The 57,671-nt window shown below is 60.1% G+C and carries 48 protein-coding genes, 2 tRNA genes and 1 pseudogene (2 of these 51 only partly in view); 28 read left to right on the top strand and 23 right to left on the bottom strand.

Going from position 1 to position 57,671, the window contains the following annotated elements; translation table 11 throughout:
• The 9 genes from G5154_RS05740 to G5154_RS05700 form a co-directional block, all read right to left on the bottom strand.
• Window positions 1-491, bottom strand: the 5' end (the start) of a protein-coding gene (locus tag G5154_RS05740) for a beta-N-acetylhexosaminidase (RefSeq protein WP_421250500.1). It extends 1,375 nt beyond the left edge of the window; only the first 491 of its 1,866 coding nucleotides appear in the window; it begins with the start codon at window positions 489-491; its stop codon lies off the left edge, out of view.
• A complete protein-coding gene (locus tag G5154_RS05735; RefSeq protein ID WP_421250499.1) occupies window positions 476-1,348 on the bottom strand; it encodes a BadF/BadG/BcrA/BcrD ATPase family protein in 873 nt (290 codons plus the stop codon). Before G5154_RS05735 ends, G5154_RS05740 begins: the two co-directional genes overlap by 16 nt.
• Window positions 1,341-3,062, bottom strand: coding sequence for a glycoside hydrolase family 9 protein (locus G5154_RS05730; RefSeq protein WP_421250498.1), 1,722 nt, complete (start codon window positions 3,060-3,062; stop codon window positions 1,341-1,343). The genes G5154_RS05735 and G5154_RS05730 overlap by 8 nt, the downstream gene beginning before the upstream one ends.
• 114 nt (window positions 3,063-3,176) lie before the next feature.
• Window positions 3,177-4,169, bottom strand: a complete 993-nt coding sequence (locus G5154_RS05725) for an ABC transporter ATP-binding protein (protein ID WP_198505890.1) — start codon at window positions 4,167-4,169, stop codon at window positions 3,177-3,179.
• 11 nt (window positions 4,170-4,180) lie between these two features.
• Entirely contained in the window at window positions 4,181-5,200 is a 1,020-nt protein-coding gene (locus tag G5154_RS05720; protein ID WP_421250497.1) for an ABC transporter ATP-binding protein, read from the bottom strand.
• Window positions 5,197-6,117: an ABC transporter permease gene (locus G5154_RS05715; RefSeq protein WP_076491356.1), complete on the bottom strand. Its 921-nt coding sequence runs from the start codon at window positions 6,115-6,117 to the stop codon at window positions 5,197-5,199. Before G5154_RS05715 ends, G5154_RS05720 begins: the two co-directional genes overlap by 4 nt.
• A 1-nt stretch (window position 6,118) precedes the next feature.
• Entirely contained in the window at window positions 6,119-7,102 is a 984-nt protein-coding gene (locus tag G5154_RS05710) for an ABC transporter permease (protein ID WP_005353818.1), read from the bottom strand.
• Between the two features lie 118 nt (window positions 7,103-7,220).
• A complete protein-coding gene (locus tag G5154_RS05705; RefSeq protein WP_005347706.1) occupies window positions 7,221-8,906 on the bottom strand; it encodes an ABC transporter substrate-binding protein in 1,686 nt (561 codons plus the stop codon).
• Between the two features lie 415 nt (window positions 8,907-9,321).
• Complete coding sequence (locus tag G5154_RS05700) at window positions 9,322-12,759, bottom strand: ATP-binding protein (protein ID WP_421250496.1); 3,438 nt, start codon at window positions 12,757-12,759, stop codon at window positions 9,322-9,324.
• A 249-nt stretch (window positions 12,760-13,008) separates the two neighbouring features.
• On the opposite strand from G5154_RS05700, the gene G5154_RS05695 reads away from it, so the two are divergent.
• Window positions 13,009-13,084 (top strand) — tRNA-Gly (locus G5154_RS05695).
• Between the two features lie 57 nt (window positions 13,085-13,141).
• Window positions 13,142-13,215: transfer RNA gene (locus G5154_RS05690), tRNA-Cys, on the top strand.
• A gap of 48 nt (window positions 13,216-13,263) precedes the next feature.
• Here G5154_RS05690 and G5154_RS05685 read toward each other — a convergent pair.
• Entirely contained in the window at window positions 13,264-13,557 is a 294-nt protein-coding gene (locus G5154_RS05685) for a hypothetical protein (RefSeq protein ID WP_005347702.1), read from the bottom strand.
• Window positions 13,558-13,769: 212 nt separating this feature from the next.
• Here G5154_RS05685 and G5154_RS05680 point away from each other — a divergent pair, with 212 nt between their 5' ends.
• The 5 genes from G5154_RS05680 (at window position 13,770) to G5154_RS05660 (ending at window position 18,248) form a co-directional block, all read left to right on the top strand.
• The gene (locus G5154_RS05680; RefSeq protein ID WP_005334863.1) at window positions 13,770-13,970 is read left to right on the top strand and encodes a YbfA family protein; all 201 of its coding nucleotides are present in this window, start codon (window positions 13,770-13,772) and stop codon (window positions 13,968-13,970) included.
• A 208-nt stretch (window positions 13,971-14,178) separates the two neighbouring features.
• On the top strand, window positions 14,179-14,658 hold the full coding sequence (locus tag G5154_RS05675; RefSeq protein ID WP_421263898.1) for a GNAT family N-acetyltransferase: 480 nt from the start codon (window positions 14,179-14,181) through the stop codon (window positions 14,656-14,658).
• A 91-nt stretch (window positions 14,659-14,749) separates the two neighbouring features.
• The gene (locus G5154_RS05670; protein WP_421250494.1) at window positions 14,750-16,051 is read left to right on the top strand and encodes a methyl-accepting chemotaxis protein; all 1,302 of its coding nucleotides are present in this window, start codon (window positions 14,750-14,752) and stop codon (window positions 16,049-16,051) included.
• Window positions 16,052-16,232: 181 nt separating this feature from the next.
• On the top strand, window positions 16,233-16,787 hold the full coding sequence (locus G5154_RS05665) for a DUF3332 domain-containing protein (RefSeq protein ID WP_421250493.1): 555 nt from the start codon (window positions 16,233-16,235) through the stop codon (window positions 16,785-16,787).
• Between the two features lie 87 nt (window positions 16,788-16,874).
• Complete coding sequence (locus G5154_RS05660; RefSeq protein ID WP_421250492.1) at window positions 16,875-18,248, top strand: HD-GYP domain-containing protein; 1,374 nt, start codon at window positions 16,875-16,877, stop codon at window positions 18,246-18,248.
• A 76-nt stretch (window positions 18,249-18,324) separates the two neighbouring features.
• On the opposite strand, the gene G5154_RS05655 is transcribed toward G5154_RS05660, so the two are convergent.
• The 6 genes from G5154_RS05655 to G5154_RS05630 form a co-directional block, all read right to left on the bottom strand.
• Window positions 18,325-19,383, bottom strand: coding sequence for an FUSC family protein (locus tag G5154_RS05655; RefSeq protein WP_042054492.1), 1,059 nt, complete (start codon window positions 19,381-19,383; stop codon window positions 18,325-18,327).
• 62 nt (window positions 19,384-19,445) lie between these two features.
• Entirely contained in the window at window positions 19,446-21,209 is a 1,764-nt protein-coding gene (locus G5154_RS05650) for a bifunctional molybdopterin-guanine dinucleotide biosynthesis adaptor protein MobB/molybdopterin molybdotransferase MoeA (protein ID WP_421263897.1), read from the bottom strand.
• Window positions 21,206-21,850 (bottom strand): molybdenum cofactor guanylyltransferase MobA, encoded by a 645-nt coding sequence (gene mobA, locus G5154_RS05645; RefSeq protein WP_159144148.1) that lies wholly within the window; start codon window positions 21,848-21,850, stop codon window positions 21,206-21,208. Before mobA ends, G5154_RS05650 begins: the two co-directional genes overlap by 4 nt.
• Entirely contained in the window at window positions 21,822-22,517 is a 696-nt protein-coding gene (locus G5154_RS05640; protein WP_005362120.1) for an energy-coupling factor ABC transporter ATP-binding protein, read from the bottom strand. The genes mobA and G5154_RS05640 overlap by 29 nt, the downstream gene beginning before the upstream one ends.
• 34 nt (window positions 22,518-22,551) lie before the next feature.
• Complete coding sequence (locus G5154_RS05635) at window positions 22,552-23,253, bottom strand: ABC transporter permease (protein ID WP_019446238.1); 702 nt, start codon at window positions 23,251-23,253, stop codon at window positions 22,552-22,554.
• A 129-nt stretch (window positions 23,254-23,382) separates the two neighbouring features.
• Window positions 23,383-24,225: a substrate-binding domain-containing protein gene (locus G5154_RS05630; protein WP_421250490.1), complete on the bottom strand. Its 843-nt coding sequence runs from the start codon at window positions 24,223-24,225 to the stop codon at window positions 23,383-23,385.
• A 255-nt stretch (window positions 24,226-24,480) separates the two neighbouring features.
• Between G5154_RS05630 and G5154_RS05625 the strand changes: the two genes are divergently transcribed.
• A complete protein-coding gene (locus G5154_RS05625; protein ID WP_128815377.1) occupies window positions 24,481-25,836 on the top strand; it encodes a sigma-54-dependent transcriptional regulator in 1,356 nt (451 codons plus the stop codon).
• A gap of 25 nt (window positions 25,837-25,861) precedes the next feature.
• The gene (locus tag G5154_RS05620; RefSeq protein WP_421245045.1) at window positions 25,862-27,964 is read left to right on the top strand and encodes a sensor histidine kinase; all 2,103 of its coding nucleotides are present in this window, start codon (window positions 25,862-25,864) and stop codon (window positions 27,962-27,964) included.
• Between the two features lie 80 nt (window positions 27,965-28,044).
• On the opposite strand, the gene G5154_RS05615 is transcribed toward G5154_RS05620, so the two are convergent.
• Both G5154_RS05615 and G5154_RS05610 read right to left on the bottom strand, forming a co-directional pair.
• The gene (locus tag G5154_RS05615) at window positions 28,045-28,911 is read right to left on the bottom strand and encodes a helix-turn-helix transcriptional regulator (protein WP_013723539.1); all 867 of its coding nucleotides are present in this window, start codon (window positions 28,909-28,911) and stop codon (window positions 28,045-28,047) included.
• A 15-nt stretch (window positions 28,912-28,926) separates the two neighbouring features.
• A complete protein-coding gene (locus G5154_RS05610) occupies window positions 28,927-29,784 on the bottom strand; it encodes a formate dehydrogenase accessory sulfurtransferase FdhD (protein WP_100645365.1) in 858 nt (285 codons plus the stop codon).
• A gap of 292 nt (window positions 29,785-30,076) precedes the next feature.
• On the opposite strand from G5154_RS05610, the gene G5154_RS05605 reads away from it, so the two are divergent.
• The 10 genes from G5154_RS05605 (at window position 30,077) to G5154_RS05560 (ending at window position 40,748) form a co-directional block, all read left to right on the top strand.
• On the top strand, window positions 30,077-31,357 hold the full coding sequence (locus G5154_RS05605) for a hypothetical protein (protein WP_421250489.1): 1,281 nt from the start codon (window positions 30,077-30,079) through the stop codon (window positions 31,355-31,357).
• A 400-nt stretch (window positions 31,358-31,757) separates the two neighbouring features.
• Entirely contained in the window at window positions 31,758-32,312 is a 555-nt protein-coding gene (locus G5154_RS05600) for a DUF3305 domain-containing protein (protein ID WP_421250488.1), read from the top strand.
• Window positions 32,305-32,898 (top strand): DUF3306 domain-containing protein, encoded by a 594-nt coding sequence (locus G5154_RS05595; RefSeq protein WP_421250487.1) that lies wholly within the window; start codon window positions 32,305-32,307, stop codon window positions 32,896-32,898. Before G5154_RS05600 ends, G5154_RS05595 begins: the two co-directional genes overlap by 8 nt.
• A gap of 103 nt (window positions 32,899-33,001) precedes the next feature.
• Complete coding sequence (locus tag G5154_RS05590) at window positions 33,002-34,747, top strand: 4Fe-4S binding protein (protein WP_421263896.1); 1,746 nt, start codon at window positions 33,002-33,004, stop codon at window positions 34,745-34,747.
• A gap of 10 nt (window positions 34,748-34,757) precedes the next feature.
• Entirely contained in the window at window positions 34,758-35,375 is a 618-nt protein-coding gene (locus G5154_RS05585; RefSeq protein WP_421250485.1) for a TorD/DmsD family molecular chaperone, read from the top strand.
• 101 nt (window positions 35,376-35,476) lie between these two features.
• Window positions 35,477-35,680 (top strand): transcriptional initiation protein Tat, encoded by a 204-nt coding sequence (locus G5154_RS05580; RefSeq protein ID WP_005303194.1) that lies wholly within the window; start codon window positions 35,477-35,479, stop codon window positions 35,678-35,680.
• Between the two features lie 23 nt (window positions 35,681-35,703).
• Window positions 35,704-38,580 (top strand): formate dehydrogenase subunit alpha, encoded by a 2,877-nt coding sequence (locus G5154_RS05575; RefSeq protein ID WP_421250484.1) that lies wholly within the window; start codon window positions 35,704-35,706, stop codon window positions 38,578-38,580.
• Between the two features lie 4 nt (window positions 38,581-38,584).
• Window positions 38,585-39,208 carry a formate dehydrogenase FDH3 subunit beta gene (gene fdh3B / locus G5154_RS05570; RefSeq protein ID WP_043556381.1) on the top strand — a complete coding sequence of 208 codons (624 nt, stop codon included), beginning with the start codon at window positions 38,585-38,587 and terminating at the stop codon, window positions 39,206-39,208.
• A complete protein-coding gene (locus G5154_RS05565; protein ID WP_421250483.1) occupies window positions 39,205-40,176 on the top strand; it encodes a formate dehydrogenase subunit gamma in 972 nt (323 codons plus the stop codon). The genes fdh3B and G5154_RS05565 overlap by 4 nt, the downstream gene beginning before the upstream one ends.
• Window positions 40,177-40,337: 161 nt before the next feature.
• Window positions 40,338-40,748 carry a DNA breaking-rejoining protein gene (locus G5154_RS05560; RefSeq protein WP_421250482.1) on the top strand — a complete coding sequence of 137 codons (411 nt, stop codon included), beginning with the start codon at window positions 40,338-40,340 and terminating at the stop codon, window positions 40,746-40,748.
• Between the two features lie 87 nt (window positions 40,749-40,835).
• On the opposite strand, the gene G5154_RS05555 is transcribed toward G5154_RS05560, so the two are convergent.
• Entirely contained in the window at window positions 40,836-41,600 is a 765-nt protein-coding gene (locus tag G5154_RS05555; RefSeq protein ID WP_270818027.1) for a substrate-binding periplasmic protein, read from the bottom strand.
• 275 nt (window positions 41,601-41,875) lie between these two features.
• Between G5154_RS05555 and G5154_RS05550 the strand changes: the two genes are divergently transcribed.
• Entirely contained in the window at window positions 41,876-43,591 is a 1,716-nt protein-coding gene (locus tag G5154_RS05550) for an NAD-dependent malic enzyme (RefSeq protein ID WP_058055721.1), read from the top strand.
• Between the two features lie 87 nt (window positions 43,592-43,678).
• On the opposite strand, the gene G5154_RS05545 is transcribed toward G5154_RS05550, so the two are convergent.
• Window positions 43,679-44,020 (bottom strand): RT0821/Lpp0805 family surface protein, encoded by a 342-nt coding sequence (locus G5154_RS05545; RefSeq protein WP_421250481.1) that lies wholly within the window; start codon window positions 44,018-44,020, stop codon window positions 43,679-43,681.
• Window positions 44,017-45,402 carry a hypothetical protein gene (locus G5154_RS05540; protein WP_421250480.1) on the bottom strand — a complete coding sequence of 462 codons (1,386 nt, stop codon included), beginning with the start codon at window positions 45,400-45,402 and terminating at the stop codon, window positions 44,017-44,019. Before G5154_RS05540 ends, G5154_RS05545 begins: the two co-directional genes overlap by 4 nt.
• 306 nt (window positions 45,403-45,708) lie before the next feature.
• Here G5154_RS05540 and G5154_RS05535 point away from each other — a divergent pair, with 306 nt between their 5' ends.
• The 3 genes from G5154_RS05535 (at window position 45,709) to G5154_RS05525 (ending at window position 49,821) form a co-directional block, all read left to right on the top strand.
• Entirely contained in the window at window positions 45,709-46,947 is a 1,239-nt protein-coding gene (locus G5154_RS05535) for a uracil-xanthine permease family protein (protein WP_421212006.1), read from the top strand.
• 551 nt (window positions 46,948-47,498) lie between these two features.
• Entirely contained in the window at window positions 47,499-48,230 is a 732-nt protein-coding gene (locus G5154_RS05530) for a substrate-binding periplasmic protein (RefSeq protein WP_337072375.1), read from the top strand.
• A 64-nt stretch (window positions 48,231-48,294) separates the two neighbouring features.
• Window positions 48,295-49,821, top strand: a complete 1,527-nt coding sequence (locus G5154_RS05525; RefSeq protein WP_421250479.1) for a methyl-accepting chemotaxis protein — start codon at window positions 48,295-48,297, stop codon at window positions 49,819-49,821.
• Between the two features lie 155 nt (window positions 49,822-49,976).
• Here G5154_RS05525 and G5154_RS05520 read toward each other — a convergent pair whose 3' ends face one another.
• A complete protein-coding gene (locus G5154_RS05520) occupies window positions 49,977-50,399 on the bottom strand; it encodes a GNAT family N-acetyltransferase (protein ID WP_005347629.1) in 423 nt (140 codons plus the stop codon).
• A 155-nt stretch (window positions 50,400-50,554) separates the two neighbouring features.
• Between G5154_RS05520 and G5154_RS05515 the strand changes: the two genes are divergently transcribed.
• On the top strand, window positions 50,555-51,055 hold the full coding sequence (locus G5154_RS05515) for an SRPBCC family protein (protein WP_005347626.1): 501 nt from the start codon (window positions 50,555-50,557) through the stop codon (window positions 51,053-51,055).
• 205 nt (window positions 51,056-51,260) lie between these two features.
• On the opposite strand, the pseudogene glk reads toward G5154_RS05515, so the two are convergent.
• Window positions 51,261-52,232: pseudogene (gene glk, locus G5154_RS05510) on the bottom strand (glucokinase); the annotation flags it as partial.
• Window positions 52,233-52,576: 344 nt separating this feature from the next.
• On the opposite strand from glk, the gene G5154_RS05505 reads away from it, so the two are divergent.
• The 4 genes from G5154_RS05505 to G5154_RS05490 form a co-directional block, all read left to right on the top strand.
• Window positions 52,577-53,434: a MurR/RpiR family transcriptional regulator gene (locus G5154_RS05505; RefSeq protein ID WP_005347620.1), complete on the top strand. Its 858-nt coding sequence runs from the start codon at window positions 52,577-52,579 to the stop codon at window positions 53,432-53,434.
• Window positions 53,435-53,608: 174 nt separating this feature from the next.
• Window positions 53,609-55,048 (top strand): pyruvate kinase, encoded by a 1,440-nt coding sequence (gene pyk, locus G5154_RS05500; protein ID WP_005347617.1) that lies wholly within the window; start codon window positions 53,609-53,611, stop codon window positions 55,046-55,048.
• A gap of 203 nt (window positions 55,049-55,251) precedes the next feature.
• Complete coding sequence (gene befA / locus G5154_RS05495; RefSeq protein WP_005347598.1) at window positions 55,252-56,028, top strand: beta cell expansion factor BefA; 777 nt, start codon at window positions 55,252-55,254, stop codon at window positions 56,026-56,028.
• Window positions 56,029-56,252: 224 nt separating this feature from the next.
• Window positions 56,253-57,671, top strand: the 5' portion of a protein-coding gene (locus tag G5154_RS05490; protein WP_216978296.1) for a YgiQ family radical SAM protein. It continues 960 nt past the right edge of the window; 1,419 of the gene's 2,379 nt are visible here — the first part of the coding sequence; its start codon is at window positions 56,253-56,255; the stop codon falls past the right edge of the window.

Raw genomic sequence — 57,671 nt, 5'->3', positions numbered from 1 at the left:
TTCGGCACATCACGGGGAGCGCTGACATGAGCCCGCTCGGCCAGCCGGAAGTTCCCCTCCAGCAGTACCAGATGGGCCGGTTGCGGCACGATTCCGGGCAGAGGCTCGACATCCGGCAGGTCGGGGCGGGTTACCGGCGGGTTCTCCAGTCCGAGATCCTGAGCGGCCAGCGTCACCGGCAGCAGCTGGGCACCCGTGGTGGCCTCCGGCAGGCTGAGAAAGAAGCCCTGCGGCATGTCGGAGAGCTTCTTGATGGGGGTCTGGCGGCAGCAAAAGCGCAGCTCGCAGCTGCCAGTTTTTGGGACAATCACCTTGTAGCTGCCGCTCTGGCGCTCCAGCTCGCCCCCTTGCAAGGAGTCGGGGTCGATATGGCGAGCCAGACAGAAGTGCAGCTTCCACTTGGTATCAGGCATGCGGGAGAGGGTGAAGGTGAACCAGACATCCTCGCCGTCACGCCGGGCTACCTGGGTGTGGATCAGGGGTGTAGACATGGAAAATCCTCTGATTGGGCAAACAGGATGGCGCCATCGAGCGCATCTGCCTGGGGGGGGATCAGGTTGAGCTGGCCGAGACGGGGAGCGAGGCGGGTGCCAATCCCCCCCAGCAGGGCGATCTGTCTGGCTCCGAGCTGGGTCATCCCCTCCAGCAGGATCCGCAGTTGTTCGCAAGTTTCGTCCAGCAGCTGATTGGCGAGCTCGTCACCATCGCTGGCGGCATCGAATACCCAGGGGGCAAAGTGGCCATAGTCCGCCGGAATGGCGCGGATGGCCCAACGTACCACTTCGGCCTGATCCCGCTTGAAGCGGTCCATCAGGCGGATGGCGAGGGTGCTGGGGGGCAGAATGCCGTCGTGGCAGAGCAGGGATTGCTGGATGGCGCGCAGCCCCAGCCAGGCGCCGCTACCTATGTCTGAAATGGGGAAGCCGCGGCCGGAGCAGGTGCGGATCTGCCCCTCCTGATAGACCAGCCCCACCGAGCCGGTACCTGCGATCAAAATGGCCCCCTCACGGCCGCCAAAGGCGCCGAGGCAGGCACCGAAGGCATCGGAGGTGAGCCTGACGCTGGCAAAGGGGAAGGGCATCTCGAGCAGGGCGTGATAGCAGTCGGCCAGCTCGGCGGAGGCGAGCGCCAGCCCGACCCCCATCTGTTGTTCGCACTCGATAGCGATCCCGGCGGCAAGGCGGGCGCTGGCGATGGCGGCCAGCACATTGGCGTGGGCATGGGGGATGCCCAGCTCCAGATTGGAGCCGGCTGAACGCCCCTCTCCGAGCAGCTTGCCCGCCCGATCCCTAATGCGGGCGCGGGTGTGGGTGCCCCCGCCATCGACGCCTACCCAGAACTCAATCATGGCGACCTCCATTTCCCTGCGCATTTTGCCAGCTGATAGCCAAAGCAAACCAGGCAGCGTGGGGGATCCACTGCTCGCCCCAGCGCCAGTTCTGATCCAGCCGATCCTTGTACTCCTCCGGAATAAAGGCCACGTCGTTTTCGTCATCAAACCCGGCGGTGATGCCGTTGCAGATGCCCCCCTGCGCATTGGGATACCCTGCGGTATAGGTGGGGTTGTTGATGCCGTGGCCCGCCAGCATGCAGGCGTTGAAGGGGTTCTGCCCGAGGATCCAGTCGAGCTGGCGCTGGCCATAAGTGATGAGCGGCTGGCTCTGGCGGGGGAAGTGGCGGGCGCCAGCAAAGGCCATGGTCGCCAGAGACGCGAGGCGGGCGTTCTCCCCCTGCCACCAGTAACCGGATTCGTTGTTGTGGGGCATAAAGAAGCTGACGCGCGGCGCTTCATCCACCCCTTTGACATATTGGCGGGCGAGGGAGAAGGGGTTGCCCGCGCGGGCGCACAGCGCCAGCTCGGCGGCCAGCGCCTGCTCCACTACGGTTTGTGCTCGGGCCTTGTGCTCCTGCTCCGGCTCTACGCCCAGATATTCCAGCAGCGCCAGCACCGGCAGGCCTGCCTCGGCGGCGTGGTAGTAAGGGCGCGAGCCATCCTCGTTGGCCGACCAGTAGTGACCCAGCTCAGGATGAGGGCGCTGGCGGGCACAGAGCTTGCTGGCACGGACTCTCGCCTCGGCCAGCCATTCGGCGCCGAAGGTGCGGGTCAGCTCCACCGCTGCCAGCAGGGCGCAGTAGTCATCGATGATGTTTTCGACTCCATCGTCCAGATAGGCAAGGTTGTGCTCACGCAGATGCAGGTAGCCGCGTTTGGCCGCCTCGGCGTAATGGTTGGTATCGAAGTCACCGCCGATGTGCTCGCGGGCAGCGCGGGCCAGCGCGGCGATGGCCATGCCGCCCCCCTGGCGGAAACCGGCCTGCCAGTTGGCGGATTTGATCCCCTGTTGGGTGGCATAGGCGCACAGCTCGCGCTGGGCGGGATCCTTGCTCCACTTGTCGAACAGGGTCATGTAGAAGAAGCCCGACTTATCCTGCATCCGGCAGAGAAAATCGGCGCCGTGCAGTGCTTCGTCATTGAGCCGCTTGCAGAGGTTCACTCCATCGATATCGCGGCGCGGGGCCAGCAGTTCCCGGCACTTGAGCAGCGACCACACTACCATGGGGGTCTGCTGGGGGTTGAGGTAGTTGGCGTAGGAGAGGTGGCTCAGGTATTTGCTCATGTCGCCGCTGGCATCGAACCAGCCGCCGTGCACATCTTTGTGCTGGTCGGTGCCAAACAGGCGGGCGTTGCGGTCGGCCCGATCAAAGATGCCGCTGGCGCGCTGCCCCTTGAAGTAGTGAATGACATCGGAGAGGCAGCGGCTGGCCAGCAGATCCTGGCCGATGGCAAAGCGGGTCGAGCGGACAATGCCTTGGGCAGTGATCGCCTCCAGCCGGTAGTGGCCGGGCTCCTTGAAGGCCGAGAAGTCGGCGCGCCAGTAAGCGCCCCCCTGCCAGCCGGGGACGCTACCAGCCGCTTGCAGCGGGGTTTCAAACAGGATCTGGCCATCATCGAGGCGTTGCAGCCTGACGTAGCCGCCGAGATCATGGGCGGGGGAGGCTTGCAGCAGGGCGACCTTGTGCCCGTCGCACTCGTAGCCCACCTGATTGATCAAGAGTTCCATCAAGGTATTACTCCTGTGGTTCACCGCCGGGCGGTGAGGCACATCACGGGGCTATGGCCGCCCCGTATCGAGGCATGGCCGGACTGCGCTGTCCGGCCGGTCTAAGGCTCACTATCACTCGTAGAGGTAGCAACGCACGAAGTGGTTGTCGGCAAGCCTGGTGATGGCAGGCAGACTCTCCTTGCAGCGAGGCATCGCCTGATTGCAGCGCCCGGCAAAGGGGCAACCGCAGGATTCCGGCGTCCAGAGCGGGATCTCTCCCTTGCGGCCACCCTCAAGCTCGGCGTGGATGCTCTTCTCGGGGTCGGGCACCGCCGAGATGAGCAGCTGGGTATAGGGGTGCTGCGGGTGGTGCAGGATCTCGTCCACCTCGCCCCACTCCACCATGTGGCCCACATACATGACCGCCAGATCTTCCGCCACGTAGCGAGCGGTGGCGATGTCGTGGGTGATGTAGAGCATGGAGACGCCAAGCTCATCCTTCATCTGCTCCATCAGGTTGAGGATGCCGATGCGAATGGAGACGTCGAGCATGGAGGTGGGTTCGTCCGCCAATACCACTTCCGCCTCCACCGCCAGATTGCGGGCGATGTTGACCCGCTGGCGCTGGCCGCCGGAGAGCTGATGCGGATATTTGGCCGCGGTCGCCTTGGCGGGAGTAAGGCCGACCTTCTCCAGCAGGGCGTAGACCATGTCGGGTAGATCTCTCTTGTCGATCACCTTGCTGTGCAGCAGCAGGGGGCGGGCGATGTGGTGGTAGATGGTGTGGGTCGGGTTGAGCGAACCGAACGGATCTTGCCACACCATCTGCACGCTCTGGCGATAATCCAGCAGGGCGGTGCCCTTGTTGAACTCTTCCAGATCGTGGCCGCGATAGAGAATGCGCCCGGCACTGAGCTTGTACATCTTGGCGATGATCTTGGCGATGGTGCTTTTGCCGGAGCCGGACTCTCCCACCACAGCCAGGGCGCGGCCCCGGTGCAGGTTGAAGGTGATGTCGGAGAGGGCCCGCATCTTGCCACTCTTGATGGCATTGGAGTTGATGGGGAAGTCCTTGTAGAGGTGCTGGACTTCGATGATGGGTGCATCGGTTTTGGCGATTTGCATGACAGACATCCTTAACAGCCAGCGGCCTTGTCCAGATAGATCAGGGGATCTTGTTGTTCATCCTGCACGTCATAGAGATGGCAGGCGGTCTGTTGCCCGGGGCGGATCTCGGCCAATCTGGTGTACTCCTGACGGCAGCGATCGTGCACCCTGGCGCAGCGGGCCTGAAAGCGGCAGCCGACCGGCACCTCCAGCAAGTTGAGCGGGGTGCCCGGGATCCCCTCCAGCACCTTTTTCGGCCCGTGCAGAGGCGGGAAGGAGTTGCCGAGCCCTCTGGTATAGGGGTGCAGCGGCGCGGTCAGGATCGCTTTGGAGGGGGCAACCTCCACCAGTTCACCGGCATACATGATGCCGATGCGATCGCAGAACTCCACCATCAGGGAGAGGTCGTGGGTGATGAACAGAATGGAGAAGTTGAACTTCTCTTTGAGGGCATAGACCTTCTGCAGGATCTCCCGCTGCACCACCACATCGAGCGCCGTGGTCGGCTCATCCATGATGAGCAGCTCGGGGTTGAGCGCCATGGCGATGGCAATCACCAGCCGCTGGCGCATGCCGCCGGAGAACTGGTGCGGGTAATCCTTGAGCCGGCTCGGGTGAATATCGACGATGGTAAGCAGCTCCTGGGCGCGCTTGATCGCCTCGTAGCGGGTCATGCCGGGGTTATGGGCCAGCAGCACGTCGCAGAATTGCTCCTCCATCCGCAGTACCGGGTTCAGGGCGTTCATGGCGGACTGGAACACCACCGACACCTGTTGCCAGCGATAGGAGCGCAGCCGCTCGTCGTTGTAGTGGAGGATGTTCTCCCCCTTGAACAGAATTTCGCCGCCGCTGATGTAGGCGGGCGGCTTGTGCAGCCGGGCCACCGAGAAGGCGACGGTGGATTTGCCGCAGCCCGACTCACCGGCGAGACCGAAGATCTCGCCCTGTTTGATATCGAAGCTCACCGAGTTGACGGCGCGCACGTCGCCATTTTCGGTGATGTAGTCGACGCAAAGATTGCGTACTGACAGCAGGGGATGCTTGTTCATGCTGTCTTCTCCTGTGCGGCAGAGAGTGGTGTTGCGACCGGGGTGGCAAGTTTCTTCCAGCGGTTGAGCCCTTTATGGGAACGCAGCTGCGGGTTGGCGATCTCGTCGATGGCGAAGTTGAGCAGGGCCAGACCGGCACCCAGGGTGGCGATGGCGAAGCAGGGGGCCAGGATCTCCCACCAGGCGCCGACCAGAATGGCACTGGAGGTCTGGGCGTTGTAGAGCATGATGCCCCAGCTCACCACGGTCGGGTCGCCAAGCCCCAGGAACTCCAGGGTCGCTTCGGTGACGATGGCGTAGATGATGGAGCCGATGAAGCTCACTCCGATGATGGAGATGAGGTTGGGCAGGATCTCCACCAGAATGATGCGCCAGGCCGGCTCGCCCAGCACTTCTGCGGCGATGACGAACTCCTTCTCGCGCAGGGCCAGGGTCTGGGCACGAATAACCCGCGCGCCATAGGCCCACGAGGTCAACCCTATTATCACGGCAATCACCGCCGGTGACGCCTCCCCGATAAAGCTTGCCAGCACCAGTAGCAAGGGGAGGTTGGGGATCACCAGCACCACGTTCATCAGGAAGGTGAGGCACTCATCCACCAGACCCCCGAAGTAACCGGCGGTGATGCCGATGGCGACGGCCAGGGTGCAGACCAGCAGGCCTGCGCTGAAGCCCACCAGCAGCGAGATACGGGCGCCGTTGGTGAACTGGGCCCAGATGTCGTGGCCCATGCGGGTTGAACCCATCACGAACTCGGCACTGGGCGGCTGATGCGGGCGAGCCACCCGTTTGGTCGGCTCGTTGCTGGCCAGAATGGGGGCAAAGAGGGCCATCAGTACGAAGGCAACCACGATGGCGAGGCCACAGGCAGCCTTCTTGTTGCCCAGCAGGATCTTGAGAATGGTCGGCATACGCATCTTATTTGCCTCCTGTACGCAGACGGGGATCCAGGAAGACGTAGAGCACGTCGGCCAGGAAGTTGAAGCTGAGCATGGTGATGGTCATGATGAGCAGCTGCCCCTGAATGAGCGGGTAGTCGCGGGCCAGAATGCCCTGATAGAGGGTCAGGCCCAGGCCGGGGTAGTTGAAGATCACCTCGGTGATGAGAGAGCCACCGATGACGAAACCGAGCGCCATGGAGAGGGCGGTGACGCTGGGCAGAATGGCGTTGCGTGCACCGTAGTTGAAGATCACCCGGTTGCTGGAGAGCCCCTTGGCCTTGGCCATGGTGATGTAATCCTCGCCCAGCAGGTTGATCATGTTGTTGCGCATGGTGATGAGAAAGCCCCCCACCTGTACCACGGCCAGGGTCAGCACCGGCATGATGGCGTGAGTCATGATGCTCTTGATGTGCTCCCAGCCCCAGTCAGCCTTGATCTCCGGGCTGTAGGCGTAGCCGATGGGCAGCCACTCGAGGCTGACTCCGAACAGGAACAGGGCGAGCAGGGAGACCACCACAGGCGGAATGGCCTGCATCACCAGGGTGAGCGGGGAGAGAATGCTGTCCATCCGGCCGCCGCGATACCAGGCGGCGAAGATGCCGACGATGGAACCGATGGAGAAGCTCAGGATGGTGGAGGTGCCGACCAGAAACAGGGTCCAGCCGATGGCACGGCCCAGCACGTCAGAGACCTGCTGCGGGTAGAAGCGCACCGAGGTGCCGAGATCCCAGGTGAAGACACTCTTCACATAGGTGAGAAACTGGGTGCCGATGGGGCCGTCGACAAAGCCGAAGGTGGCTTTGAGGGCTTCCAGGGCGGCGGGTTCCATCATGGCGCCAGCGCGGGCAAACATCACGGAGACAGGATCCCCTGGCATGGCACGGGGTAACAGGAAGTTGATGGTGGCGGCTACCAGAAAGGCAACCAGATAGAAGGAAAAGCGTCTCAGTATGAATCCCATGATAGTACCTTTTACTGCAAGTCTGCCCCGCGTCGGGTATAGCTACCCCAACCCCGGCGGTGCCGGGCAAGAAGGGGATTAACGGGGAAGATGGCCCCCCGCAGGGGGCCGGGATTGTTTAGCTGTTTGGCTTGAGGGACAACACGTGCAGCAGACGCTCAGGGGTGTCCGGGTGGAGCTGAGGTTTGGCTACCGGGTTATCAGCGCTGAACCAGCCGTTGAAGCGCTTGGTGCTGTACTCATACCAGGTCGGGTTGTTGAAGACCGGAATGATGGTCTGGTTGGCACCAACACGATCCTGGATGGCGAACATGATCTCCTTCTGCTTGGCCGCATCGGCGGTCTGGGTGAAGTCATCGATCAGCTTGTCGAGCTCGGGATCCTTGTAACGGGGTGCGGCGAAGCGGTTGCCGCGCTCACCCATGTTGCGGGAGTGGAATGCAGTCTCGAAGTACTTGTGCGGGTTGGCACCGGCAAAGTAACCCTGCAGGGCGACATCGAAGTCACCGGTGATCAGGTTCTCGGTCCAGACGGTTGCTTCCGGGGTGGCGGTCTTGGCGTTCAGGCCCAGTGCCTGCAGCCCTTCTACACCGATCTGTACTGTGTTGACCCAGTCGGTCCAGCCGTTCGGCACCAGTACCTTGAACTCGATCTTTTTGCAGCTCGGGGTGTCGAGGAACTTGTCGCCGTCACAATCCTTGTAGCCTGCCTCTTTCAGCAGAGCCTTGGCTCCTTCCAGATCGAACTTGTTGTACTTGCCGTACTTCTTGTCCACTTCCGGGTTGTTCCAGGAGTCAAAGGCTTTGCCCAGACCTGACGGGTACTCGTTGACGGTGGGGTAGCCGTAGCCCGCGATATCCACCATGGACTGGCGGTCCATCGCCATGGAGAAGGCGCGACGGAAGTTGATGTCGTTGAAGGCTTCGTGGTTGCCCGGGTTCTTGGTCTGGAAGTTGACGTTGAACGCCACGGTACCGGAGGCCGGGAACCAGTATTTGTTGTTCTTCGGATCGTTGCCGACGTAGAGGCGCTCGATATCCGGCACGAAGGAGCCGAACCAGTCGATGTCACCTTTCATGACAGCAGCCAGCACCTGGTCGTTGGTGGCCATCTGCGGCATGCGGATACAGTCGATAGCGAGGTTGGCGTTATCCCAGTAGTGCGGGTTGCGGCACTGGGTATAGAGCTGGGCGGAGAAGTTGTCCACTTCGGTGAAGGGGCCAGTACCAACCGGCTTGTCGTTGGTGAAGGCAACCGGATCTTTCACCGATTTCCACTGGTGCTCCGGCACGATAGGTACCAGCACCAGATCGTTCACCACGTTGGTGTTGACCTCGGTCAGGTCGAATTTGACCTTGTTCGGGGCCAGCTTCTCGACGCTCTTGATCTGGGTCCAGATTGAGCGCTCATCCAGCGCCTTGTTGGCCTTGACCAGATTGAAGGAGAAGATGATGTCATCGGCATCAAAGGCTTCGCCGTCAGACCACTTCACGCCGTCACGCAGATCGAAGGTGACGGATTTCAGGTCATCGCTGAACGCATAGTTGGTGGCCAGACGATAGACGGGTTTGCCCCCTTGCATATCGTTGAAGATCACCAGCGGTTCATAGATGAAGTGACGGGTGGTGTGCAGCAAGCCCGCTTGCAGGAAGGGGTTGAAGTTCTTGACCCAAGCGGTTTCCTGCTGTGCGACCATGGTCAGCACGGTTTTGTTTTCTGCGGCCATGGCGTTACCGGCGGCACCGGCAAGCATCATGGTTCCCAGCATTACAGCGGTAGAGATTTTGGATACTTTGGCAAGCATATGTTTTCCTTTCTTATTTTTTGGCATTCCCGAGGGTTCGCCTTGTTTTGTGTGAGCACCGGTTTCGCATGCTGATGAAATCGGCCCTCTGTGTTGGTCAGGTGTCTAACCTTTGTCGTTCTGTTTTCCAACGCCCTAAGCAAACCAGAATTAACAGGAAAACAACAACTATTGATTTCGTTGTTTTCGTAAAAATTGACGGTGTTACGTCAATCTCGTCAAAATGCTTTTTTATCTGTTTAGAATCATTGGTTTGCGTTATTTGCTCTCGCGTAAAAAGTGGCTGTGAAAATGGCGTATATGACAAATTTGTGAATTGGATCTGCTCTCGGTTTCGGAGTTGTGCGGGGCTTTGTTTTGCGCAAAAAGAAACCAGATTGCCAATTGTGATCCGGCGCCCGTTTAGGGCGCCGTGTCACGGCTTGCGGTTGGCGAGTTGACGCAGGGTCTGGGCGCTGTGCTGCAACTGCTGGCGCTGGTGGTCATTGAGCGGGCAGTGGCCCAGCACATACTCGGTGGTGGCCACGACCGTCTTCCAGCGTGGCGACTTGGGCAGGGTGTCCAGACTCAGGTATTTGTCGAGGGTGCGGGTCTGCGGGCTGGATCTGTCCATATAGACCCGCCACAGCTTGCTCTTCTCTGCCAGCACAATTTTGCCCTTGCCGGTCCCCTGCTGCCAGGCATCCAGGGTGAGCTGCATGGTCTCTACCAGCGCCCGGCGCAGCGGCTCGTCATCCTGCTGGCGAATGAGGTCGTCGGCCAGCGAACGGAACTCGCCACCCAGGCGGCTCAGCTCGCCCAGCAGCTGTTCATCTTCGATGATGGCTTGCCGCGAGAGGTTCTTGAGGGCGTTCTCCAGCGCCATTACCCGGTTCTCATCCTGACGCAGCTCGGTACTCAGAGTGAGGGCGAAAGCAGCCTGTCCTCCGAGCGCGATGGGCAAGGCACGGGCGTTGAGCACGTCCTTCTGCCCGGCCACCAGAAACTCCAGATTGTGTTCCCGTTCGCTGGCAAGGTCGGGCCACTGATGTTGCAGCGGGGTGGCGAGCCACTCATTGAGGGGCTGCCCCTCCATGGCTTCCGGCTCCTGTCCCAGCAGGCGCGCCAGCACCCGCGAGGCAAACAGCACTGTGCCCTGCTCGTCGATAAAGATCATGGGGTCGGCCCCTTCGCCGAGCAGGGCCAGCAGCCGCTGCTGATCCTGATGCAGCCGCTCCTGCAGGGTGAGGCGATGTTCGATCTCCTGCTTCAATAGCCGGTTCTCTACCAGCGAGGCGCGTCCGGCCTTGGCTTCCAGCAGTGCCTTGACCCGGGCAAACAGCTCCTCCTTGCAGAAGGGTTTGACCAGATAGTCGTTGGCACCGGCCCCGAAGCCCTCCTCGATATCCTTGGGTTGGTTAAGGGCGGTGAGCAGCAGCACCGGCAGCATATCTTTCGGGTGCTGCTGGCGCAGGCGGCGGCAGACGTCAAAACCGGAAAGGGTCGGCATCATCACATCGAGCAGGATGAGGTCCACCGGCTCTTCGGCCAGCTTGGCCAGCGCATCGTGGCCGTCACTGCTGGGCAGGATGCGGTAGCCGCAGGGCTGCAGCAGATGGCGCAGGATGTGCAGGTTGATGGGCTCGTCATCCACCACCAGAATGAGCGGCGCATCCTCGGGGGGAGGGGGCAGATCGTCGCTCTCCCAGTCCGGCAGGATCAGCGGTTGCTGGCGCACCAGCTGATGCTCGATCTGGCGGCTGTCGAGGGTCAGATTGGCCGCTTTGCCGGTGGCAAGGGGCAGGGTAAAGGCGAAGGTAGAGCCAACGCTCGGCTCGCTCTCGACAAACAGCTCGCCCCCCATCAGGTGCACCAGCTGGCGGGTGATGGAGAGGCCAAGGCCGGCCCCCTGCTTGCTCACCTCCGGGCTCATCTGCACCAGCGGCTCGAAGATGTGCTCCAGATGATCGGGGGCGATGCCGATGCCGGTGTCGGTGACCTTGATGCGCAGGAAGTTGTTCTCGACGATGGCACTGAGCACCACCTTGCCCTGCGGCGTGTACTTGATGGCGTTACCCACCAGGTTGTAGAGCACCTGTTCGAGCCGCTGCTCGTCGGCCAGCACCGGCGGCAGTTCGGCCGGGCTGATATCCACCAGAGTGAGGGGTTTGGCCTGCACCAGATGCTGGCAAAGATCCAGCACCAGCCGGATAACCCCCTTGGATGAGACGGGCTGGGAGTGGATCTCCAGCTGGCCGTAGCGCATCTGGTGGTAGTCCAGCAGATCGTCCACCAGACGGGCCAGGCCGTCGGCGCTCTTGATGATGAGCCCGAGCTGCTTTTGCTGCCCTTCGGTCAAATCCTGCTGGCTGGCGAGCATGGACTCGGCCATTCCCTTGATACCGTGAATGGGGGTGCGCAGCTCGTGGGAGGTGTTGGCCAGCAGTTCATCCTTGAGCTTGTCCGCCTGCTGCAGGCTGAGGTTCTGCCTGTGGGTCAGCTTGACCTGCTGTTGCAGCTCCTGGGTCTGCTGTTCGATCAGTTCGATCTTGTCCTTCACCGAGCGCTGCATATGGCGAAACGCCTCGGCCAGCCGGTCGATATCATCGCCGGTGCGCTCGATGGCGATGGGGTGATCCAGCGCGCCGTCGGCCACCTGCTCGGCGGCTTCGGTCAGCGATCGCAGCGGCGCCGTGATGGAGTGGGAGAGCCAGCGGGAGAAGAGGATCAGCAGCAGTACCGAGCCCGCTCCCAGCACAATCACCAGGGTTTCCAGCTGGCGGATCGGGGCATAGGCTTCCCGGGTAGAGATCTCGGCGATAAAGGCCCACTCGGTATCGAACACCTTCACCTGGGTGTAGGCGGCCAGCACCTCGTCATCCTGATAGGAGTGGAACAGCCCGACCCCCTGCTCGCCGGAGAGCGTCTTGGTGATGAGGGGCGTTTGCAGTGGACGGAAGTTGGGGCTGAAGCTGTTCTCTACGCTGAACTCCGGTGCCAGCCAGGCATCGGCGCGCATCCGCTTGTCAGGGCCGATCAGGATGGTCTCGCCGGTCTCGCCCAGCCCCTCCCGCTCCGCCATGATCTGGTTGAGCTTGTCCGGCAGCAGCTCGAAAATCACCACACCGCGCACATAGTCGTACTGCATCACGGGGGCGGCCATGTAGGCGACCACCTGCCCGGTCAGCTCGTTGCGGCCAAAATCGGTGAATTCGAAGATCTGCTGCGGCTTCTGGCCGCCATCGAGGCGCCGCTTGATCTTGGCAAAGGTCTGGCCCAGACCGCTTGACTGATAGGGGCCGGAGAGCAGATTGGTGGCAAAGTTAGGGTGCTTGGTGACCGAATAGACCACATCGCCGTTGAGGTCCACCAGAAAGATGTCGCTGTAGTTGGACTTGCGCACCATGTCGGCATAGCCGCGATGAAAGCGCTGGTGCACCCGGCCATACATCTCGTCGGCGAGGATAAGCGCCGTGATGGAGGGTTCGATCTCTACTTGGCTGTCCGGTTTGCGCAGTTGATCCCAGGAGCCGGGCAGATAGCGGGCCTGGGCGCGGCTGCGGGCCTCCTGCGGCGTGGTACCCAGCTTCTCGAAGGCGCCGGTAAAGCCATAGAAACGGCCGATACTGTTGCCGGCAAAATCCTGCTGGGAGAAGTTGATGATCTGCTCTTTGAGGTTGTTGAAGTAATCCTCGAGCTGACTCTTTTTGATATTACGAACGGAGACCAGATGGTTGGAGGTCTGGGTGGTGAGATCCTTGCCGTGGCTGTATAGGAAGAAGAGGGTGACGACCAAAAAGGGCACCATGCCCAACATGAAAAAAGCCAGCATTAACTGCGGCCTGAGCCCACGAAGCGTGAAGATCCATTTCATCTTGTGATTTTCAATTGAGAATCCGGTTATTAAGCCGCTCAAGTCTCGAACGAAAGCGTAATCATTTCAACGACTTTATCCCAAATTCGCTTGGTGGGTCACAGCTGGCTGGAGAAAAATGCAGCAAGGCGTTTAAACCCTGAGCAAACAGTTTGCATCAGGGCTTAAATTGCGAAAAAGGGGTTGTGCTGGCGCTCGTGGTACGTATAATGCGCCTCGTTGTCAGGCAACTGGCACGAAAGCAGTAACGCGGGAATAGCTCAGTTGGTAGAGCACGACCTTGCCAAGGTCGGGGTCGCGAGTTCGAGTCTCGTTTCCCGCTCCAATTTTCCATCACACCAACGATGGAACTCACTTTCAAGACTATCAGTCTTGTCAGCATGGCGCGTTAGCAAAGCGGTTATGCAGCGGATTGCAAATCCGTTTAGTCCGGTTCGACTCCGGAACGTGCCTCCATCTTTTCTCTGTTTATCTCAATCATCACTCTTCGAGTCTGAGCCTTGGTCAGTATCCTTGCTGTACCAGTAACTGTTCGCAGCCAGCCTGTTTCCACTCGCGCTCGAGATAGTGGCTCACATCCGCCATGTTTTGCCCCCGATATTGAAACTGCACCTCGGCACTGTGCTGGTTGAGATCCGCAATCCGTTGCTTCAGTGTGCCGCATTGCCACAGGCTGACGGTGGGCACGCCCCGTTCGGCCAGCACAATGGCATCTTCCCGATTCAGTTGCCACTCCTCCAGTTGTGCCCGTGTCAGGGCAACCATCAGCACCAGCAGTGCCACTTCCGGCAGTTTCATGCGTGTCTCCCTACTGCATGTTTTTCCCCTGATAACTGTGGCAAAGCGCACGATTTTCGCAAGTTTGTTAACTGTTGGTTAATGACGTAACCCGTTTTCAGTATTTCCCGTTTTTCACCATTTTTTTATAAAAAAATGCGTTGGTGATGTAGTAATCCTACATGGAGTGGGGTAATCTTTGCTCAGTGGTCTTACCAGTAAGGAGTTACATCATGTTTCATCCCTTTTCCCTGACTCAGATTATTCTTCGTCGCATTTATGTATTGCTGGTGGGCATTCTGGCTTTCCCCGTGATGCTGTTTCGCAGCGATCGCGCCCGCTTCTACAGCTATCTGCACCGGATCTGGAACAAAACCAGTACCAAACCTGTCTGGCTCAAAATGAGCGAGCGTGGCGAGCGGATCTTCTACTAATCCGCAATGTGATTTCGATGAAAAAGACAGCTTCGGCTGTCTTTTTTTATATGTTTAAAAACACATAGTTAATTATGTGCTCTGCTATTATCCGCATTCCGGTTACATGGTCGGCATCGATAGTTCCTGTGTCGTGCAGATTTGCCGAGCAGGTCCACTTCCCTTTGCCCCCCCTCTCTCGACGTGCTCTGTGATGCAAGGAGATGCGATGATCATTCGTCAGGCAAGGACCGCGGATATTCCCGCGCTGGTGGCTCTGCGCATGCAGCTGTTTTGCGAGGTGGGTGAGCTGGCGACGCCGCAGGCTGACCCGGCCTTGTGGCAGGCAACGGTTGACTACTTTACCCGGGCGATGAGTGAAGAGGGGGCTTTATCCTGGCTGGCCGAGGCCGATAAGCAGGAGGGCGGCAAGCAGATCGTGGCTGCGGGAACGCTGGCGCTGTTTGTGCGGCCACCCTATCCCGGCAATCTGGCTGGAGTGGAGGGGTATCTGCTCAATATGTATACGCAGCCGCAATGGCGTCGGCAGGGGATCGCCACGGCGCTGCTCGACACCATTGCAGCCTTCGCCATAGCGCGTCAGCTGGGCAAGGTGTGGCTCCATGCCAGCGAGCAGGGGCGCCCTATGTATGAGCGGATCGGCTTTGTTGCCAATCCGGCATATCTGGAGTGGGATCTGGCACCTTAATCGATGGGACCCCGTTATCCCTCTGCTTTCTCGTCTAAAGTTCATGCAGATGTGATGTAGTTGTAAACAGGTAACAGAGGGGCAGGGCAAGATGTTCAACTTCAAACTCAAAGCGGAATTACAAGCGTGTCAAATGCAGTTGGCCCAGGCCCAGGCATTTATTGATGCAGTAAAAGTCGGTGTCGCTACCATCAGTTTCACACCAGGTGGCGAGATCCTCGAGGCGAACCCGCTGTTTCTGAGTGTGGTGGGCTATAGCGAGCAGGAGGTGATTGGTAAACACCACCGGCTCTTTTGTGATGCCCACTACGCCCAGTCATCCTCCTACGCCCAGTTTTGGGAACAGTTGCGTCAGGGGCATTCCCACAGTGGCATCTACCAGCGCATTGACAAACATGGCAGGGAGTTGTGGCTGGAGGCTACCTACTTCCCGGTCAAGGTTGAGGGCAAGGTGGTCAGGGTCGTCAAGATAGCCTCCGATATCACCGAGAGTTATCAGCAGTTGAGTCGTCAGAAAGCGATCATCTCGGCACTCGATCGGGCGCTCGCCATTATCGAGTTCACCCCCAAGGGGGAGATTGTGACGGCCAATCAGAATTTCCTCTCCTGCGTCGGTTACTCCCTTTCTCAGCTCAAGGGGCAGCATCACAGGCTGTTTTGCGATGAGAGCTTCTATCGCGAGCAACCCCACTTCTGGGACGATCTGGCCCACGGCCAGCTCAAGTCGGGGTTGTTCAGTCGCCGTGACAGCCACGGCAACGAGATCTGGCTGGAGGCTACCTACAACCCCATCAAGGATGAGAGCGGCAAGGTGGTCAAGGTGATCAAGTTTGCCAGTGAGGTGACAGAGCGGATCAAGCGCGCCCAGGCAGTGAGCGAGGCGGCCAACATAGCCCAGACCATTTCGCAGGAGACCACCCGCTTTGCTGCGACAGGTTCTGAACTGTTGACCGCATCGGTCACTATTTCCAGCGCCATTTCCGAACAGGTGAGTCGCACTTCCGGCCTGATTGGCCAGCTCAATGAGCAGTCGAAAAGCATTGAAGCCATCGTCTCGACCATCAGTAGTATTGCCGAGCAGACCAATCTGCTGGCCCTTAACGCAGCCATCGAGGCCGCCCGGGCTGGCGATCAGGGGCGCGGCTTTGCGGTGGTGGCCGACGAGGTACGTCAGCTGGCTGCGCGCACCTCCCTCTCGACCGGCGAGATCGCCAGCGTGGTTCAGAAAAACCGCGAACTGACGGCCCAGATCACCGGCAACATCAATGAGGTGGCCACCAGTGCCCAGCGTGGCAAGGAGCAGATCGGCGAGGTGAGTGGCGTGATGTCACAGATCGAGCAGGGCGCCATCAATGTGACCGAGACAGTCTCCAATCTGGCCATCGGCTCCTGACGGTTATTGGTTGTTGAACGAGGCGCCGAATGGATGATTATTCCATCGGCGCTTATTTATTGCTCACTTGGTACGCCAATCTGAACTCTTCCTGTATCACCCCGCCATTGTGAATTGTCCTCTTCTGGCCCCTTGATTTAGGCTTGCCGCCTCATTTACTTCAGAGCAGGAACAGAACACGATGGCATTACAACAGAAGGGGCGGGCAATGGCCCTGCTGGTTATGGTCGCGAGCATGGGTCTGGGCGGCTGTATGGGGCAGATGGGGCTTTCCGGCATGGTCACCAAGGGCAACCTGAGCGTGGTGGATAACCGCTACGGTCGTGCCGGGGTTTTTATGCTACTCTCCCCTGTCTACGGTCTGGCCGCGACCGCTGACCTGTTTGTGTTCAATACCATCGAGTTCTGGTCTGGCAAGAACCCCATCACCGGCAAATCTCCGGCTGTGGTGGACATGAAAGCCAATCCGGTGATCAAGGTGAACCAGCATCTGGATCCGGCCCTCAAGAAGGTGCCGCTGGCCATGCTGCCACAAGGGGTGCGCGAGGTGGAGATCAGCTACCCGGACGAGCATACCGCCCAGATGGAGGTGCACTATCTGGATGGTCGCCGCAGCATGATGCGTGGCGAGAAGCGCGGCGAGCTGATGGATATCTACTTCGACGGTCGCTTCGTCTCTACCCTGAGCCGTGCTGAGCTGGAAGAGCGGGTGAATCAGGGCAAGGCTGCTGCCTAAATTCAACTGAATCCAGATCTATCCGGCACCAGATAGGGTATACATAAGCAGCTGGCAAAATCGCCATGATGTCTAAGGGAGTAGACTATGACGGTGAATGGATTGCGATTGGCGGAGTTGATTGGTTCCCTCAGTCATGCACTCGACATGACCGAGGGGCAACCAAGAGGGCATTGCATTCGCTGCTGCTGGATAGGTTCCCGTCTGGGGGAGCGGCTGGGACTGGATGCCCGGCTGCGACATGATCTCTACTACACGCTCCTGCTCAAGGATCTTGGGTGCAGCAGCAATGCTGCCCGCATCTGCGAGCTCTATCTCACCGACGATCTTCACTTCAAACGCGATTTCAAACTGGTAGATGGCTCCCTCTCCGAGGTAGTCAACTTCGTGCTGGGCCATACCGGCCTGCAGGCGGATCTGCTAGGACGTTTTCGCAGCCTGTTTCATATCTTTCGCAACGGCGACCAGATTGCCAACGAACTGATCCAGACTCGTTGTCATCGGGGGGCGGATATCGCTCGCCAGCTCCGTTTCAGTGACGAGGTGGCTGATGGCATCCTCTCCCTTGATGAACACTGGAATGGCAAAGGTCGGCCCCTGCAACTGGCTGGCGAGGCAATCCCGCTCTTCTCGCGCATTGCCCTGCTCTGTCAGGTGGTGGATGTGTTTCACGCAGCCGCAGGCCCGAATGCGGCGCTCAAGGAGCTGCGCGAGCGCAGCGGCAGCTGGTTTGATCCGGCACTGGTTCGCGAATTTGAAGCGCTGGCCGACGAGGAGTTCTGGCAAGGGCTGGCCGATCCCCGGTTGACCGAGTGGGTGCTGGTCCAACCGGCCGGACAGGGGGAGGTAGCGCTGGATGAAGATTATCTGGACGAAATCGCGGCTGCCTTCGGGCAGGTGGTGGACTCCAAAAGTCCCTACACCGCGGGTCACAGCGGCAGGGTTGCGCTCTATACCGACATTCTTGCCACCCAGATGGGCTTGTCCGAGCCGCGTCGTCGCTGGCTCAAGCGGGGTGCCCTGCTCCATGATGTAGGCAAGCTCGGGGTGAGCAACACCATTCTCGACAAGCCGGGCAAACTCGATGCGCAGGAGTGGGCGGCGGTGCAGATGCATGCCGCCTATACCGAGGAGATCCTGAGCCGCATCGGCGCCTTCGAGGAGCTGGCACAAGTGGCGGGCGCCCACCATGAGCGGCTCGATGGCAAGGGCTACCCCAAGGGGCTGAAAGGGGACGAGATTACCCTTGAGACGCGCATCATCACCACAGCCGACATCTTCGATGCCATCACCGCCAAGCGCCCTTATCGCGGCGCCATCCCTGTGCCGCAGGCGCTGGAGATGATGGCGGAGAATCTGGGCACCGCAATAGACCCTGACTGTTTTGCCGCCCTGCAGGCGGGTATTCAGGATTTCTCCCTCTACCTCACCACCGAGCAGCCGCTGGCCAATGCCAGTTAAGAGTTACTGATCAACGGCCCAAGCGGCCAGTCAGATAGCAAAACGCCCCGCCACTGCGGGGCGTTTTGCATTGGGCCTAGTCGGGCTGCTTGCGATGGGGCGGGGTGAGGATCAGACCCAGCAGGCGGCGCAGGTGGGTGAGCTGCTCGGTCAGCTGGACGTTGAGCCAGAGGTAGCCATTGATGGCTGCCTCTGCGTTGGGCGGGAGCGATACCTGGGTCGCCACCTCGTGCAGGCGGGCGATGGCGGCATCCGCGCCACGCCCGTCACCGGTTTGCATCATCAGGGCAAGCTGGTTGATCGCCTCCTCGGTGGCCAGATGGCAGGCTTGCAGCGCAGCCGTGCTCTGCATCAGGAAGTGGCTCTCCCGATCGTTCCAGTAGGTGTTGGCCAGCATCTCAAGAGTGCAGAGGGTGTTGCGCATGGTGACCTGCACCGCATCAAACAGGGCGACGCTGTGGCGCGTCTCCTTGGCCGCCGGGGCCAGCAGGGCCCGCAGTTTGCCGGTCTGTGCCAGCAACTGGGAGAGATTGTGCTTGAGGCGAGGGCGCTCCAGCACATTGGGGGAGAGGTGGGTGTGATAGAGCCGCCCCGACTGCTGCAGGATCTGGTGCAGTTGCAGCCGCCAGTGGCTGTAGGCCCGCTGGGGGTAGATGCTGCAAAAGAGCAGCGCCAGCAGGGAGCCCAGGATCACGTCGGCACTGCGCCACAGCGCCGTCTCTATATCCCCCGGCATGGCCCCCATGGTGACTCCCAGGGTGATGCCGATCAGCAGCCCCACATAGGGGCGCTTGCCGAGGGCCAGATAGCCGCAGAGGAACATGATGCACCCGCACCAGATCAGGGTGAGTGGCAGGGAGTAGATCTCGAGATAGAGCGCCACCACCCCGCAACTGGCGCCGAAGATGGTGCCCACCACCCGCTGCAGGGCGCGGGAGAGCACATTGCCCCAAAACGAGATGGGGCCCATCACCACCACCAAGGTTATCAGCGGCCAGGTGCTCTCCGGCAGTTTCAGCTCGCGGGTCAGCAGAAAGGTGAGCATAAAGGCGAGCGCAATGCGCAGGCCATGGACGATCCGGTAGCGGCCATAGACCAGCAGATCGAGTCGGGAGAGGGGGGCATCAAGACGCACAGTCTGCCTCCTGTCAGGTGGGTGACGGGGCGCCGTGCATCCGGCCGACGCCCCGTCGGGATTTAGGCCAGTCGTCCCTGCAGGGGGTGGATCCAGACCCGCTCGCCAACGGCGATCCCGGGTTGATCCGGTACGATTTCAATCAGACAGTTGGCATCGGCCATGGAGCTGAGAATGCCGGAGCCCTGTGGCCCTGTGGTGCGCACCCGCAGCTGTCCGTTACGATCCTGATGGAAGATGCCGCGCAGAAACTCGGTGCGCCCCGGGCGGCTCTTCATCTTCTCGTCCGCCAGTGCCGAGAGGCGCAGCGGCTGCCACCGCTTGCCTTGCAAGCGGGCGATGGCGGGCTCGACAAACTGCAGCACGCAGATCATCGCCGCCACCGGATTACCCGGCAGGCCGAAGAAGGGGGTCTGCCCCAGCTTGCCAAAGGCGAGCGGGCGACCCGGCCGCATCTGGATGCGCCAGAAATCGATCTGGCCGAGCTCCGCCAGTACCAGCTTGATAAAGTCGGCATTGCCCACCGAGACTCCGCCCGAGCTCAACACCAGATCGGCGCTGGCGGCGGCCTGCTCCAGCTGCTGGCGCAGAATGGTCTTGTCATCGGGAATGATGCCAAGGTCCATCACCTCGCAACCGGCGGCGCGGATAAGGGCCATCAGGGTGAAGCGGTTGCTGTCGAAGATATGGCCGGGGGCGAGCTGCTCGCCCGGGGCCTGCACCTCGTCACCGGTACTGAACAGCGCCACTTTCAACGGGGTTCGCACAGTGAGACTGGCTTGACCGAGTGATGCCGCCAGCCCCAGCTGGGGGGCGCCAAGCCAGGTACCGGCCGGGATGGCGACCGCACCTTTGGTGAGATCTTCCCCGGCGAGGCGCACATTCTGCCCTGCGCGAATGGGGGCGGTGACCGTGACCCACTCACCTTCAATCAGCGTCTCTTCCCGCATCACCACAGTATCTACCCCGGGGGGCAGCGGAGCGCCGGTCATGATCTGCACCGCCTGACCGGCCAGCACAGGCTCGTAGCGCTGCTGGCCTGCCAGCACTTCCCCCACCAGCTGCCAGCGACCGGCGGCGAGATCGTCGCTGCGAAGGCCAATACCATCCATCGCCGAGTTGGCGTGGGGGGGCACATTGATGGGGCTTATCAGATCGGCGGCCAGCACGGCGCCGTGGCACTGGGCCAGCGGTTTATCGATGCAGGCGTTGCTCGGGGTGAGGGCCGCCAGAATGGCGTTGCGGGCCGCCTCGACCGAGAGAAAGCCCTTGCCCGCCTCCGGCTCCTTGCTCTGGCAGCCGTCAAGCCAGCGGTAGACGAAGTCGGCAATGGCCGCCAGATCGTTGATATCGAGGCGGGGCAGGCTTGTCTGCTGTTGTTCGCCACTCTGTTGGGGCTGATCGCTGGCCAGCGCGATGATGTCGCTGTCTTCGGGGAAGAGTAGCGGCTTGCCAATCTCGGCGCGGTGCAGCTCGATTTTCGGGAAGTGTTCGTGCTTGAACCCCTCGACCAAGAGCAGATCGAGCTCTGTCTGATCGAAGCTGGCCAGCAGCTGGCGAAAGTCCGCTTCGGCCAGTTCCGTCTCAATGATACGGGCATGACGACGACGGGAGGCGACCATCATCTGCTTGGCACCCGCCTTGCGCAGGCGATAGCTGTCTTTGCCCGGTTGGTCGATATCAAAGTCGTGGTGGGCGTGCTTGAGCACCCCGATGCGCAGGCCGCGATCCACCAGCAGGGGGATCAACTGCTCCAGCAAGGTGGTCTTGCCGGTGCCGCTCCAGGCGGCGAAGCCGAGCAGGGGAAGAGTAGGGGCCGGGGTCATGAGGTGACTCCTTGTTGGGGGTCGATAGCCGGGGCGAGCAGACGAGTCTCGTAGGCGGCCAGCTCGGCAGGGCTATTGAGATTGATAAAGGCATCCGGCTGATCGGCAAAGCTCACCACCGCCATATGGTGGCGGGCAAACCAGATATCGATTTTGCGCTCTCCCTCCGCCAGTGCGGCGGTGAGGGAGGGGAGCAGGGATTTGTGCAGCAGGGCCACCACGGGTTGCAGCCAGTCGCCATCGTGGGCAACTACCAGCTCGGTATCCGGGGTCAGGGCGGCGCGAAAGCGGCTCATCAGATCCAGCGGCAGGGCGGGGCCATCGCAGGGGACAAACAGCACCCAGTCGTGACGGGCGGCAGCAAGACCAGCTTGCATGCCCGCCAGCGGGCCGAGATAGTCGTTGTTGTCATCGCTGATGACCTGGGCCAGCGCCTGATAGCGGGCCTGACTGCGGTTGGCGTTGATCAGCACCTCATCCACCTGGGGGCGCAGGCGCGCCAAAACGTGGTCGATAAGAGGGCGTCCCGCCAGTGCTACCCATCCCTTGTCTTCGCCCCCCATCCGGGTGGCGCGGCCTCCTGCCAGGATCACTGCTGATACGGCAAGGGGATCAGAGTGGCTGTCGCTTTTTGAAGTCATGTCGCTCGATGATTTTTAAAGGGGTCGTCTCTTGCAGCTGGCCACGGGCGAGGGTCCATTGCCGCTCGCACAGGTCGGTCAGGGCGTTGCTCTGGTGGCTGATGACGACCAGGCCGCTGCCATGTTCCCGCAGATCTTGCGCCAATGCGGCCATCAGGGCAACCGAATGTGTGTCGAGATTGGCTGTGGGTTCATCCATCAGCAGAAAGGCCGGTTGCAGCGCCCAGGCGCGGGCCATCGCCAGCCGTTGCCGTTCGCCACCGGACAAAATGCTGATGTGCTCCCGCGCCAGCCCCTCCAGCTCGACCCGGCGCAGCGCCTCGAACACCCGGATCTCGCTGCCGAGCTGTTTATCGAGCGCCCAGGCCACGTTGTCGTGCACCGTGCGATCGAACAGATAGGGAGTCTGGTGCAGATAGGTAACCCGGCCCGGCCCCAGATCCCGCTTGAGCAACCGGTTGAGCCGCTGTTGCCAGCGCCCCGGCAGATTGGTGTGGCCACGGGTCGGGGCCAGCAGCCCCGCCAGGATCTTGAGCAAGGTGGTCTTGCCCACCCCGTTGGCCCCGTGCAGCCAGATGGCATCCCCCGGTGCGATGGCGAGCCGGTCAATCTCGAACAGCTGGCGCTCGCCAAAGCGCATCGTTAGCTGGTGGGCGGTCAGGGCCATGGGGTACTCCTGTTGGTACACAGTGGGGGCATGGTCAGTTCTTCAGATAGCTGTGGCCGCGACACGCGGTCAGCAGCAGGTTGAGCAAGAGGGCGAGGGTGAGCAGCACTATGCCGAGGGCCACCCCTTGGGTGAAGGCCCCTTTCTGGGTCTCCAGCGCGATGGCGGTGGGAATATTGCGGGTAAAGTGCAGGATATTGCCCCCCACCATCATGGAGCAGCCCACCTCGGTGACGATGCGGCTGAAGGCGCCGATGATGGCGGCCAGCAGGCCAAAGCGGCACTCGTGCATCAGGCCGATCAGCGCCTTGGGCCAGGAGACCCCCAGGGTCAGGGCGGTCTCCCAGGCGCGCCGGTCACTCTGGACAAACGCCGCGTGAGCCATGGTGGCGATCACCGGAAAGGCGATCAGCATCTGCCCCACCACCATCGCCTGCTGGGTAAAGAGCAGCTTCCAGTCGCCAAAGGGGCCGGCCCGCGACAGCAGCATGTAAAGCAAGAGGCCAATCACCACGGTCGGCACCGATTGCAGGGTATTGATGCAGGAGAGCCAGAGCCAGCGGCCGGGCAGCGGCAGGTAGGCCAGGGCAAAGCCCAGCAGCAAGGCGGGCAGCAGCACCAGCAGCAGGGCGATGCAGGAGACGGAGAAGGAGACCCCCACCACCTGCCACAGTTCAGTGTCACCACTGAACAGCAGGGCGAGGGCAGCCAGCGTGGTATCGATCAAGGTAGGCATGACGCCTCTCTCTCATCGTGCAGGGCGAGGGCCGTCAATACGGTCGTGTCGATCAGAGTCTGCATCAGGCGACTCCCTCAGCGAACCGGGGGAGGGCCATCAACCTCATCGCAGGGGTCAGGGTTGCCATTATTTCCCGTTGGCATCCGCTACAAACAGCGCTTGACCCGCCACCTTGAAGTCACCGATCAACTTCTGGCCATGCTCGGAGATCAGCCAGTTCTTCAGGGTGCGGGCCCCTTCGGTGTTGAGATCCGGGTAGCGCTTGGGGTTGACCAGGATCACCTGATAGGGGTTGAACAGGCGCTTGTCACCCTCCAGCAGTACGGCGAGATCCAGCTTGCTCTGGTAAGCGAGCCAGGTGCCGCGGTCGGTCAGGGTGTAGGCACCGAGCTCGGAGGCCATGGTCAGGGTCGGGCCCATCCCCTGGCCGATGGATTTGTAACCGGCAAACTCGGGTTTGACGTCAGCGGCCTGCCACAGGGTCTTCTCCTTGATGTGGGTACCGGACTCGTCACCGCGGGAGATAAAGGCCTGGCCCTGCTCCTTGATGGCTTGCAGCCCCTTGGCCGCGTCGTACAGTTTGCCGAGACCCGCCGGGTCTTTCGCCGGGCCGACGATAACGAAGTCGTTATACATCAGGTGTACCGGCTCGATGCCAAAGCCCGCATCGACAAACTTCTTCTCGGCAGAGGGGGCGTGGGTCATCACCAGATCCGCGTCGCCGTTCTCGCCCATCTTCAGGCTCTGGCCGGTACCAGCCGCCATCACCTGCACCGGATAACCGGTCTCCTTGGTGAACTGGGGCAGCAGCCAGCCCAGCAGACCGGACTGCTCGGTGCTGGTGGTGGTGGCGAGGCGGATCGGCGCTTTTGTGGCATTAGTATCCGCTTCGGCGTGGGCCGCACCGGCGATCAGCAGGCTGGCGGCGAGGGAGAGGGCAAAACGTTTGAGGCTAGTTTTTATCGTCATCGTGATGCAACTTTTTTCAGGGTGGCTGAGGAGAGGGCAAGAGTAAGCAAGCAGGGTGCCAAACTGTTCCTTTGCCGCTGCATTCACGGTTTGCCGTTTAAAAACAGAAGCTTATTAGAATCAATTAGGTGAGCTTGTTATCGCTTTTAATAATTGGTGTTGGTGCTTTTGATACGGTAAGGACAAAATGTCCCACTAAGGTTCCGGTTATCGGGACATTCACCGACCGTACGTGCATCCGAGGTACTTTTTTCCATGACACTCCCTCCCAGCCGCTGGTCTGCCCTCTCCCTGCTTATCGTTGACGATGAGCCCGGCATGCGCAGCTTTCTGGCCAAGGCGCTTGCCAAGCGTTTTGCCCAGATTGAGACTGCCGCCAGCGTGGAGGAGGCGGAAGCCCTGCGCTGCCGCCTTCACTTCGACCTTATCATTGCCGACATCCGGCTGCCGGGGCGCTCCGGCATCGAGTGGCACGAGGCCATCGACCCGGCCACCCGCCGCAGCGACATCATCTTCATGACCGGTTTTGGCGATATGGAGACCGCCCTCAAGGCGCTGCGCCTCGGCGCCAGCGACTTTATCCTCAAGCCCTTCAACCTCGATCAGATGGTGCAGGCGGTGGACAGAGTCATCGAGCGCCGCCAGATGGAGCGGGAGAACCTGCTGCTGCGCCGGGAGGTGAGCAAGCTGTTCCCGCCCACCCTGATTGGCGACAGTGCCAAGACCCGCGAGCTCAAGACGCTCATCGCCAGAGTAGCGCCCTCCAATGCCGCCGTATTGGTGGAGGGGGAGTCCGGTACCGGCAAGGAGCTGGTGGCCCGTGCCCTGCATCAACTTTCCGGCCGGATGGGGGCCTTTGTGCCTCTCAACTGCGCCTCCATTGCCCCCGAACTGCTGGAAAGCGAGCTATTTGGCCATGTGCAGGGGGCCTTTACCGGCGCCCGCAAGGGGCGCGACGGCCTGTTCCGGGTCGCCCATCAGGGCACCCTGTTTCTCGACGAGATCGGCGAGATGCCGCTCGCCATGCAGGCCTCATTGCTACGGGCGCTGGAGCAGAAGGCCATCCGCCCGGTCGGTGCCGAGCGCGAATTGGCGGTGGATGTGCGCATCGTCGCCGCCACCAACCGCAACCTCAAGGCCGAGGTGGAGGCGGGCCGCTTTCGCGAAGATCTCTTCTATCGCCTCAACGTAGTAGCACTGCCGGTCGCCCCCTTGCGGGAGCGGATCGACGATATCCCCGCGCTGGTACATCACTTCACCCGCCAGCTTACCGCCGAGATGGGGATGGGCTCCTTGAGCTGGACCCACGAGGATGTGGTAGCGATGCAGGCCTATCCCTGGCCCGGCAACGTGCGGGAGCTGCGCAACCTCATCGAGCGCTGCCTGCTGCTGGGCAAGCCCCCGGCGGATTACTGGCAGAGCAGCAAGCCCACCGAGCAGGGGGCGAGCGAGGAGGGCTACCCGCTGGCATGGCCGCTGGCGGAGGTGGAAAAAGCCCACATTCTGCAGGTGGTGGCGAGCCATGATGGCAACAAGTCGGCCGCCTCCCGGGTGCTCGGGGTGGCGCGCAAGACGCTGGATCGCAAGTTCAAGGAGTGGGCCATCGAATGAGGAAGGCTGACTGGATGGGGTGGCGATGAAACTGACCCTGATCTCCCGCTGCATGCGCGCCCTGTTGCCCCGTTGCGTGCGCACCAAAGTGCGCTGGCGCCTGCTGCTGCTCACCTCGGTACCCATCATGCTCACTCTGGTGGGCATGATCGCGCTCACCCTCTACTGGACCCTCACCTACAGCTGGCAGAACCTGCTCACCACGGTGCGCAGCGATCTCGGGGTGGCCCACCACGCCATCACGGTGCAGCAACAGCGCCAGACCGAGCATCTGGAGCATCTGCGCGATGCCTGGGCCTTTCAGCTGCGGCTGCGGGAATCGCCGGATCAGCTGCATGACTGGGTGATGCCGCTGGCGGCCAACTATGGTCTCGATTTTCTGCGCTTGCGCCGCGGCCCCGAGCTGGATCAGCTGACGGCGCAGGAGCGCGCCGCCCTCACGGCCGGGCGCAGCGTCAGTCACTTCGTGGTCTGGTCGCAGCAGGAGATGCTCGCCCTCTCCCCGCAACTGGCCAAGCGGGCTGTGTTGTGGCAGCGGGATGGCACCAGGGTGGTGGAGGACAGGGGGCTGATCAGCCTGTCACTGACCCCTGTGATGGGCCGCGACGGCTCCCTTTGGGCCGTGCTGGAGGGGGGCGAGCTTGTCAACGGCAGCACCCGGCTGGTGGATGAGCTCAAGGGTCAGGTGTTTGCCAAAAATACCCTGCCGGATGGCAGCGTTGGCACCGTCACCCTGTTTCTCGATGATCTGCGGGTGAGCACCAACGTGCCGGTCAGCAGCAGCCGTCAGGTGGGCCGGGCGGTGGGCACCCGGGTCTCGCCGCCAGTGCGCGAACAGGTGCTGGGGCGAGGGGAGATGTGGGTTGACCGCGCCTTCGTTCACGACGCCTGGTATGTCTCGGGTTACGAGCCGCTGCTGGGAGCCAGGGGCGAGCGGCTCGGCATGCTCTACGTGGGCTTTCTCGAGTGGCCCATTATCCGCACCTACCTCACCAATCTGGTGGAGCTGGGCTCCGGCGTAGTGCTGCTGTTGCTGCTCTCTGGCCTGCTGGTCTATCGCGGCGCGCGGGATCTCTTCTCCCCTATCGAGCGGATGCACAAGGTGGTGCGGCAGGTACAGGCCGGGGAGTCGGCCCGCATCGGTCCGCTGGCCCTAGACCCCGACCACGAGCTGGCCCAGCTCGGTCGCCAGTTTGACGCCATGCTGGACAGGCAAGAAGCGCATCAGCAGCAGATGGCCCGCAGCGCCGACGAGCTGGAGCAGAAGGTGGCCGAGCGTACCCAAAGCCTCGAGCTCAAGACTGCCGAGCTGGAAGATCATATCCATATGCTGACCGAGGCGCGCCAGCAGCTGCTGATCAGCGAGAAGCTGGCGGCCCTTGGCGAGCTCTCCGCCGGGGTGGCCCACGAGATCAATAACCCCCTGGCGGTGATCCTCGGCAATGTGGAGCTGATGAAGCTGGAGCTGGGGGAGGCGGCCGAGCCGGTCAGCGAGGAGCTGGCGCTGGTGCTGGCCCAGATCGAGCGCATTCGTGCCATCACCCGCAGCTTGCTGCAATACTCTCGCCCCGGCGATTACGAGACAGAGCCTGTGTGGCAGCACCTCAACCCCATCATCGAGGAGAGCCTGACCCTGGTGCGCTCCGCCCTGCGCCAGCAGCAGGTGGAGCTGGTGGCCGATCTCAGGGCCCAGCAGCCCATCGAGGCGGATCGCCAGCAGCTGTTGCAGGTGCTGATCAACCTCCTGGTCAATGCCAGCCACGCGCTGGGAGAGCAGGGGGAGATCCGGGTCGAGAGTCGCGACTGGGTCGATGAACTGGGTCAGCTGCGCGGGGCCGAGGTGCGGGTGATCGACAACGGTAGCGGCATAGACGCCGCCATCATGGACAAGATCTTCGACCCCTTCTTCACCACCCGCGCCACAGGCACCGGTCTGGGGCTGGCCCTGAGCCACCGCATCATCAGTCGCTGGGGTGGGGAGCTCTTGGTGGACTCCACCCCGGGGCAGGGGAGCTGCTTTACCGTGCGGCTGCGCAGCCACGCCCTGCTGCCCAGCGGCAGCGAGCCCGCGAAACTGGAAGGGTGGCGTATTGCGCTCAATGCCGAGGGGCGTGAGACAAGCGATTGATGCTGCTTAAAAAAGGCCCGTTATAAAAACAGCCCGTCAACATGGTTGACGGGCTGTTTTGTCGGTGGATGAGTGGTTATTTACTGCGGGCTCCACACCAGCTTGCCGCTCTGGGTCAGGTCATAGCCGCCGAGGCGAGCCGCCAGCTCGCGCCCCTCGGGGGATTGCAGCCAGCCGATCAGCTGTTGTAGCAGGGTGCGAAAGAAGACCCCCTGCGGCATCACCAGATCGAAACACTCCTGCGACAGCGGCATAAAGCCGAGGCCAAACTCGGTGGCGGTGCTCTGGGCGCCGGGCCCGACGTCCGCATCGCCACGGCTGATGGCGGCGGCCAGCTCCCGCTCGCTGTTGACCTCGAGAGTGCGCTCCAGTCGGGTCAGCGACTCCCCCTGGGTTTGCAGCCACTCCTGCAGGGCGCGCTGGCTGCCAGCGCCTTCCTGACGCATGGCCCAGCGCCAGTCGAGCGCCTCTTTCGCCTCCTTGGGTTGCAGCCCTTGCCGCAGCACCAGCCCCTGCACCCGCCTGAATCCATGAACGATCACCCATTGCCGGTGGCCCTGATACTGCTGCACCAGCGCCGGGTGGCGCAGGTGCGCCTCCTCGGCCTGCCCCCAGTGGATGGCGCAGAGATCCACATGGCCGCGCGCCAGCATCGCCAGCCCCTGACGGGTGCCGCACGGGGTGTAGCCCACCAGTGCCTGGGTGCCGAGCTGCTGTGCCAAGCGGCTGCTTGCGTAGTGCAGCAGCACATCGTCCGAGCCAGCCAGCAGCAGCCGGTCGTTCATTACCCCCTCGTGGCAACTGCCGAGCAGCCAGCGATCGAGCAGGGAGCGGGGAAACAGCCACTTGCCGGTCGCCTTGGTGGCGGGGATGCGCGCCTCGTTGGCGAGCTGGTAGACCTTCTTCTCGTTGAGATCGAGGTATTCCGCCACCTGCTTGACGTTCATAAACTCATTCATGGCTTAGTCCCGCATCCCGCGACCAGCCGGACTGGGCGCCAGCACCGGCGGCTTCTCGTCCAGCACGATATGGTCGTGGCCGCTGAATACCTCGAAATGGCGCCCCTTGGCGCGGGCAATCATGGTGATGCCGAGCTGGCGGGCCAGATCCAGCCCCATCTGGGTGACGCCGGAGCGCGAAAGCAGCACCGGAATGCCCATCTGCGCCACCTTGATCACCATCTCCGAGGTGAGCCGCCCCGTGGTGTAGAAGATCTTGTCGTGGCCAGCCTCGCCGCGCATCCAGAGCTCGCCCGCCAGGGTATCCACCGCATTGTGGCGCCCCACATCCTCGACAAAGGAGAGGATTTCGCTACCGCGACAGATGGCGCAGCCATGCACGGCCCCCGCCATCTTGTAGGTTTCGTTATGGGCCGACAGCGCCTTGAGCAGGGAGTAAAGAGTGCTCTGTTTAAGCTCAGGCGCCGCTAGCACGACCCCTTCGAGCTTCTTCATCACGCTGCCATACATGGTGCCCTGACCGCAGCCGGAGGTGACCGTCTTCTTCTCCAAGGATTTGTCGAGATCGGCTGCCTGCTGGCTGCTCACCACGGCGGCGGCCTCGCTCTCCCAGTCGACGATCACCGACTCGATGGCCGAAATATCCTCGATAAAGCCCTGATTTTTCAGATAACCCAGCACCAGCGCCTCGGGGCGGGCTCCCAGCGTCATCAGGGTGACGATTTCCTTCCAGTTGAGGTAAACCGTCAGTGGCCGCTCACAGGCGATTTGGCGGGTGTTCATTGTGCCCTGTTCATCCATCACCTCGACGGCCATGGTGAGCTGGGCGGCAGCATTGCTTTTGATAAAGGTCGGTGTCATGGGCCCCTCGCGACCGGTTGCTGGGATCTAAGGGGAGGGATACAGCAAGTTTTGTTCCAGATTAATGAGACGGACAAAATGTCAGAGTGATGGTACGCAAAGCATAATTATGTTGTCTTAATAAAAGCGAGCAGGCTCCCATTCTGACAAAGAAATAAGTAGCCATGCTTTTCTTTGAAAACACAGATGGTTAGACTTATGAAAAACTAATTTTTAGGTGTGAAAATTAGCATTTAAATGGATATGTTGTTGTAGTTTTTTTGCCTCTCGACGCTAATAATCTGGATTAAGTATGAACGAAGAAATTGAGAACTTATGTAATGCGTTGGATAGCCTCGGTGAGGCTGTGCAGAATGGATGGCGCGATAATCGAACACTCAATGAGGCTTTTGGGTGGCATCATCCGGTCTTAGATAGAAAGGAATTAGCTTATTTACCCATATCTCTTGCCGATAAAATTAGACGTGTAAAGTTAGAAACTGATGATGAGAAATTCCTCCAAATAATCGATGGCATTCCTGAGAAACTTGAGAGATTAAAATCTTATACATTGCCATATTTTTATAATGGCAATGGACATCAAGCAATTCCTGCCTATATCGACACTTTAAATTGGATATCCAGTGTTGTTGAACCTTATATATCATGGGTTGTATCCAACGATCCAAATTCAATGCCACCAGCCATATCGCGTCGTTTAAAAGGGTTGCAAGCCAAAATTCAGCAAATTGATGTCGACCAAGATAGGCTATATAAACAAATTAAATTAATTAACGAAGCAACGGAAGCACCAGAGTCATTACCATCAGACCTGGAAGACTTGAAAGCTGCGAGAAAAAAGGTTGAGTCCATAGGACAAGATGTTTTGAAGACATCTTCAAAAGTTTCTATGGCCAAAGAAGAGGTTGAAGGACTTTTAAATTTAATCACAGAAAATAAATTAACATCTGACCAGCTAGTAAGTAATTGTGAGGATGCATATCGCATTACAACCAGCAAAGGACTGGCTGGGGCGTTTGACCAGCGAGCTAAACAACTAGCCAAGTCAATGTGGGTATGGGTTTTTGGTCTGCTATGTTCATTAGGTGCAGCATGGTATGTAGGTGCTCAGCGTATTGAAATTCTCACAAGTTCATTATCTACTCCAGACCCCAAATGGGGTATGGTATCGATGCATTTTATGCTGGCTGTGGTTAGCCTTGGGGCACCACTCTGGTTTGCTTGGTTGTCAACAAAACAAATAGGTCAGAGATTTAAGCTTGCAGAGGATTATGGCTTTAAAGCTTCTGTCGCAAAAGCTTATGAGGGTTATCGAAAAGAAGCTTCAAGAATTGATCAAAAACTAGAGGCTCGCTTATTTGAGTCTGCCTTAACAAGGGTTGAAGAGGCTCCATTACGACTTGTTGAAGGTACATCACATGGCACTCCATGGCATGAGCTTGCTGAATCAAGTGGCTTTAGAGAAGCATTAAAAAATATACCTGAGTTTCGAGATAAGGTTTTTTCGTTAGCGCAATCAATGGTTGATAAACCCGGACGAAGTCAGCCCAAGGATGAGAGTAACGCTGCATAAATATTGGCCATCCGATATAACGTATGTTGGATAAAATTGTAGGTTGGTGCTGAACGAAGTGAAGCCCAACGTTTACCGTGAACATTCTTATCAAGGCAATAATCGGATAATTCAGCGTTATTCGATTATTGCCATTCCCACGATCAGATACACAGGCTGATTGGTTTTACTCCGCATGTTGGGCTTCGCTGCGCTCTGCACCAACCTACGCCCGCGCCAACCCATATTCCGCATGACAGGCCAACCCGCATTAAAGCCTCCATCCACCACCAAACCGGCCTTGGCCCCACTCTTGCTATGTCCTATCCCATTGATGGCCGTGGCCGCCCTGAATCTCCTGCTCTGATCTGCCTCGAACTGGGTGGATCACGGGGGAGGGCGGCTCGGCAGAGACCTTCTGATGGGAGCCGTGACAGTGCAAGAGACAACCAAACCCCTCTCCCCGCAGCGCTGGCTGCAACTGGAGTTAAAGGCCATCGACAGCCAGGTTGGCCGCTGGCAGAGCCGCCGTTTCGAGATTGCGGCGCTTCATCCCGCCGAGCCCGAGGCTGCCGGTGCCTTGCCCCTTACCCTGTTTCGTGATGAGCGGGGGGATTATCGCTTCAATTTGAGCTCCGGCTCGCCCCGCCTGTTTGTCACCGGAAGCCGTGTGGACACTGGCTTTGTGGCTGATGGTCTGACCCTGAGCCAGACTGTGGCCGCTGCCTATATGGATGGCGAGCGGCAGGTGCTCTCCTGCCCGCTGCCCGAGGCGCTGCAAGCCTGGGTGGAGGCCTTTATCGGCCGCCACGGCGAGCTGCTGGAGGCCCGTCGCAAGGGCAAGAAGGGCAAGGGGCGGGCGCAGGATCAGTTGGGTGTCGATAGCCAGGATCAAGCCAGCTGCGGTGCCGTTAAAGCCACAGGCCCCGATGGCCGCGAGCGTGGCTGTGACAGCGGAAATCGCGCCCATGAGTGAGTTCCTTAAGCGCTGGTCGTCTCGCAAGAGTGAGGCGCGCAAGCATCAGGTATTGCAGCCACGGGAAGAGGTTATCCCCGAGGCAGTTGCCGCCCCTATCGAAGGCAGTGGCGAAGGTGAAACACCAGATACATCGCTGGATAGCCCCGTAGTCAGCACTGACAAGGGGAGCTGTGAACCTCTTGCCGTTGAGGGGGCAGAGAGTGGCGAACCGCCGCTAACAACAGCCCAGCCGGGCAAGGCCAAACTCCCCGACAAGGAGACGCTGCGGGCCATGTTTCGCAGCCACAAACCGGATGGGCTCGACGACTACACCCAGGATTTCAGCCAGCCCGAATTGCTGCCCGCGGCCCTGACTGCCGGGCTGCGCAACTGGCTGGTGGATCAGGTAACCGCCCCGGAGAGCGAATCGGCCAATCCGGCCAGCGGATCCGCCGAACCGGGGGCGGTTGCCAGCGAACCTGCCGCCGACGAGCTGGCTGATAACCATTCTCAAACCCACACCGACGATCGGGACATTTTGGTTTCCTCTGGTGGACAAAATGTCCCAACCAAAGGTGGGGGAATGGAACCCTCAGGATCCTGACTCCCTGTCAGTCACTTTTTTTCCGGGGGAGTTGGCTCGCCTCTTGCTCTCTCGGCTTACCAACAAGCGCCCATCCCATGAGGTGGCGCGCACAGGAGCGTATGTGAGCACTGAACAAACATTGCCAAATCTGACCCCAAATCTGGCCCCAAATCTAGCCCGCGAGGCGGGGGCGGCCGAGCATAACGCGCGCGCTCGCGCCTATGCCCTGCAGCATACGGTCAAGACCGACAACCTGATCCCGGCCACTGTCTCTTACCGGAGTCAGGGGCGCCTGCTGCTGGTCGGCCCGGAAGATCGCATTCGCCGCGCTGCCAGCCTGCTGCCCGCCGGGGTGAAGCCCACCCTGCTGGTGACCGAATCGGTGCATGACGCCGAGGCGGCCGATCTCGAAACCATTTTCGATGCCACCGCATCCCTCGCGGCCCTGACCCTGCGCGAACCGAGCCTGACAGGGTATCTGGGGCAGTTCCAGCTCACCGGCCTCAATGGTCAGGGTGAGCGGGTTAATCTGGCGGCGCTTTGCTTTCCACAACAAACGGTTGTTGGTAGCGAACCGCGCTTCGATCTGGTGGCCGATCTGGGCCGCGCCCCGCTCTTTGCGCTGGAGCGCCCGCCGGTCGGTTATCTGCATCTTGCCGATGACCAAGGGCTGGCCGAACGGCTCACCGAGCTCTGTGCGCTGACCGGTATCTTCGACAAGCCGCGCTATTTTCGTCTCGACTCCGAGGCCTGCGCCTTTACCGCCCGCGGCGTGCCCGGTTGCAGCCGCTGCCTCGATGTCTGTCCGACCGATGCCCTCAAGCCCATCAATGGTCGCATCCAGATCGATCCCCATCTCTGTCAGGGCTTTGGCAGCTGCGCCTCAGCCTGTCCGACCGGCGCCATTGCCTATCACCAGCCCGATGCCAACACCAGCGGCGACTACCTGCTGCGCTTGCTCAAGCACTACCGCGAGGCGGGCGGCGAAGCGCCCCAGTTGCTGATCGCTGGTGAAAGCGATCGCGAATGGGTTGAGGCCGAGCTCACCCGCTTGCCCGCCAACTGGCTGCCGGTCTGGGTGGAGGAGAGCGCGAGTTTAGGCATCGAGAGCTGGTTCGCCGCCCTTGCCTATGGCGCCAGCGCAGTGCGCATTGCGCTCGGTGACGATGCCCCCGCAAGCGTCCGTGCGCTGGTTGAGCGGGAGCTGGCCAGCGCCGCCGTGCTGTTGGCGGGCGCTGGGCTTGCTGCCGATCGCATCGCCCTGTTTAACCCGGATGCCGAACAAGATAAGCCGATCTCCGGTGAACCAGCTCTTGCCCTGCTGGTGAAGCCGCTGAAAGGGGACAAACGGGAAAACCTGTTTGCCGCCTTCGATGCCCTCTGGCAGGCCAACGAAGGGAGCCGCGAGCAGCTGGCGGTGCCCCACGGCGCCCCTTACGGCAGCGTGGAGCTGAAAGACGCAGACTGCACCCTCTGCATGGGCTGCGTGGCGGTCTGCCCGAGCCGCGCCCTGCATGCGGTTGGGCACACGCCGGGTCTCAACTTTATCGAGCAGGATTGCATCCAGTGCGGCATGTGCGAAAAGGCGTGCCCTGAGCAGGCCATTGTACTGGTGCCCCGCCTGCAGCCGGTGCCCGAAGCGCGCCGCGCCGTGCAGAGCCTGAAAGCCGAAGAGGCTGCCTGCTGCATTCGCTGCTCCAAGCCGTTCGCGCCCGCCTCGATGATCCGCCGCATCCAGCAAAAACTGGCCGGTCACTCCCACTTCCAGAACGAGGCCGCTCAGCGGCTGCTGATGTGCGAGGAGTGTCGGGTCAAGGATGTGTTTGCAGCGCTGGCGGCGGATCCCGTCTCCCAGCTCAAGGTATGAGGGGCCAGTGATGAGTGAACAACATAACGAAGAGGCTGGCGAACTGACCATGACCGAACTGGAACAGAGCAGCGCCGATCTCTACGCCCTGCTGGCGAGTCTCTGGCGCGCCGCCCCCCGTGGCGAACAGCTCGCCTGGCTGCAAGGGTTGCAGCCGATGCCGGGCCCCTTTGCCAGAGGGCTCGGACTGGTGCAGCTGGCGGCGAGTAGCCACCACGAAAACGAGCTTGCCGAGGAGTATCAGGATCTCTTTATCGGGCTGGGGCGCGGGGAGATTGTGCCGTTTGCCTCCTGGTATCTCACCGGCTCATTGATGGAGCTGCCGCTGGCGGTATTGCGCGCAGATCTGCAGTCCCTCGGTTTCGAGCGCCAGAGCGGAGTGTGTGAGCCGGAAGATCATCTCGCCGCCCTCTGTGAGGTGATGGCGGTACTGATTGGCGAGCAACACCCGGAGCGCAACCGCTTCTATGAGCGCCACCTTGCCCCCTGGGTACTCGCCTGTTGCCGCGATCAGCAACAGGCGAAAGGGGGCAGCTTCTACCGGGCGGTCGGGGCCCTTGCCGAAGATTTCTTCAAGCTGGAAAACGAATTGCGTCTGCCGTTTGGCGCCTGCGTGGTGCCGGGCTGAATGCCTCTATCCACCCACAACAAAACGAACAGACGAGATATCCCATTGGACGCGAAGCTGGCGCGCAGGCGCTGGCAAGAACAACAACAGAGGTCACAAGAATGAGCGATGAACAGCTGAAAGACCCGTCCCGCCGCAATCTGATCAAGGGAGTTGGCGTGGTCGCCACCATAGGCGTATTGGCCGGTGCCACCGGTCGGGTGGTGGGCAAAGAGGTGCTGACCCACGACACCGAGCCTGACAAGGGCTATCGGGAGACCCCCCATGTCCACGACTTTTATCGCACCCTGCGCGGCACTGACTGAGCCGGATCAGTGAAGGAGAATTCATGAAACTGACAAAACGTGCCGAGCAGCCCCAAGTGGGCGAGCAGGGCAATCAGGCCATTCGCGGTCAGGGGCTGACCCGTCGCGCCTTTATGGTCAACTCAGGTCTGGTGGCCGGTGGCGCAGTGGCCGCCGGTTGGCTGGCGCCAGCCATGATGCAGCGGGCCGAAGCCAAAACTGTGGCGGCCGGGGTGCCGGTCGAGGTGAAGCGCACCATCTGCTCCCACTGCTCGGTGGGCTGCGGCGTCTATGCCGAGGTGCAGAACGGCGTCTGGACCGGTCAGGAGCCGGCCTTTGATCACCCCTTCAACCTTGGCGGTCACTGCGCCAAGGGGGCGGCCCTGCGCGAGCATGGGCACGGTGAGCGTCGCCTCAAGTACCCGATGAAGCTGGTGGGCGGCAAGTGGCAGCGCATCAGCTGGGATCAGGCCATCGAAGAGGTGGGCAACGAAGTGCTGCGCCTTCGCAAGGAGTCCGGCCCCGACAGCGTCTACTGGCTCGGCTCCGCCAAGCACTCCAACGAGCAGGCCTACCTGTTTCGCAAGATGGCGTCGCTTTGGGGCACCAACAACGTGGATCACCAGGCGCGGATCTGCCACTCCACCACGGTCGCTGGCGTAGCCAATACCTGGGGCTACGGCGCCATGACCAACAGCCTGAACGACATGCACAACAGCAAGTCGATCATGTTTATCGGCTCCAACCCGGCGGAGGCCCACCCGGTCGCCATGCAGCACATCCTGCTGGCCAAAGAGCGCAACGGCTGCAAGATTTTGGTGGTCGACCCGCGCCGCACCCGCACTGCCGCCAAGGCGGACATGTACCTCTCATTGCGCCCGGGCACCGACGTCGCCTTTATCTGGGGCATGCTCTGGCACATCTTCAAGAATGGCTGGGAAGACAAGGAGTTCATCCGCACCCGCGTCTACGGCATGGACGAGGTGCAAAAAGAGGTGGCGCGCTGGACCCCGGCGGAAGTGGAGCGGGTGACCGGCCTCAACGAGCAGCAGGTCTATGGCGCCGCCAAGCTGCTGGCCGACAACCGCCCCGGCTGCGTGGTCTGGTGTATGGGCGGTACCCAGCACACCACAGGCAACAACAATACCCGCGCCTACTGCATCCTCGAACTGGCCCTCGGCAACGTGGGCAAGAGCGGGGCGGGCACCAACATCTTCCGCGGTCACGACAACGTGCAGGGCGCCACCGACTTTGGCGTCACCTCCGACTCCCTGCCCGGCTACTACGGGCTGGAAGAGGGCTCCTGGAAGCACTGGGCCCGGGTGTGGGACGTCGATTACGAGTGGATCAAGGCCCGCTTTGACAACAAGGCCTACAACGGCAAGCTGCCGATGAACAACAACGGTATTCCGGTCTCCCGCTGGGTAGATGGTGTGCTGGAGAACGCCGATCTCATCGAGCAGGGCTCCAATATCCGCGCCATGTTCTACTGGGGCCATGCGGTCAACTCCCAGACTCGCGGCCCCGAGATGAAGAAGGCGATGCAAAAGCTCGACATGATGGTGATTGTCGACCCGTATCCCACAGTCGCTGCCGTCATGAACGATCGTACCGACGGCGTCTACCTGCTGCCGGCCACCACCCAGTTCGAAACCTATGGTTCCGTCACCGCCACCAACCGCTCCATGCAGTGGCGCGACAAGGTGATCGAGCCCCTGTTCGAATCCAAGGTCGACCACGAGATCATGTATCTCCTGAGCAAGAAGCTCGGCTTTGCCGATCAGCTGTTCAAGCACATCAAGGTAGAGAACAACCAGCCGCTCTTGGAAGACATCACCCGCGAATACAACCGCGGCATGTGGAGCGTGGGTTACACCGGCCAGAGCCCGGAGCGGCTCAAGGCACACCAGCAGAACTGGCACACCTTCCACAAGACCAACCTCAAGGCCGAGGGCGGCCCGGTCAGTGGCGAAGTGTACGGTCTGCCGTGGCCCTGCTGGGGCACCCCGGAGATGAAGCACCCCGGCAGCCACATCCTCTACGACACCAGCATTCCGGTGTCGGAAGGGGGCGGCGGTTTCCGCGCCCGCTTCGGCATCGAGTATCAGGGCGTCTCGCTGCTCGCCGAAGACTCCTGGCCGAAGGGAAGTGAAGTAGAAGACGGCTATCCCGAGATCACTGCCGACCTGCTGAAGCAGCTTGGCTGGTGGGATGAGCTGACCGAGGCCGAGAAGAAGGAGGCCGAGGGCAAGAACTGGAAGACCGACCTCTCTGGCGGCATTCAGCGGGTTGCCATCAAGCACGGCTTTGTGCCGTATGGCAACGCCAAAGCGCGCTGTGTGGTGTGGACCTTCCCGGATCAGGTGCCCAAGCACCGCGAACCGCTCTACACCCCGCGCCGGGATCTGCTGGCCGACTACGCCACCTGGCCCGATGCCAAGAGCCTGTGGCGCCTGCCGACCCAGTACGCCTCGGTGCAGGAGAAGGACGTCAGCAAGGAGTTCCCCATCATCCTCACCTCCGGCCGTCTGGTGGAGTACGAGGGGGGCGGCGACGAGACTCGCTCCAACCCCTGGCTGGCTGAATTGCAGCAGGAGATGTTCGTCGAGATGAATCCGGCGGATGCCAACGATGTCGGCGTGCGCGACGGTCAGGACGTGTGGGTCGAGGGGCCGGAAGGGGGCCGGGTCAAGGTGAAGGCGCTGGTGACCCCGCGGGTCAAACCGGGGCTCGCTTTTATGCCGTTCCACTTCGGCGGCCACTTCGAGGGCAAGGATCTGCGATCCAAATATCCGGAAGGGTCTGATCCCTATGTGCTGGGGGAGTCGGTCAACATAGTCACCACCTATGGCTATGACCCGGTCACCCAGATGCAGGAGACCAAGGTCACCCTGTGCCGTTTTCGCAAAGTAGGAGCCTGATCCCATGGCCAGAATGAAATTCATGTGTGACACCAAGCGCTGCATCGAGTGCAACGGCTGTGTGACGGCGTGCAAGAACGAGAACGACGATGCTCTGGAGTGGGGCATCCAGCGCCGCCGGGTGGTGACCCTCAACGACGGCCTGCCGGGTGAGACCTCCATCTCGGTCGCCTGCATGCACTGCACAGATGCCCCCTGCATGGCGGTCTGTCCGGCCGACTGCTTCTATCACACCGATGACGGCATAGTGCTGCACAACAAGGATCTCTGTATCGGTTGCGGCTACTGCCTGTTTGCCTGCCCGTTCGGGGCTCCCCAGTTCCCGAAGACTGCCGCTTTTGGCGATCGAGGCAAGATGGACAAGTGCACCTTCTGCGCCGGTGGCCCGGAAGAGGATCACAGCGAGGCGGAGCGCCAGAAGTACGGTGCCAACCGTATCGCCGAGGGCAAGCTGCCCATGTGTGCCGAGCTCTGCTCCACCAAGGCGCTGCTGGCGGGGGATGCGCAGGTGATCTCCGATATCTTCCGCGAGCGGGTCGCCTATCGCGGCGCCAAGGACGCGGGCTGGGGCAGCGGTGAGGAGCTGTTCCATGACGCCAGCAAGGCGGGCAAGGGAGGGGCGGCATGAAAACCTGGCTAATGGCCCTGTTTGCCGCCCTGCTGCTGGTGAGTACCGCAAGTTTCGCCGACGCCGAGAAAGAGGCGGTCGGTTTTGCCGGCGCCGACTACTGGCGGGCGGTGAAGGATGGGCAGGAGGGGGTGACCACCTCCCGCTCGCCGGAGCACGGGGTGCTTATCTCGGTGCCGGGTCAGCTCTGGTTCGAGGTGAAGACCAAGTGGGTGTCGCCGCTCGGCGCCATCGCCATCTTCGGCTCCTTGGCCATGTGCGGCCTGATGTACTGGGTGGTGGGGCCGACCAAGCTCTCCAAACCGCGTACCGGGCGCAAGCTCAAGCGCTGGAGCCGGCTGGATCGGGCGCTGCACTGGACCACGGCGGCCATGTTCCTGACCCTCTCCGGGTCAGGGCTGGCCATCATCTATGGCAAGTACTTCATCAAGCCGGTGGTGAGCATGGGGGTGTGGGAGAACTGGATCTGGTTCGCCAAGGTGTTCCACAACTACGTGGGGCCGCTCTTCTTCCTCTGCTTGCTCGGTGTACTCATCAAGTGGTTCCGCCACAACATCGTCAACATGGTGGATGTGCAGTGGTTTATGAAGGCTGGCGGCATGCTGGGGCCCCACAAGGGGAGTCACCCCTCGGCGGGCTTCTCCAACGGCGGCGAGAAGGCGATCTTCTGGCTGCTCATCTGGTTTGGCGGCATAGTCGTGGCGACCGGGCTGTTTCTGGACTTTCCCATCTTCGGCCAGCTGCGCCGTCAGATGGAGTGGGCCAGCTTTATCCATATCGTCGGCGCCTTGATCCTTATCTGCGGTTTTATCTTCCATATCTACATGGGCCTGTTCCAGCTGGAAGGGGCGCTGGAGGGGATGGTGACCGGTGAGGTGGACGAGACCTGGGCCAAGGAGCACCACGACCTCTGGTATGAAGAGGTGAAGCACACCCTCGATGAGCCCAAGGTGGGTAAATCAAGCTGACGGTCGGACAAAGAGTAAAGGGAAGGGGCGCTGCGGCGCCCCTTTTGATGGCAGGTCGATCGTGATGGTAAATTGATTGAGCGATGCCGCAAACGGCGATGGTTTTTTGGGTCACCTTGAGCAACAGTAACAGGGAGTTCCATTCACATAAGGGATGACAAATGATGAGAAAAGCATGGTTGGCCGCGGTATGTGCATCTGCGATCTTCGGTGGTATTGCGGGCGTGGCGCAGGCGGCTGACGGGATCAAGACCCAGCAGGTGCAGTTCAAGAAGGGGGAGTCAGGGGCAACCATCAACGGCACCATTCAGGGTAGCCAGACCCTCGATTACAAGCTGACGGCCAACAAGGGCCAGAGCATGGTGGTGATCCTGACCGGCAAGCCCTACTTCAATATTCTGCCGCCGGGCAGCAAGGGGGAGGCGATGTTTATCGGCTCTACGGAAGGGAACAACTTTGAGGCAACCCTGCCTGCCAAGGGCACCTACACCATTCGGGTCTACCAGATGGGGGCGGCCGAGAGCAGCAAGGCCAAGACGCCGTTCAAGCTGGAGGTGGGTATCAGCGGCTAATGCCAGCAGCTGACAAGCATCACAGAGGTGGCGGCCACAAAGGGCCGCCACCTCTGTTTTATCCTCTCTGTTTTTGCCTCGCCACGGTCAATATTCACCCCGGGCCAGCCGGTCGAAATAGGTTTGATAACGTCCGCTGGCGATGGCCTGCTGCAACTGCTGATTGAACTGATCACGCAGTTTGGCTGAATCCTGCATTTTGCGCGGGAACATCACGAAGCTGTCGTTGCGCAGAAAAGGGGTCTGACTGTGGGTGATGAGTGCCGCGCTGGCGGGATCGAGCTGACTCTGCAACTCGGCCAGACCGACCCGCAGCTCTTGCGGATAGAGGTCGATCCGCCCGCGCAGCAGCTTGCCGAAATTCTGCTTCACGTCGGTGACACGCTGCTGGCTCACTTTGCCGTCGGCCACCATCTTGTCCAGCTCTGGTCCGTAGCTGTAGGCGATATCGCCCCCCAACCGCATGCCAACGATCTGCTCGAGGCGCTCGGCTTGCAGATGTCGTGCTTTGAGGGAGAAGAAGACAAACTGCTCCTGCAGCACCGCTTTGCTGAACAGAAAATCCCGCTCACGTTCCGGCTTGTGCATCCAGACGGCGGTGGCATCGTAGAGCTGGCTGTTGGCTGCCAGCGAATAGACCCGACCCCAGGGGGCGAAGTGGAACTTCACCTCGTAGCCCGCCTCCTTGAACAGATCGCGGATGAGGTGGGCCACTGGCCCGTGCTGTTTTGACTGCTCGGAGACGAAAGGGGGCCATTCACCCACGATGATGTTGAGTTCTCTCCCCTGTGCGGCGAGAGCCGACTGGCAGGCAAGCAGTTGTGACAGGGCAAGGAGCAGTATCAGACGCATGGCGAGAGGAGGCAAAAGCTGGCTGAAAAAGTCGAGGGCATCAGGTCACTCCCGGCTGCGGCATGGTGAAACGTTGCGGAATTGATCGCAATGCTAGCATGAGTCTCATTCCTTGCCGTGGATATTTGTCTCGCTGGGGCCGCCAGGCGCCTATTTTGGCCGCAGGGTATGCCCAAGCTCACAAAACCGATCGAGTAAACGTCATATGATTGATTTCATTATGAGTCTTGCTCTCCTGCCGAACGGCAATTTCACGTAAATCAAAGAGAATGACTATGGCTACCGGACAATATCTGCTGTGGAAAGATGCACAGGGACAGGATTTTCGCCCCGTTGCACTGACCGGCACTGATCTGCTTAACAATCGATACCTCAACAAGGGCACGGCCTTCACCGAACAGGAGCGGGCCGATTTTGATCTCGATGGTTTGCTGCCGCCTCAGGTACAAACCTTTGAAGCCCAGCTCGAGCGAGTGTATGAGGGGTTCAAGAGCGCTTGCAGCGATATCGAGAAGTACCAGAACCTGCGTGCCCTGCAGGATCGCAACGAGACTCTCTTCTATGCCCTGTTGTCACGCCATGTAGAGGAGATGACTCCCTACATCTATACCCCGACTGTGGGCAAGGCGTGTCAGGAGTTCAGCCACCGCTTCCAGAAGCCGCGCGGCCTCTACATCACTCCGGACAACGTGGATGACATGGGCAGTCAGGCCCGCCACTTCGATGCCAAATCGATCCGCATCATAGTCGTCACCGACAGCCAGGGCATTCTGGGGATCGGCGACCAGGGTGTTGGCGGCATGGGGATCCCCATCGGCAAGCTGGCGCTCTATACCCTGGGTGCCGGTATTCACCCCGCCTGCTGCATGCCTATCGCGCTGGATGTGGGCACCGACAACCAGAAACTGCTCGATGATCCCATGTATCTGGGCCGCCCCCACAAGCGTATTCGCGGCAAGGAGTATGAGGAGTTCATCGACAAGTTCGTGCAGGGGGTCAAGCGCCACTTCCCCAATGCCGTGCTCCAGTGGGAAGACTTCAGCAAATCCAATGCCTTCAACAATCTGGCCCGCTACCAGCAGTCACTGCCGTCATTCAACGATGATATTCAGGGCACCGGTGCCGTGGTGCTGGCCGGTATCATAGGCGCGGTCAAGGTCAAGGGGGAGACCCTGGGCCAGCAGAACTATCTGGTCTATGGCGCTGGCGCCGGTGGGGTTGGTGTCGCGGATCAGATCTGCGCGGGGATGATCCGCGAGGGGATGGATCCGCAGGCGGCCCGCGATCGCATCTACATCCTGGATACCCAGGGGCTGGTGTGCGACAACCGGGATGGGCTCGACGAGTACAAGCGCCGCTATGCCAAGCCGGGGCTGCTGCTGGCGGGCTGGGATACCGAGGTGCCCGGCAAGGCCAATCTGGCCGATGTGCTGCGTCATGTGCCCATTACCGTGTTGCTGGGTACCAGTGGCTCGGGCGGCGCCTTCCAGGAAGAACACATCCAGCTGATGCTGCAGCATTGCGAGCGCCCCATGGTGTTCCCGCTCTCCAACCCGACCGCCAACTGTGAAGCGCTGCCGGAGGATATCTACCGCTGGAGCAAGGGCAAGGCGATCGTGGCGACCGGTAGTCCCTTCAAGGATGTGAGCTACGAGGGGCAGGAGTTCAGGGTCGGGCAGGGCAATAATGTCTTTATCTTCCCCGGTGTAGGTCTGGCGGCCATCGTCAGCCAGATCCGCGAGATCACACCCGATGTCTTCACGACCGCCGCCTTTGCGCTGGCCGAGTGCGTGAGTGAGGTGGACCTGGCTAAAGGGGCTGTTTATCCGCGCATTCGCGAGCTGCGCAGCATCTCGGTGCATGTGGCGACCGCCGTGCTCAAGGATATCGTGCGCCGGGATCCCTCCCACCCGCTGATCGGTCAGGATCTGCAGCAGCATATCCTCAACCACATGTGGGAGCCGGTTTACCTGCCCTATCGTCGGGTATAACCGCGTATTCACCGCCCGGATAACGGGTCGGAAAAGATGACAAGGGGGTAGCGCTGCTACCCCCTTTCGTTTATCCCGTGGCATTCACTAAGTTCGCAATGGCCGCCAGCGCCCTTGCTGATTGCGACAGGCGGTATCCTGCCACTGCTGGCTCGCCTTGCCGATATAGAGTTGCTCGCGATAGTCGCGACACCACTCCCCGCTGGTATGGCGGAAGGTGCGCAGCGGGGTGACGCTACCCGAGTGACGGTTAGCTGGATTGAACCAGGTGAGGCTTTGGCCTTTGGTACGGGTTTCCAGCGCCTTGGCGAGGGCCTGATTGGCCAGTTGAACATCTGCCTTATCCATCTGATGGTAAAGCGGCGGGGTGTCGATCGTGGCGCAGCCAGTGAGGCCGAGCAGGAGGAGTGGTAACAGATATCGCATCATGGTTGCCCCTGTTGGCGAAAGCCGTTGTTGAGCAGCACCCGCTCCTGCTCATCGGTAAGCACTTGCTGGCGATCATCGATCGAGCCATCGCCCCTGAGTTTGTTGCCATTGGCATCGACGGCATCCACACCGTTATCATCGACCGTACCATCGCCCCTGAGCTTGTTGCCGTTGGCATCGACGGCATCCACACCGTTATCATCGACCGTACCATCGCCCCTGAGTTTGTTGCCGTTGGCATCGACGGCATCCACGCCGTTGTCATCGACTGTGCCGTCACCTCTGAGCTTGTTGCCATTGGCATCGACTGCATCCACGCCGTTGTCATCGATGGTGCCGTCACCTCTGAGCTTGTTCTCGTTGGCATCGACGGCATCCACACCGTTGTCATCAACGCCATTGCCAAATCCGCGGCCACCCCCATGGCGTTCTCCCCCTGCATGTTTTTCTCCACCAGCATGCCGTTCACCTCCACCATGCTGCTCTCCGCCGGCATGCTCGCCTTGGCCGCCACTGTCATCGCTGCCCCCATCGCTGCCACCGCCGCTGTTGCTGCCCCCACCGCTGTCGCTGCCACCGCCGCTGTTGCTGCCCCCATCGCTGTCGCTGCCACCGCCGCTGTTGCTGCCTCCGCCGCTGTTGCTGCCTCCGCCGCTGTTGCTGCCTCCTCCGCTGTTGCTGCCTCCTCCGCTGTTGCTGCCTCCGCCGCTGTTGCTGCCTCCGCCGCTGTTGCTGCCTCCACCACTGCTGCCCCCACTGCCACCATCGCCATCTTTGTTGTGAACGATCAGCTCATTGGCGATGTAGCTGTGGCTGCCATCGAGCAGCAGATTGAAGAGTGCGGTAGTGGGAGATGCCTCGATCCAGCAGAGTGACTCAACCAGCAGTAATTCCGGCTGGGGTTGCAGGGCCAGATTGCCCGTCACCATGACAGGTGCCGAGCGACACATTATCTGCATGCCGGTAAATAGCGGCACTACCGCCAGTTGCGGGTTTTCGGTTCGGGTCATGGCCGGTGAGATAGCTGCCCAGCCCCGAGTGGTCAGCAGAGGGTGCTCAGCGGTAAAGAACGGGGGCAGATCATTGATCCCGTAGAGTCTGCGCTTGCCCAGTATGACCCGTTCGACCGCCAGGATCCGGTTACTGCCGCCGTGCTGATCCAGCACCTGTTCACCGACCCGGAGCGTCTCTATGGGGCGGGTGGAACCATCGGCCATCGTGATGCGAGTGCCGGCGATAAAGCAGGACTTGGCATAGGCCTGATTCATTTGCCACTCATTTTGGGCGAAATCATAACTGAACGGGTTCGCAAACAGGGCGAGTGCGATGGCCGAGCCAATAAGCAATCTGCGCTGGCTGGCCTTGAATGGGGGCTGTGACATGGGGACTCCTTGTCCATCTTGATTCACAGGATCCATTATAGAGCGCGCCCCTGGCGGCGGCATTTTTGACCATGAACACAATAAACATGATGGAAAAACGATTGGCGTTCGTCACAATAATGCGTAAAATCACATACTCGATGCTTGTAGCAACGAATCCCGCCTAAAAAGCCAGTTTCATGCCCTTCCCAAGCAGTAAAAGGCAACAAGTGACGTATTTGTGTTCATTTCGTGCCTTGGAAAAGTCTTGTGATAACTGAAAAGTGATAAATATCCCCGTCAGTTATCAAAAAATTAAGGACATCCATGTTTTCCTTAGTCAAGCAAAGTGTCGCCGGGCTGCAAATCCTGTTTGTCGCCTTCGGTGCCATGGTTCTGGTGCCCCTGCTCACCGGACTGAACCCCTCCATGGCCCTGCTTGGCGCCGGTGTGGGCACCCTGTTGTTCCAGCTCTGCACCCGCCGCCAGGTCCCGATTTTCCTCGGTTCCAGCTTTGCCTTCATCGCCCCTATCATCTACGCCACCCAGACCTGGGGATTGCCATCCACCATGTTTGGCCTGTTTGCCGCCGGTTTCATGTATTTCATTCTGGCTGCGCTGATCCGGGCAAAAGGGATGGGCTTTGTGCACAAATTGCTGCCGCCCGTGGTGATTGGCCCGGTGATCATGGTCATCGGTCTTTCTGTGGCGCAGGTTGCCTGCAACATGGCGATGGGCCGCGCCGGTGGTGAGCAGGTGGTTCCTGCGGGGATTGCGCTGACGCTGGCCGGTATCTCGCTGGCGGTCACCCTGATTGCAGCTGTGTTCTGCAAGGGGTGGATCAAGCTGATCCCCATCCTGTGCGGTGTGATTGCCGGTTATGTCTCGGCGGTGTTCATGGACCAGGTGAGTTTCGATGGCATGGTGAACGCCCCCTGGCTGGCGCTGCCCCACTTCGAAACCCCGGAGATCAACTGGGCTGCTGCGTTGTTCATGTTGCCGGTAGCCATCGCCCCCTGTATCGAGCATATCGGTGGCGTGTTGGCGATTGGTGGCGTGACTGGCAAGGATTACACCAAGGATCCGGGTTTGCATCGTACGCTGGCCGGTGACGGTATCGGAGTCTGCTTCGCCGGTTTCATCGGTGGCCCACCCGTGACCACCTACGCCGAAGTGACCGGTGCCGTGATGATCACTCGCAACTTCAATCCGGTCACCATGACTTGGGCTGCGGTGTTTGCCATCATTCTGGCCTTCTTTGGCAAGTTCAATGCGCTGCTCACCTCCATCCCGATGCCGGTGATGGGCGGTATCATGCTGCTGCTGTTCGGATCCATCGCCGCCATCGGCCTCAAGACGCTGGTGGAATCCAAGGTGGATCTGGGGCTGTCACGCAATATCGCCATTGTCGCCGTGACTCTGACCGTCGGTGTCGGTGCGCTGGAGATGAAGATTGGCGACTTCGCGCTGGCCGGTGTTGGCCTGGCCTCTGTTGCCGCCATCCTGCTCAACCTGATCCTGCCTGCGCACTCCGAAGAGGGTGTGATGGACGCGGCCAAGGACTGAGTTCCCCCAGACGTTCATTGTTGATTTGGAGAAGGCCACCTCGCGGTGGCCTTCTCATTTTCGGGTATCTAGCGCCACTTTTTGGCTCGACGGAGCTCATCTGGAATCTAATTTGGAAGCAGATGAGGGGGTTAGCATTCTCATTTGACGTATCTCTTTTCGTGACCTTAGCTAAAGGACAGGTTTGGCTCTGAGGTCTCCTCGAGCAGTATGGGAAAATGGATGTTGGCGTTTTCTATCATTTCTCTCCCAGACCCCTGTCATAAAACGATGCGCTTTTTCTTTGCCACGGCGCTGTTGTATGGCAGAGGCTTATCCGCCCCACTCCGCACTCCCCTCATGCTGCCCTGGCATGTTTCCACCTCGATTTGTTGTGAGCCTCCCTCGCTGGTTGCGTTTCGTTGCGCACAGGCAAAATCCGGATCTGTTTGCTGCTGCACGTTGGTGGGCGGCGAGCCGTGAAAGCCGGCATGACCCCAGCGGGTCAGACGTGCACCGCCATCGGTAACGGCGGATGTTCAGGGATGAATGGCAAGCAAAGCGAGGTTGCAATGAACTATCAACTGCTGTGGAAAAGTGCAATTTTTTCAGTCTCTTCCATGATGGCGATAAGCGCTGTTCAGGCTGCGCCACTGAACGTGATGACCGAGGATTACCCGCCATTCAACATGCAGGGGGAGGGGGGCAAGATTGTCGGGCTATCGACCGAGGTGGTCGAAGAGCTGCTCAAGCGTGCCGGCATCGAATACAAGCTGACCCTGATGCCCTGGAAGCGGGCGTATGAAGATACCCTCAGCACTCCCAACACCGCCCTCTACTCCACGACTCGTACCCCGGAGCGTGAGGCGCTGTTCAAATGGGTGGGGCCGCTGGTCAATAACAACTGGGTGTTCTTCTCCAGCTCGACGGCCAATATCACGGTCAAGTCGCTGGAAGATGCCAAGCAGTATTCGGTGGGTGGCTATAACGGCGATGCGGCCGCCGAATATCTCAAGGCCCAGGGATTTGCCAAGTTGCAGCTGGCGGCCAACGATACCGCCAACGTGAAGAAACTGGAGGCGGGCCGCATCGATCTTTGGGCAACCGGCCAGTATCTGGCGCCCTATCTGGCCAGCAAGGAGAAGGTGGCCTCACCCAAGCCGGTCTTCGTGTTCAAGGAAACCCAGATGAGCTTGGCGTTTAACAAGGACACGCCCGATGAGCTCATCACCAAGCTCAACGAGATCCTCGCTGCCATGAAGGCGGATGGCACCATTGACAAGATCAATGCCAAGTACCAGTAACAGTACCAATAGCAAGTGCCGCTCAATGGCACTGCGTCGGCTGCCGTAAAACCGGGAGGAAACCATGGATTGGAAAAGTCTGACGTTCAGGATTGCCGTGTTGACCTCCCTGTCGGTGAGTCTGCTACTGGTGTTGTTTGGCGGTTATAACTACCACGCCGTCAAGGCGGAGAGCTACAGCAAACAGAGTGTGCTGGTCGAACAGGCCATCGGCCGGCTGCAGCTCTCCCTGCCCGGCCCGCTGTGGAATTATGAATCGGCCTTTATCGAGGCATCGCTCAAGTCCGAGCTGGCGGCCGATATCCTGAGTGCGCTGCTGGTGGTCAACAAGGACAAGCTGGTGGCCGGGTTTGCCCGTGACACGGCGGGGAGCATAGCCCCCGTGACAGCCATGCCTGCCGATACCGCTGCCTATGGGGGATATGACTTGGTCTATGACGACAGTGGCCAGAAAAATACCGTGGCCAGATTGCTGGTCGAAACCAGTGATGCGGCCATTCAGGCCAACTTGCGCCAGCAGTTGATTACAACTGTCTGGCAGATCCTGGTACTTGATATCTGTATCATTGCGTTGTTGATGGTACTCATTCATCGCAATGTGCTGAGACCACTTCATCAGATGAATCTGGCGGTGTTCGATTTGGCCAGAGGAGAGGGGGATTTGACCCGGCGTCTCAAGATCCTCCGTCAGGATGAAATGGGCGCGCTGGCCACCAACATAAATCACTTTATTGCCAAGTTGCAGGAGATGGTGGCGGAGATCAACGAGCTCTCTGCCGGCGTGCTGCAGACCGCCGAACGTTGTGACACCCTTGCGGCGGATACTCGGGGCGCCAGTGATGCCCAGCAACAGGAGCTGGATCAGGTCGCGACTGCCATTACCGAGATGAGTCAGGCGGTACAGGAGGTGGCAGGTAATGCAGTGAAGACTGCTACGGCGACCGATGAGGCCAACCTTTATGTCGAGCAGGGCTACAATCTGGCCGGTCATGCCAATCAGGCGATTCGCCAGCTGGTGGGAGAGGTGGAACGGGTGGCGGGGCTGATGCGTTCCCTTTCTACCGAGAGTAGCAGCATTGGCAATATTATCGAAGTGATCAATGGTATTGCCGAGCAGACCAATCTGCTGGCGCTCAATGCCGCCATCGAGGCTGCGAGGGCTGGGGATCAGGGGCGCGGTTTTGCGGTGGTGGCCGATGAAGTGCGAACCTTGTCAGGTCGTACCCGTCAGTCGACCGAAGAGATCAGTGCCAGCATCAAACGGCTGCAACAAGCGACCCAGAATGTTGGTGCCGGGATGCTGCTGAGCCAGGAGCAGGCCTCTCGTGCGGGAGCCGAAGCAGCTGATGTACAGATATCGGTGGAGAAGATAAAAAACCAGGTCAGTTTGATCCGCGAGATGAACATGTATATTGCCCAAGCCTCGGAAGAGCAACATTCTGTAGCTGAGGCGGTGAGCCATAGCGTGAACCGGATTGCCACCCTTAATAGCGAGAGCGCGGCCAGGGTGGTGCAAGTGGCTGAAGCCAGCAGCGATTTGCGCCAGCTCTCCGGTCAGCTCGATACCCTGCTCAAGCTGTTTCGGGTCTAGAGAGCACATACGCCCTGCGGGGGATCCTCGGTGCGAGCGGTGGTCGCGATCACGCGCGCAACGGGTGGTCGTGGAGTTCTCATTTTCTGCCATGCAATCCCGGATCGATATTTTCCCTTTCCGAGACCATGTATGACAGTCTGGAGTGCGGTTGTCTACTCACGACACAGCTTGCACCAGGGGCCTGTGATCTCGCAATACCCGGTCTCGTTGCCATGCTGCCAGCCAAGCCGATGATAGAAGGCCACGGCCGCCGTATTGCGGGTTGCCACCTTGAGTGATGCCTTGCAGGGACTATCAGCCAGACCATGTTCGAGCAGCGCTCGCCCAATCCCCTGACCATGCCAGTCGCTCGCAACGTACAAATGATGCACAAAGTGCTCGGGTTGCCATACGGCGATAAATCCACAGACAGTCCCCCCTCGCTCTGCCACCCATATCTCTTCTCCCCGGGTCTGCTCGATAAAGTCATCCAGGTGAAACAGGGAGGGGTCTACCCAGTGAAAGGTTTGTCTGCGGCCTTGTAAAAACAGCTTGGCCAGCGGGGTGATATCACGTTCTTCCATGCGCCTGATCATCATGTTCTCCCAAGGGCGGTCACTGTTCCTTGTTGCGTGCTGGCAAGGTTATCTGGGGCAAATGACAAGGGTGTGATTAAGGGCTGTCCATTACATTTGTCATGGGGCTATACTGCCGAAGTCCCCTGTATGGATGGCGTGAGGATTGTTGATTTATGGACAATAAACAGATTGAAGGCAACATTTTTGTTCCGGCTCATATCGATGACGTGTGGCACGCCTGGACGACAGAGAGTGGTCTGCGCAGTTTTCTGGCTCCCGAGTGTTTGATGGTAGCCGAACCGAATGGCCCCTTCGAAATCTACTTCAGGCCTGATGCTCCACTGGGTGAACGGGGGAGTGAAGGGTGCAGGGTCATGGCCGTCATGCCCTATGATCTGCTCAGCTTTAGCTGGAATTTTCCGCCCAGTCTGCCCCATATTCGTCAGCAGAAGACTCAGGTTTGTCTGCGCTTTGTGCCGGAAGGGCAGGGCACTCGCCTCTACTTCCTGCAAACCGGTTGGGCCAATGATCCTGACTGGAATCAGGGGTATGCCTACTTTAGGGAAGAGTGGCTGGAGACCAGCTTGCCACGGTTGCAGTACCGCTTTACCCATGGCCCCATCGACTGGAACAACCCGCCCGACAAGACACAGTTGAAGGCGCTGGCCCAGTAGTGTCCGATCTCAGAGATAAAAAAAACCGGCCAGAAGGCCGGTTGAAACAGTTCAGGCTTGTCAGGTGACAAACGTATCCAGCGGATGAGAGTCGCTTTCCACTCCTTGTGAAGTGCGACCCTCTTGGTTACGTGCTGCTACTATATGCCATCCACACTGAATCGATGCTGAACCACGGATGTTTCAGTTTCACTCCACCTTACAATCAGATGGTAATCCCCATCGACTGGCGCAGGTAAGCGCCAGCGCCGAGCAGGCCAGGCCCTTCATGGGTGATCAGGAATACCGGAATATCCTTGAGGTAGGATTTGAAACGGCCCTTGTCTTCAAAGGCAACCCGGAAACCGGAACTGGTGAAGAACTCCTGGAAGCGCGGCACTATGCCCCCTGCGATATAGACGCCGCCAAAGGTACCCATATTGAGCGCCAGGTTGCCGGCAAAGCGGCCCATCAGCACGCAGAACAGGCTCAGGGTGCGGCGGCAATCCAGACACTCGCCCGCCAGCGCACGTTCGGTAATGTCTTTGGGAGCGAACGGCTCCGGCTCACGCCCATCGGATTTCACCAGCCCGCGATAGAGATTGACCAGGCCTGGGCCGGATAAGAAACGCTCGGCCGAGACATGGCCCAGTTCGCCACGCATCACCTGCAGCACCGCATCTTCCTCTTCGGTGTTGGCGGCAAAATCCACATGACCCCCTTCGCCCGGCAGGCTCAACCACTGATCGCCCGCCTTGACCAGATGCGCAACCCCAAGGCCGGTGCCCGCTCCATAGATGGCGATGGGTTTGCCAGCTACCGGTGCGGCGCCGCCCAGCTGGATGCGATCCGATTCGGCCAATACCGGTACCGCCATCGAGACCGCGGTAAAGTCGTTGATTACTTGCAGGCGCGCCAGCCCGAGATTGCTCTGCATCTCGCTGATGGAGAACTCCCAGCTGTGGTTGGTCATGGCGACCCAGTCACCATTGATGGGGCAGGCGATGGCGATGCAGGCTTCAGCCACCTCGACCTTGTGTTCCTCCAGATAGAGGCGAACCACGGCTTCAAGGCTGGGATGGGCCAGACCTGAGTAGGTCTTTGCCTGAGAGATAGTACCGGTGGCCAGCTCACACAGGGCCAGACGCGCATTGGTACCGCCGACATCGCCGACCAGCGCATGGGTATGCTGCATAACAACTCCTTCGTTACAGGATGGGGACGACTGTGGTGTCCCGACATTATTGTTGGATTATGACGGCCCATTCTATCCGAGCTCAGGCTCACTCACCCGCCGGATCGATACAAACGTGCGCCTGCTCACAGTGTTGTTGCTTTGCAACATTTGTAAGCGGTTTCACAGTGAGGTGACGTTTTGTAACGAAAAGTACGAAATAATTAGAGATGAGTCATACTTTGTACGGCAGGCGTTAGTTGCGATAACCGCTTGTCTTGTATAGTCATCAGCTTGATTGGAAACCTGCTTAGCCGTAGATTTAGTGCAAAGACACTGAAGCTAAATTACAAAAACGTCTGGTGGTGATGATGAATACCCTTGATAAAATTACGAACAACCTGGAAAGTTTCAGTAAATCAGAACGCAAGGTTGCCGAGGTGATCCTGGCGTCTCCCCAGACCGCCATCCACTCCAGCATCGCCGCCCTGGCCAAAATGGCCGACGTCAGTGAACCGACCGTCAACCGTTTTTGCCGTCGCCTCGATACCAAAGGCTTCCCCGATTTCAAACTCCATCTGGCCCAGAGCCTGGCCAATGGCACTCCTTACGTCAATCGTCATGTGGAAGCAGAAGACGGCCCCGATACCTACACGGCCAAAATCTTCGAATCCACCATGGCTTGTCTGGATGCCGCCAAGAACAGCCTGGATATCTCGGCCATCAACCGCTGTGTCGATATCCTGACCCAGTCCAAGAAGATCAGCTTCTTTGGTCTTGGCGCCTCCTCAGCCGTTGCCCGCGATGCCCAGAACAAGTTCTTCCGCTTCAATATCCCGGTGGTGAGCTTTGACGATATCGTCATGATGCGCATGAGCTGCATCAACAGCAGCGAAGGGGACGTGGTGGTGCTGATCTCCCATACCGGCCGCACCAAGGCGCTGGTCGAGATCGCCGCGCTGGCGCGCGAGAACGACGCCACCGTCATCGGCATGACCGCCAAGGATTCCCCACTGGCGCGCGAGTGCAACCTGGTGCTCTCCATGGATGTGCCGGAGGATACCGATGTCTACATGCCGATGGCTTCCCGCATCGCGCAACTGGCGCTGGTGGATGTGCTGGCAACAGGATTTACCCTGCGCCGGGGGATGAAATTTCGTGAAAACCTGAAGAAGGTAAAAGAAGGATTGCGTGAATCCCGCTTTGAAACACCACACTCTTCCTGAATCGTCGGGGGCTTTGGCCCCCGACTGTCTATGCCACCCTCCTTGGTGTAGTCTTGATGTGGTATTGTAACTTAATAACAAAAACCACCCGGATGGTTTGCAAGCGGGTGCATCGAGCCATCGGCTTGATGGGGCAGAATCTCAAATTATCTCAACTTCATATTGGAGTCTTTCATGCCTAGACGTACAAAGATTGTAACCACACTTGGTCCGGCCACCGACCGCGAAGGGATCCTCGAAGGGATTATCCGCGCCGGCGCCGACATGGTGCGGATGAACTTCTCTCACGGCACTCCTGAAGATCATATCCAGCGCGCCAATCAGGTGCGTGACATTGCTGCCAAGCTCGGCCGCCACGTTGCCATCATGGGTGACCTGCAAGGCCCGAAAATCCGTGTATCCACCTTCAAGGACGGCAAGATCTATCTGGCCATTGGTGACAAGTTCGTGCTGGATGCAGCCCTGGGCAAGGGTGAAGGTTGTCAGGAGCAGGTCGGCATCGACTACAAGAGCCTGCCAAACGATGTGGTGCCGGGTGACATCCTGTTGCTGGACGATGGCCGTGTACAACTGAAAGTCGAGAGCGTGGAAGGCACCCGCATCCACACCACTGTGACTGTGGCGGGCCCGCTCTCCAACAACAAGGGCATCAACAAGAAAGGGGGCGGTCTCTCCGCGCCAGCCCTGACCGAGAAAGACAAGGAAGATATCAAGACAGCCGCGCTGATGAACGTAGATTATCTGGCCGTCTCCTTCCCGCGCTGCGGTGATGACCTGCGTTACGCCCGCGAACTGGCTCGCGAAGCTGGCTCCAATGCCAAGATCGTGGCCAAGGTTGAGCGCGCCGAGACTGTCGCCACTGACGAAGCGATGGAAGATATCATCCTCGGCTCTGATGCCGTGATGGTCGCCCGTGGCGATCTGGGCGTCGAGATCGGTGACCCCGAGCTGGTTGGCGTGCAGAAGAAGCTGATCCGTCACTCCCGTCGTCTCAACCGCGTCGTCATCACCGCTACCCAGATGATGGAATCGATGATCAACGCGCCGCTGCCGACTCGTGCAGAGGTCATGGACGTCGCCAACGCCGTGCTGGATGGTACCGATGCGGTGATGCTCTCTGCCGAAACCGCCGCCGGTCAGTTCCCCATCGAGACTGTGACCTCCATGGCGAGCGTCTGTGTCGGTGCCGAGAAGCACCCGAGCCTGAACGTCTCCAATCACCGCATGAGCTACACCTTCACCTCGGTGGAAGAGGCGGTTGCCATGTCCACCATGTACGCAGCCAACCACCTGGAAGGGGTCAAGGCGATCGTGGCGCTGACCGAATCGGGCACCACTCCGCTGCTGATGTCCCGTATCAGCTCCGGTCTGCCGATCTTCGCCATGTCTCCCCACAACAAGACCCTGGCCTGGACCAACCTCTACCGTGGCGTGACCCCGGTGATGTTTGACGGTGACGAGACCAAGCCGGTCTACGAAGTGTGTCGCGACGCGCTGGCCGTGCTCAAGGAGAAGGGGCTGCTGCAAAGCGGTGACATGGTACTGCTGACCCACGGTGACAAGATGGAAACCGTCGGCAGTACCAACACCTGCAAGGTGATGATGGTCGAATAAGCCCGTCCGGTTTTACAGTGTTCAACAAGGCTGCTCCTCTCTGATGAGCAGCCTTTTTATTTCGGGCTGTGGCGGGATAAACAGGACTCAATGATTGCTTAACCGGATTCCCCTTCCGATAATGCGGGAGTGGTTTTCACCGGGTAGCCTGTTGTAGGGGATCGCAGGATAACCCAGACACTCGACAATACGGGAGTGAAAAAATGAACAAGCGTAACTGGTTGCTGGCCCTGTCACTGACGTTGGTGGTGTCACCCAGCCATGCCGACTGGGAGAAACTGAAGGCTGCCGCCGCCGATCTCGGCACCGCCGTGAGTGAGACTGGCAAGGAGGTATGGCAGGACGTCAGCGACTTCTCCAAAAAGAGCTGGGCCTCCATCTCTGCCTGGGGTGAAGAGGCGTTCAACACCGCCGGGGTCTGGACCGACAAGAGCATCGCCACCGGCAAGGAGTGGCTGAAGGTAGCCGACAAGAAGCTCGACGAGATGTTGGAGCCCAAAACCCCGCAAGAGGCGCGGGTGGCGCTCAACACCATGGCCGACACGGCACTGGTGCGCCTGTTCAATGAACAGCCTTCAGCCAAGTTGCTGTTTGACAAGGCGTATGGCTACGCAGTATTCGATTCGCGCAAGTTCTCCCTGATGCTGCATACCAATCAGGGCGCCGGGGTGGCCATCAATCGCAAGAGTGGCAAACACACCTATATGAAGATGTTTGGCGCGGGGCTGGCGGCCGGTATCGGTGGCAAGTTCTATCAGCAGGTGATCCTGTTTGAAGACAAGGCCAGATTCGATGCCTTCGTGACCCAGGGGTGGGAGGCCACCTCAGAAGTGGGTGTGGTAGCTGGCAAGGAGAGCGCCGAGCTGACCGCCAAATACAACGGTGGCATGGCCATCTACCAAATCGGCGAGAAGGGATTGCTGTTCGATGCCAACATCTCCGGCTCCAAATACTGGATCGACAAGGATCTGAGTCAGTAACCATTCAGGCGGTGAGCCCCCCGCATTGGCCCGGCTCACCGTGCGGCAGTTGCAGTCAAAGATCGCCCGCACTCATCCTGCGGGCGTGCTTGTTTGTGGTGGCGTGATGCGGATGTTGGATGGCAAAGCGCCTTTTCCCGCGCGAATGCTGGGGACAAAAAGCCATCGCTCCCCTTGGCCGCAATCGGTATAATGCGCGACCCGAATTTTTCCAGGTGTTCAAAATGCAGCCGGTACCCAACCTTTTCTCCTATCCCCGCTATTGGGCCGAGTGCTACGGCACGGCGCCCTTCCTGCCCATGTCCCGCAAAGAGATGGACAAGCTCGGTTGGGACAGCTGCGACGTCATTCTGGTGACGGGGGATGCCTACGTGGATCACCCGAGTTTCGGCATGGCGGTCATCGGCCGCATGCTGGAGGCGCAGGGCTTTCGGGTCGGCATCATCGCCCAGCCGGACTGGTCATCGAAGGATGACTTTATGCGTCTGGGCAAACCGAACCTCTTCTTCGGGGTCACCGCGGGCAACATGGACTCCATGATCAACCGCTACACCTCCGATAAAAAGCTGCGCCACGACGACGCCTACACCCCGGGGGATGTGGGCGGCAAGCGGCCGGATCGCGCCACCCTGGTCTATACCCAGCGCTGCAAGGAGGCCTTCAAGGAGGTGCCGGTCGTTATCGGCGGCATCGAGGCTTCCTTACGCCGTATCGCCCACTACGACTACTGGTCCGAGACCATCCGCCGCTCCATCCTGCTTGATGCCAAGGCCGATATCCTCATCTACGGCAACGCCGAGCGGCCGCTGGTGGAGGTGGCTCACCGCATCGCAGCGGGGGAGAGCATCGACACCATGCAGGATATTCGCGGCACCGCCGTTATCCGCAAGGAGCCGCTGCCGGGCTGGAAAGGGGTGGATTCGAGCAAGCTCGACCAGATTGGCCGCATCGATCCCATCATGAACCCCTATATGGAAGGGGCCCCATGCTCGGATGACGCCACCGACGCGGCACCTGCCGCGCAGGAAGCCCAGCCTGTGCTGGTGCAGCCGGCCAAGCCCAAGCCGTGGGAAAAAACCTATGTGAAGCTGCCGGCGTTCGAGCGGGTGAAAGAGGACAAGGTGCTCTACGCCCACGCCTCGCGCATTCTGCACCACGAGACCAACCCCGGCTGTGCCCGTGCCCTGTCACAGGCTCACGGCGATCGCATCGTCTGGGTCAACCCGCCCGCTTTCCCGCTGGAAACCGAGGAGATGGACGGCGTATTCGGCCTGCCCTACCAGCGGGTGCCGCACCCCGCCTATGGCAACGAGAAGATCCCGGCCTTCGAGATGATCAAGACCTCGGTCAACATCATGCGCGGCTGCTTTGGCGGCTGCTCCTTCTGCTCCATCACCGAGCACGAAGGGCGCATCATCCAGAGCCGCTCGGAAGAGTCGATCTTGAAAGAAATCGAAGATATCCGCGACAAGGTGCCGGGCTTTACCGGCGTCATCTCGGATCTCGGCGGCCCCACCGCCAACATGTACAAGCTGCGCTGCAAGAGCCCCAAAGCCGAGCAGACCTGCCGTCGCGCCTCCTGTGTCTGGCCCACCATCTGTCCGCACATGGACACCGACCACAGCCCGACCATCAACCTCTAT

The sequence above is a fragment of the Aeromonas sp. 600527 genome, assembly GCF_049175415.1.
Lineage (GTDB): Bacteria > Pseudomonadota > Gammaproteobacteria > Enterobacterales > Aeromonadaceae > Aeromonas > Aeromonas veronii_A.
This window is presented reverse-complemented; position numbering and strand designations above follow the sequence as displayed.

What these genes read in the sequence shown, in the direction of transcription:
- G5154_RS05520 (WP_005347629.1), bottom strand. Translation starts at nt 50,399, where the DNA reads ATGATCAGGCGCATGGAAGAACGTGATATCACCCCGCTGGCCAAGCTG.
- G5154_RS05650 (WP_421263897.1), bottom strand. Translation starts at nt 21,209, where the DNA reads ATGACCCCGGCCCCTACTCTTCCCCTGCTCGGCTTCGCCGCCTGGAGC.
- pyk (WP_005347617.1), top strand. Translation starts at nt 53,609, where the DNA reads ATGCCTAGACGTACAAAGATTGTAACCACACTTGGTCCGGCCACCGAC.
- G5154_RS05625 (WP_128815377.1), top strand. Translation starts at nt 24,481, where the DNA reads ATGACACTCCCTCCCAGCCGCTGGTCTGCCCTCTCCCTGCTTATCGTT.
- G5154_RS05555 (WP_270818027.1), bottom strand. Translation starts at nt 41,600, where the DNA reads ATGCGTCTGATACTGCTCCTTGCCCTGTCACAACTGCTTGCCTGCCAG.
- mobA (WP_159144148.1), bottom strand. Translation starts at nt 21,850, where the DNA reads ATGACTTCAAAAAGCGACAGCCACTCTGATCCCCTTGCCGTATCAGCA.
- G5154_RS05530 (WP_337072375.1), top strand. Translation starts at nt 47,499, where the DNA reads ATGAACTATCAACTGCTGTGGAAAAGTGCAATTTTTTCAGTCTCTTCC.
- G5154_RS05505 (WP_005347620.1), top strand. Translation starts at nt 52,577, where the DNA reads ATGATGAATACCCTTGATAAAATTACGAACAACCTGGAAAGTTTCAGT.
- fdh3B (WP_043556381.1), top strand. Translation starts at nt 38,585, where the DNA reads ATGGCCAGAATGAAATTCATGTGTGACACCAAGCGCTGCATCGAGTGC.
- G5154_RS05595 (WP_421250487.1), top strand. Translation starts at nt 32,305, where the DNA reads ATGAGTGAGTTCCTTAAGCGCTGGTCGTCTCGCAAGAGTGAGGCGCGC.
- G5154_RS05580 (WP_005303194.1), top strand. Translation starts at nt 35,477, where the DNA reads ATGAGCGATGAACAGCTGAAAGACCCGTCCCGCCGCAATCTGATCAAG.
- G5154_RS05525 (WP_421250479.1), top strand. Translation starts at nt 48,295, where the DNA reads ATGGATTGGAAAAGTCTGACGTTCAGGATTGCCGTGTTGACCTCCCTG.
- G5154_RS05605 (WP_421250489.1), top strand. Translation starts at nt 30,077, where the DNA reads ATGAACGAAGAAATTGAGAACTTATGTAATGCGTTGGATAGCCTCGGT.
- G5154_RS05700 (WP_421250496.1), bottom strand. Translation starts at nt 12,759, where the DNA reads ATGAAATGGATCTTCACGCTTCGTGGGCTCAGGCCGCAGTTAATGCTG.
- G5154_RS05535 (WP_421212006.1), top strand. Translation starts at nt 45,709, where the DNA reads ATGTTTTCCTTAGTCAAGCAAAGTGTCGCCGGGCTGCAAATCCTGTTT.
- G5154_RS05675 (WP_421263898.1), top strand. Translation starts at nt 14,179, where the DNA reads ATGATCATTCGTCAGGCAAGGACCGCGGATATTCCCGCGCTGGTGGCT.
- G5154_RS05725 (WP_198505890.1), bottom strand. Translation starts at nt 4,169, where the DNA reads ATGCAAATCGCCAAAACCGATGCACCCATCATCGAAGTCCAGCACCTC.
- G5154_RS05715 (WP_076491356.1), bottom strand. Translation starts at nt 6,117, where the DNA reads ATGCGTATGCCGACCATTCTCAAGATCCTGCTGGGCAACAAGAAGGCT.
- G5154_RS05640 (WP_005362120.1), bottom strand. Translation starts at nt 22,517, where the DNA reads ATGGCCCTGACCGCCCACCAGCTAACGATGCGCTTTGGCGAGCGCCAG.
- G5154_RS05560 (WP_421250482.1), top strand. Translation starts at nt 40,338, where the DNA reads ATGATGAGAAAAGCATGGTTGGCCGCGGTATGTGCATCTGCGATCTTC.
- G5154_RS05665 (WP_421250493.1), top strand. Translation starts at nt 16,233, where the DNA reads ATGGCATTACAACAGAAGGGGCGGGCAATGGCCCTGCTGGTTATGGTC.
- G5154_RS05585 (WP_421250485.1), top strand. Translation starts at nt 34,758, where the DNA reads ATGAGTGAACAACATAACGAAGAGGCTGGCGAACTGACCATGACCGAA.
- G5154_RS05670 (WP_421250494.1), top strand. Translation starts at nt 14,750, where the DNA reads ATGTTCAACTTCAAACTCAAAGCGGAATTACAAGCGTGTCAAATGCAG.
- G5154_RS05620 (WP_421245045.1), top strand. Translation starts at nt 25,862, where the DNA reads ATGAAACTGACCCTGATCTCCCGCTGCATGCGCGCCCTGTTGCCCCGT.
- G5154_RS05565 (WP_421250483.1), top strand. Translation starts at nt 39,205, where the DNA reads ATGAAAACCTGGCTAATGGCCCTGTTTGCCGCCCTGCTGCTGGTGAGT.
- befA (WP_005347598.1), top strand. Translation starts at nt 55,252, where the DNA reads ATGAACAAGCGTAACTGGTTGCTGGCCCTGTCACTGACGTTGGTGGTG.
- G5154_RS05515 (WP_005347626.1), top strand. Translation starts at nt 50,555, where the DNA reads ATGGACAATAAACAGATTGAAGGCAACATTTTTGTTCCGGCTCATATC.
- G5154_RS05710 (WP_005353818.1), bottom strand. Translation starts at nt 7,102, where the DNA reads ATGGGATTCATACTGAGACGCTTTTCCTTCTATCTGGTTGCCTTTCTG.
- G5154_RS05615 (WP_013723539.1), bottom strand. Translation starts at nt 28,911, where the DNA reads ATGAACGTCAAGCAGGTGGCGGAATACCTCGATCTCAACGAGAAGAAG.
- G5154_RS05550 (WP_058055721.1), top strand. Translation starts at nt 41,876, where the DNA reads ATGGCTACCGGACAATATCTGCTGTGGAAAGATGCACAGGGACAGGAT.
- G5154_RS05600 (WP_421250488.1), top strand. Translation starts at nt 31,758, where the DNA reads ATGGGAGCCGTGACAGTGCAAGAGACAACCAAACCCCTCTCCCCGCAG.
- G5154_RS05705 (WP_005347706.1), bottom strand. Translation starts at nt 8,906, where the DNA reads ATGCTTGCCAAAGTATCCAAAATCTCTACCGCTGTAATGCTGGGAACC.
- G5154_RS05680 (WP_005334863.1), top strand. Translation starts at nt 13,770, where the DNA reads ATGTTTCATCCCTTTTCCCTGACTCAGATTATTCTTCGTCGCATTTAT.
- G5154_RS05610 (WP_100645365.1), bottom strand. Translation starts at nt 29,784, where the DNA reads ATGACACCGACCTTTATCAAAAGCAATGCTGCCGCCCAGCTCACCATG.
- G5154_RS05635 (WP_019446238.1), bottom strand. Translation starts at nt 23,253, where the DNA reads ATGCCTACCTTGATCGATACCACGCTGGCTGCCCTCGCCCTGCTGTTC.
- G5154_RS05540 (WP_421250480.1), bottom strand. Translation starts at nt 45,402, where the DNA reads ATGTCACAGCCCCCATTCAAGGCCAGCCAGCGCAGATTGCTTATTGGC.
- G5154_RS05545 (WP_421250481.1), bottom strand. Translation starts at nt 44,020, where the DNA reads ATGATGCGATATCTGTTACCACTCCTCCTGCTCGGCCTCACTGGCTGC.
- G5154_RS05630 (WP_421250490.1), bottom strand. Translation starts at nt 24,225, where the DNA reads ATGACGATAAAAACTAGCCTCAAACGTTTTGCCCTCTCCCTCGCCGCC.
- G5154_RS05735 (WP_421250499.1), bottom strand. Translation starts at nt 1,348, where the DNA reads ATGATTGAGTTCTGGGTAGGCGTCGATGGCGGGGGCACCCACACCCGC.
- G5154_RS05720 (WP_421250497.1), bottom strand. Translation starts at nt 5,200, where the DNA reads ATGAACAAGCATCCCCTGCTGTCAGTACGCAATCTTTGCGTCGACTAC.
- G5154_RS05730 (WP_421250498.1), bottom strand. Translation starts at nt 3,062, where the DNA reads ATGGAACTCTTGATCAATCAGGTGGGCTACGAGTGCGACGGGCACAAG.
- G5154_RS05575 (WP_421250484.1), top strand. Translation starts at nt 35,704, where the DNA reads ATGAAACTGACAAAACGTGCCGAGCAGCCCCAAGTGGGCGAGCAGGGC.
- G5154_RS05660 (WP_421250492.1), top strand. Translation starts at nt 16,875, where the DNA reads ATGACGGTGAATGGATTGCGATTGGCGGAGTTGATTGGTTCCCTCAGT.
- G5154_RS05685 (WP_005347702.1), bottom strand. Translation starts at nt 13,557, where the DNA reads ATGAAACTGCCGGAAGTGGCACTGCTGGTGCTGATGGTTGCCCTGACA.